A 55,477-nucleotide genomic window follows, 5' to 3' on the forward strand; every position below is an offset into this window, starting at 1 on the left:
CGTGCCTGGACCAGTTCCCGGCGGACATGCCCGGGAGGTACAAGGGCCTCGAGGACTCGCACCCGTACGGCACCACGACCAAGCACGGCACCACCTACGTGGCCGACGCCGGCATGAACGCGATCGTGTCGGTGAGCGAGCGCGGCCGGGTACGCACCGTCGCGGTGCTGCCGGCCCAGCCCGCGGTGGTGACGGCCGAGGCCGCCGCCGCGAACGGGATCCCGGAGTGCGCCGTCGGCCTGACCTACTGGTTCGAGCCCGTCCCCACGGACGTCGAGGTGGGGCCGCACGGCAAGCTCTACGTGACCACCCTGCCGGGCGGGCCGGAGGACGCGAGCCTCGGGGCCCGGGGCGCCGTCTACACGGTGGACCCGCGCTGGGGCTCGGTGCACCGGGCGGCGAAGGGCTTCGCCGGCGCCACCAACGTCGCGGTCTCGTCGCGGGGTGACGTGTACGTCGCCGAGCTGTTCGGCGGCAGGATCACGCGGGTGACGCACCACGGGAACCGCACCGTGGTCGAGACGCCGCTGCCCGCCGGGCTCGAGTGGGACCACGGCGACCTCCTGGCCACCACGAACGCGCTGCCCGCGGACGACGCGCCGCCGGACGGCCACCTGGTGCGGATCGACCTGCCCAGGTCGTACGGGCACGGCCACTGACGGGCGACGCCCTCCGACCCTGCCCCACGACGTGGGGCAGGGTCGGGCTCGTCGGGTCAGGGCGTGAGCACCCGCGCCTGCTGCTGCGCGAGGACGCTGAGCTCGGCGGCCTTGAACGCGTGCTCCTGCGTCATCGCGTTCTCGGTGCGCTCGAGGCAGTCGAGGATGAGCCGCCCGAAGTAGGGGAAGCCGACCTGGCCGTTCGCGACCAGGTGGTGCTCGCCCTTCCCGTCGACGAGGAACACGTGCCCGCCGCCCTCGCCGGTGCCGACGTTGACGTACTTGCGCAGCTCGATGTACCCGTCGGTGCCGAGGATGATCGTGCGGCCGTCGCCCCACGTGCTCAGCCCGTCCGGCGTGAACCAGTCGACGCGCACGTAGCCGGTGGCGCCGTTGTCCATGACGATGCCGGCCTCGCCGAAGTCGTCCAGCTCCGGGTGGTCCGGGTGGTGGTAGTTGGCGATCGCCGCGTGGCTGATCTCCGCGTCCTTCGCCCCCGCGTAGTGCAGCATCTGGTCGAAGTTGTGGCTCCCGATGTCGCACAGGATGCCGCCGTACCTGTCCTTCTCGAAGAACCAGTCGGGGCGGCCGGTGCCGAGCCGGTGCGGGCCCAGGCCGATGACCTGCAGCACCCGGCCGATCGCCCCGCGGTCCACGAGCTGCTCGGCGAGCACGGCGGCCTCGACGTGGATCCGCTCGGAGTAGTAGACGGCGTACTTCTGGCCCGTGCGCGCCGTCGCCTCGCGGGCGGCGGCGAGCTGCTCGAGCGTCGTCAGCGGCGCCTTGTCGGTGAAGTAGTCCTTGCCGGCCTCGATGACCCGCAGGCCCAGCGGCGCGCGCTCGGAGGTGACCGCGGCGCCCGCGACGAGGCGCACCTCGGCGTCGTCCAGGATCTCGGCCTCGCTGCGCGCGACCCGGACGTCCGGGAACTTCCTGCGCATCGTCTCGACCTTGGCCGGGTCGGGGTCGTAGACCCACTTGAGCGTGCCGCCGGCGCCCGCGAGGCCCTCGCACATGCCGTACACGTGGCCGTGGTCGAGGCTCGTCGCGGCGAAGACGAACTCGCCCGGCTCCACCACGGGAGCCGGCACCGGCTCCGGCGCGTACGCGGCGCCGCTGGCGCCGCCGGTCGGGTTCGCGCTCATGCCTTGGCCCCCACGATGATCTTGCCGGGCAGCTCGCCCACGGACGCGGTCTTGGAGAAGAAGTGCGGGGCGCGCTCGACGAGCGTGCCGGTGCGGTAGTACGGGTCGTCGGCGCTCAGCGGCAGGTCCACGGTGCGGCGCTCGACGCCCGCCTCGTAGATCCCGGTGACCAGCTCGATGGCGCGCCGGCCGTCCTCGCCGGTGACGGCGGGGCGACGGCGCTCGCGCACCGCGGCGAGCATGTCGCCGATCTGCCCGGCGTGGCCCGTGTGCTCCAGCGGGCGGTGCGCCGCGGCCACCGCCTCGATCGCGGCGACGCGCTCGGCGTCCCCCTCCTTGGTCGGGAAGCCGGCGGGGTTCGCGGTCTCCGCCACGACCTTCCACGGCTGCGAGACGCGCGCGTCGCGGCCCTGCACGACGATGGCCTGCTCCTCGCCGTGGCTCACCACGGAGGCGGTCACCTCGGCGAGCGCCCGGTCGTACTGCAGCACGCTGACCGACAGGTCCTCGACCTCGGCGTTCTCGTGCGCCGCGTTGGTGAGGACGGACGTGACGGCCTTCGGCGAGCCCAGCATCCACAGGGTCATGTCGAGGTGGTGGATGGCGTGGTTGAGGGTGCAGCCACCGCCCTCGCTCTCCCACGTGCCGCGCCACCACAGGTCGTAGTACTCGGTGCCGCGCCACCAGGCCGAGCTGACCTGGGCGTGCGTGACGGGCCCGGCGAGGCCGGAGTCGAGCACCTCCTTGAGGGTGGCGATGTCGTCGCGGAAGCGGTTCTGGGCGACGACGGACAGCAGCCGGCCGTGCTTCTCGGCCGCGGCGATCATGGCGTCGCACTCCTCGAGCGACGGCGCCATCGGCTTCTCGACGAGCACGTCGACGCCGGCCTCGAGGGCGGCGACGGACAGCGCGGCGTGCGTGGAGGGCGGCGTCGCGACGCTGACGAGGTCGAGGCGTCCGATCCGCTGTTCCGCGGCGAGCATCTCGGCGGTGTCCTCGTAGACGCGGGCGCCCTCGAGCCCGAGCTCCGCGCGCATGGCCTCGGCCCGGCCGGGCGCCGGGTCGCACAGCGCGACGATCTCGCACTCGTCGCCGAAGCGCTGATAACCGGCGACGTGGGCGCGGGCGATGCCGCCGGTGCCGACGATCCCGATGGTGAGCATGGTTCCTCCGATGGAACGAGCTGGCGGTCAGGCATGATACGTATCATGCGGTGAACAGCCTGGCTGCGGGCCGCAGCCCTGTCAAGGCGAGGGACGAGGGAGGTCATACTGTGGCGATGTCCCGCCCGCCCACCAGCCGCGACGTCGCGCGCCTCGCCGGGGTGTCGCAGGCGGCCGTGTCCTACGCCCTCACCGGGCGCGGCACGATCTCGGCGGCCACCCGCGAGCACGTGCTGGAGGTGGCCCGGTCCATCGGCTACCGCCCCAACCTCGCCGCGCGGTCCATGCGCACGCGGCGGTCCGGGCGGCTCGCCGTGGTCACGGGGGCCACGCTCGACCACCAGCTCCGGCTGCTCGCCGGGGCCGGCGAGGTGGCCGAGGCCGCGGGGTACGTCATGGAGACGCACACCGTCGACGGCACGGTCGAGCAGCGGACCGCCCGCGTGCGCGAGCTCGCCGCGAGCGGCCAGTACGAGGGCGTCCTCACCCTGGTGCCCGTGCTGCCCGAGGTGCTGACCGACCCGGCCCTTGGCGCGGCCGACGACGGCGGCACCCCGGTCGTCGCCGAGGCGACGTTCGACGAGGAGATGCGCAGCCTCGGCGACCTGGCCGACGCCAGCACCGTGGAGGTGTTCGTCGGGACGCTCGTCGCCGCGGGGTACCGCCGCTTCGTGCACGTCGGCGGCCCCGACCAGTTCGCCTCCGCGCGGGCCCGGCGCGACGTCTACCTGGCGGCGGTCGCGCGCGCGGCCGCGGACCCCGCCACGGGCGACGTCGTGTCCGTCGGCGTCGTCGGTGGATCGTGGTCCGGCGACGACGCGCGCCGCGCGGTCGCCGAGATCCCCGCCGACGCGGCGCCCCTGGCCGTGATCGCCGCGAACGACTACCTCGCCGCGGGCGTGGTGCGCGGCGCCGCCGAGCGCGGCTGGTCGGTGCCGGAGGACCTCGTCGTCACCGGCTGGGACAACTTCGAGATGGGGGCGCTGATGATGCCCTCCCTCACCACGGTCGACGTGGACTTCCCCGAGGCGGGCCGGGCCGCGATGCGCACGCTGGTCGCCACGATGCGCGGCGAGCCCCGGCCGGGTCCCGGCTCGCCGATCCACCGCATCGTGTGGCGCGAGTCGACGGGAGAGCTGCCCGGCGCCCCCGCCGACGGCACCGGGGGACCTCCCCGGTGACGGCCGTACCCTGGGGCGCGTGACCGCCCCCCGCACCCTGCCGCCGTTCGCCTCCGACAACTACGCGCCCGCGCACCCGGAGGTGCTCGCCGCGGTCGCGGCCGCCAACGACGGGTACGCCGTCGCGTACGGCGACGACCCCTGGACGGCGCGCCTCGACGCCCGCGTGCGCGAGGTGTTCGGCGCGGGAGCGCTCGCCTTCCCGGTCCTCAACGGCACGGGGGCCAACGTCGTCTCGCTCACCGCGCTGTCGCCGCGCTGGGGCGGCGTCGTCGTCTCCGACGTCGCGCACGTCAACACCGACGAGAACGGCGCGCCCGAGCGGGTGGGCGGCCTCAAGCTGCTCGCCTGCCCGTCCGTGGACGGCCGGATCACGCCCGACGACGTGGCCCGGTGGGCCGGGCAGCGCGACGACGTGCACCGCGCCCACCCCGCCGTGCTCTCCCTGACGCAGTCCACCGAGCTCGGCACCGTGTACGCGCTCGACGACCTGCGCGCGCTGACCCACGTCGCGCACGACCTGGGGATGGCCGTGCACGTGGACGGCTCCCGCCTGGCGAACGCGGCGGCGGCGCTCGGCTGCTCGCTGCGCGCCCTGACCACCGACGCCGGGGTGGACGTCGTGTCCCTGGGGGCCGCGAAGAACGGCGGCATGCTCGGCGAGGCCGTCCTCGTCCTCGGGCCCGACGACGCACCGGACGCCGCGTCCGCCCGCGCCCGGGAGGCGGCGTCGGCCGCGGTGCCGTTCCTGCGCAAGGCGACGATGCAGCTCGCGTCCAAGACGCGGTTCGTCTCCGCGCAGCTCCTCGCCCTGCTCGGCGAGGCGGGCGACACGGCTGGCGACACGGAGCCGCTGTGGCACCGCAACGCCGCGCAGGCCAACGCGATGGCGGACCGGCTGCGGGCGGGGCTCGAGGCCCTGCCCGGCTCGGACGACGACGGCGTGCGCGTCACACGGCCCACGGAGGCGAACGCCGTCTTCGCGACGCTCCCCCGCGACGCCGCCGACCGGCTGCGCGCCGTCGCCCGCTTCTACGACTGGGCCGGCGGCGAGACGCCCGGCCGCGTCGAGGTGCGGCTCATGTGCGCGTGGGACACCACGCCGGAGACGGTCGACGCGTTCGTCGCCGCGGCGGCCGACGCCCTGGCCTGAGATCGGTCGGCCTCAGGCCGGCACCAGCTCCGCCGGCGTCTCGAAGTCCTCGAGGTCGCGCAGCCGGCGCACCGGGCTGAGGCCCACGATGAGCGGGCCCAGCAGCAGGACGAACGCCGAGCCGAGCAGCACGGCCCGGCTGCCCACGTGCGCGGCGAGCACGCCGGCCGCCAGCGAGCCGAGCGGGATCATGCTCCAGGACACGAACCGGACGGTCGCCATCACGCGGGACAGCAGCGCGGGCGGGCTGGCCACCTGGCGGTAGGTGCGCGTCACGACGCTGCCCGGCACCACGGACGCGCCGAACACGAGCGTCCCGAGGGCGAAGCACAGCCAGCCGAGGGTGCCGGCCCCGAGCGGGATCAGCAGGGCACCGGCGAACCCGAACAGCCCGTCGACCAGCAGCACGCGAGCCGACCCGAACCGGCGCACGAGCCACGGCGTGGCGGCCGCGGCGAGGAGCGAGCCGACGCCGTCGGCGGCGAGCAGCACGCCGACCATCGCGGGCGGGGCGTCGAGGTCGCGCACCAGGTAGAGGGCGAACAGGCCGGCCTGGACGCCGCACACGAGGTTCACCGCGCAGGCCCACCAGGTGGCCGGCGCCATGACGGGGTGCCGCACGACGAACCGCCAGCCCTCGGCGATCATCCGGCCCATGCCGGGGCGCGTCTCGCCGTCGCCCGGGGCGGGCTCGCGCCGCTCGGGCAGGCGCCGCAGCAGCAGCGCGGACGCGACGTACGAGGCGACGTCGACCAGCAGCGCGGGCACCGCCCCGACGGCCTGCACGAGGAGGCCGGCGACCGACGGGCCGCCGAGCTGCGTGGCCGCCTGCGTGCCGGAGACGAGGCTGTTGCGGCTGGTCAGCTCGTGCTGCGGCACCACGGTGGGCAGGAACGTGGTGTTGGCGGTGAAGAAGAACACCTCGGCGATGTTGACCGCGAGCGCCGCGAGGACGAGGTGGGTCAGCGAGAGCTCGCCCAGCCACCAGACGAGCGGCAGCGCGAGGACCGCCGCCGCCCGGACCAGGTCGGCCACGACCTGCGTGGCGCGCAGCGGGAGCCGGTGCACGATCGCGCCGGCCGGCAGCCCGAGCACCACCCAGGCGAGGTACGACGACGCGGCCAGCACGCCGGTCTCCACGGGTCCGGCGTCGAGCACGGTCACCGCCGTGAGCGGCAGCGCGACGGCGGTGACCGCCGTGCCGACCCCGCTGGTGGTGCTCGCGGCCCAGTAGGTCCAGAACGGCCGTGCACTCGTGGCCACGGGCCACCTCCTCGCTGCGGGACGACGCCGCCGGGAACAGGCGGTGCGGCGCCGTCGTTGGTAAGTTCCAGAATGGAACTTACTCCACGACGCGGGATGGACGCACACCCCGGCCCGGCGAGAGGATGACCACCATGCGCCGCGAGGACCTTGTCGACAGCTCGTGCGGCATCGCGCAGTCCCTCGGCGTCGTCGGCGACTGGCAGAGCCTGCTGATCGTCCGCGAGGCCGCCGCCGGCATCACCCGGTTCGAGGGCTTCGACCGCGAGCTCGGCCTGTCTCGACGGGCGCTCAGCGAGCGGCTCGGGTCGCTCGTGGAGCACGGCGTGCTCGAGAAGGTGCCCTACTCCGACCGGCCGCCCCGCCACGACTACCGGCTCACGGCGCGCGGCGAGGGGCTGCTCCCCGTGCTGCTCGCCCTGCAGGAGTGGGGCACGCGGTTCGTCATGGGGGACGGCACGCTGAGCGGCGACCTCGGCGACGGCGACCTCGCCCGCGCACGCGCGCTGGAGGGCACGCGGGTGCCCGACGTCGCGCTCACCGCCCACGACGGCTCCACCGTGCACCTCGTCGACCCGGACCGCTGGACCGCGCTGTTCTTCTTCCCCGGCGCCTACGCCCCCGGCACCCACGGGTACCCGCCCCACTGGGGCGACGTGCCCGGCACCAGCGGCTGCACGCTCGAGTGCGTCACCTACGGACGCCGGCACGCCGACCTCGACGCCGCGGGCGCGCGGGTGCTCGGCGTGAGCACCCAGCACCCCGAGCAGCAGGCGGCGTTCGCCGCGCACGCGGACCTGCCCTACCTGCTCGCGTCCGACCAGGACGGCCTCGCCGCCTCCGCGCTGCGGCTGCCCCTGTTCCGGGCGGGCGGCGCGGACCGGCTCAAGCGGGTCACCCTCCTCGTGGACCCGGCCGGCGTCGTGCGGCACGTGCAGGCGCCCGTGACCGACCCGGCGCAGTCGGTCGACGACGTGCTCGGCCTGGTGCGCGAGCTCGCCCGCGACGGGGCACCCGCCCAGCCCCGGGGATAGGGTCGAGACCTACCGGAGCCGGCGGAAGGAAACCCCCCATGACCAGCCCCAGCAGCGCGTCCCCGCACCGCTACCCGCACGTCGCGGAGGCGTCGATCCACGTGACCCAGCCGCCCGAGCGGGTGTGGGCCGAGCTCATGCACCCGGGCGCGCGGTGGATGCTGGGCGCGAACATCGAGACGGACTTCCAGCCCGGCAGCCCGGTGACCTTCGAGGGGCACTTCTTCGGCCGCCAGTTCGCCGACAAGGGCGTGGTGATCGCCGTCGAGCGCCCCCGGCTGCTGCACTTCACCCACTTCTCGCCGCTGGCGGAGCTCGCGGACGTCCCGGACAACTACCACGAGATCCGCATTCTTCTCGAAGCGGACGAGACGGGTACCGTCGTGTCCGTGCGACAGGAGAACATCGACACGGCCCAGCACGCGAGCAGCTCGCAGGCGCACTGGCAGGACGCGCTGGCCACCCTCGCCCATCGCGACGGTGCCCCTGCCCGACGGGCGTGACCCCCCGCCGCGGGGCCGCCCGCCTCGCCGCGCTCCTCGCCGCCGGAGCCCTCCTCGCCGCCTGCTCGGGCCCGGCGGGCGAGCCGTCGCCGGCGCCCGGGACGTCGTCGGCGCCGCCCGCGACCAGCGCCCCGCCGTCGCCCACCCCCTCCCCGACGCCCACCGCGACGACGAGCCCCACCCCGACGGCTTCGGGCAGCCCCGAGCCCACCGGCGAGGCCACCGAGAGGCCGGACGACGTGCTCGCCGGCTGGACGCTGCGGCAGAAGGTGGGCCAGCTGGTCATGGTGGGCGTGTCGCTGAGCGACCCGGCCGCCGTGAGCGCCGACGCGATCCGCGACGACCACGTGGGCAACGTCTTCCTGCACGGCCGCAGCACCGCGGGCGTCGAGGCCACGCGCGACCTCGTGGACCGGTACACCGCGCTGGTCTCGGCCCGCTCCACGCACGGCACCCCCCTGCTCGTGGCGACCGACCAGGAGGGCGGCAAGGTCCAGGTGCTGCGCGGCCCGGGCTTCTCCGACATGCCGGAGGCCACGGAGCAGGCCACGTGGAAGCCCGCCACGCTCCGGGAGCGCGCGCGGGGGTGGGGCGACGAGCTCTCCGACGCCGGCGTGAACCTCAACCTCGCGCCCGTGATGGACCTGGTCGACGAGGCCGACGCCGCGGACAACCCGCCCATCGGCTACTTCCACCGCAACTACGGGTACACGCCGAAGAGCGTGGTGCGCTCCGCGGACGCGTTCGCCGCGGGGCAGCGCGCGGCCGGCGTCGAGCCCGTGATCAAGCACTTCCCGGGGCTCGGCCGCGTCACGTCCAACACGGACACCACCGCCCACGTGACCGACGACGTCACCACCCGCGACGACCCGTCCGTCGACGTCTTCGCGCAGGGCATCGACGCCGGAGCACGGTTCGTGATGATGTCCACCGCCGTCTACGACGAGATCGACCCCGACGCCCCCGCCGCCTTCTCCCCCGTCGTCGTCGGCGACCTCCTGCGCGGCGAGCTCGGGTTCGACGGCGTCGTCATGACCGACGACCTCTCCGCCGCCGTGCAGGTGCAGGGCTGGTCGCCCGGCCGGCGCGCCGTCGAGGCCGTCGACGCGGGCGTGGACCTGGTGCTCGCGTCGGCCGACCCGTCCGTCGCGCCCGCCATGGCGGACGCCCTCGTGGCGAAGGCCCGCAAGGACCCTGCGTTCGCGAAGAAGGTCGACGCGTCCGCGCGCCGCGTGCTCGCCGCCAAGGCCGACCTCCCCGGCTGACCCCGGCGAGCATCGAGCGGCCGCCCGGGTCCGCCGGCCGCGAACACCGTTGCGCGGCGCGACGGTCGGGTCTTGGCTGACGGGATGACCAGCACAGCGCCCGGTGTCCCGGACCCGGCGGAGCTCCACCAGGTCGCCTCGTCGTTCGGCGTCGACGCGGAGGGCTACGACCGCGCCCGGCCGCGGTACCCGGACGCGCTGATCGCGGCCGTCGCCGCGGCGGCGGGCCGGGTCGCGGCGGCGGGGCGGGCGCCGCGCGTGCTCGACGTCGGGGTGGGCACGGGGATCGTCGCGCGGCAGCTGCGGGCCGCCGGGTGCGACGTGCTCGGGGTGGACGTCGACGACCGGATGGCGGAGGTCGCGCGGCGCGACGGCACCGAGGTCGAGGTCGCCCGGTTCGAGGAGTGGGACCCGGCGGGGCGCTCGTTCGACGCCGTGACCGCCGGCCAGACGTGGCACTGGGTGGACCCCGACGCGGGGGCGGCGCGCGCCGCCGACGTCCTGCGCCCCGGCGGGGAGCTCAGCGTGTTCTGGAACGCGGGCGACCCGCCGCCGGACCTCGCCGCGGCGTTCGCGGCCGTCTACGCGCGGGTGCTGCCGGGGTCGCCGATGGCGACGGCGGGGACGAGGACGTCGATCGACGGCTACGCGCCGATGGTCGCCCGGGCCGCCGACGGGGTGCGCGCCGGCGGCCGGTTCGCCGAGCCCCGGGAGCACCGCTTCGACTGGGAGCGCACCTACACGCGCGACGAGTGGCTCGACTGGGTGCCCACGACCGGCCTCGCGACCCGCCTGCCGGCCGAGCAGCTGCGCGCCGTCCTGGACGGGCTCGGGGCGGCGATCGACGACGCCGGGGGCAGCTTCGTGCAGCGGGGGTTCACGCTCGCGCTCACGGCCGCCCGCGCCTGAGCACCCCGCCGCCCACCCGCGTCCAGCCTTCGCCGCGGGCGGGCGCCCGCCGGCGGGGCGACGATCGAGCATGGCCCGCACGGCCGGCGAGGTGCTCACCGACGCGATCCGTTCCCAGGCGGAGGCGATCCTGCGCGGTCACGACGACGTGCGCGTCGCGGCCTCGGGCCCCGGCGCGCCCGAGGCGGTGCACGACGCGCGCGTGGCGGTCCGGCGGCTGCGGGGTACCCTCCGCGCGTTCTGGCCGTTCCTGGACCCGGAGGACGGCACGCTCGACGCGCTGACGTGGTGGGTGCGCACGCTCGGGGCGGCGCGCGACGCCGAGGTGCGGCGCGCGGGGCTCGCGACCCTCGCCGCCGACCTCGTCGAGGCGGCCCCCCGGGTGCGCGGGGGGATCGTGGCGCTCGACGGCGCGCTGCGGGCCGCGCACGACGACGCACGGGAGGGAGTGGCGGAGGCGCTCGCGTCGCCCCGCTGCCGGGACCTCACGGCGCGCCTGGACGCCCTCGCCGTCGCGCCGCCGCTGGCGGGCGACCCGGGTGCCGGGGCCGCGACGGCGTTGCGCCCGGGCGTCGAGCACGAGCTGGCGCGGGTGCGGCGCCGCGCGGGACCGGTGGTGTCGTGGGCGGAGCCGTGGGACGGCCCCCGCCCGGCGCCGGAGGCCGTGCACCGGCTGCGCAAGGCCGCGCGCCGCGCGCGCTACGCCGCCGAGGTGCTCGCCACCTCGGGGGACGCCGCGACCGACCGGTGGGCCGCCGACGTCGCCGACCGCCACCGCGGCCTGCAGGACCTGCTGGGCACCGTGCACGACGCCGACGTGCTGCGCGCGACCCTCGCCGGCCTGTCCGGGCCGCGCACGGGCGCCGCCGTCGCGGCGTGCACCGCCCTGGGCGACGAGCGCGCCGCGCGGGCTCTCGCGGCCGCCGCCGAGGACCTCGCCCGCTGACCTGTTCCCTTCGAGGGGACGGTCAGTGGCCGCCGGAGACCAGGAAGACCAGGCCGAAGGCGATGGCGCCGACCACGACGCCCATGCAGGCGATCGCGCCGGCGAGGCGGGCCGGCGACGGGCGCGGGATGGCGATGACGCGCGGGCCGGGGGCGTCGGCGTCCGACGCGGTGCCGGCCGCGGGGGCCTCCGTGGTGGTGCCGGCCAGCAGCCGCAGCCCGAGGGCGAACAGCGCGGGGATGCCGGCGCCGATGATCAGCCCGGCGACGAGCACCTGGCCGAGGGCGCCCCACTCGATGAAGTCGGTCATGCTCCCACCTTCTGGTTCGACGCGGTGCCGACGGAGGACACGGCCCCGACGGCGGGGGCGACGGACGACGCGGTGGCGACCGCGGGGACCGGCGCGACGCGCTCGCCGCCGGCCTCGCCCGTGGTGGCGGCCACGGCCTCGACGGACGCGCCCTTCTCCTCGTCCCAGGCCTCGTTGACGTTGGTGTGGTCGACCGGCTTGCGGCGCGACACCATCCAGATCGCGGCGGAGACGACCACCAGGAGCGCGAAGACGGCGAGCGTGCCCGCCGTGCCGCCGATGGACGACTCGAGCCAGTGGCACAGGGCACCGACCAGGCCGGCGGCCGGGAGGGTCACCATCCAGGCCACGAACATGCGGCCCGCGACCTTCCAGCGCACGGTGGCGCCCGGCATGCCGACGCCGGAGCCGAGCACGGAGCCGGTGGCGACGTGCGTCGTGGAGAGCGAGAAGCCGAAGTGGCTGGACAGCAGGATGACGGCGGCGGACGACGTCTCGGCGGCCATGCCCTGGCGGGTGTCGATCTCGACGAGGCCCTTGCCGAGCGTGCGGATGACGCGCCAGCCGCCCAGGTAGGTGCCGAGCGCCATGGCGACGGCACAGCTGATGATGACCCAGAACGGCACGCCCGAGTCGGCCGGGACGGCGCCGCCCGCGATGAGCGCGAGCAGGATGATGCCCATCGACTTCTGCGCGTCGTTGGTGCCGTGCGCCAGGGAGACGAGCGACGCGGAGCCGATCTGGCCCCAGCGGAAGCCGCGGTTGGTGACGTCCTGCGGGACGCCGCGGGTCAGGCGGGCCACGAGCCAGGTGCCGAGGCCGGCCACCGCGATCGCGACGACGGGGGCGATGAGGGCGGGCACCAGCACCTTGGCGACGACGCCGGACCACAGCACGCCCGACGTGCCGACGGCGGCGAGCACCGCGCCCACCATGCCGCCCACGAGGGCGTGCGAGGAGCTGGACGGGATGCCGAGCAGCCAGGTGATGAGGTTCCAGACGATGCCGCCGACCAGCCCGGCGAGGACGACGGGGAGCGTGATGACTCCCGCGTCGACGATGCCCTTGGCGATCGTGGCGGCGACGGCGAGGGAGAGGAACGCGCCGACGAGGTTGAGGACGGCGGACAGCGCGACGGCGGTCCGGGGCTTGAGGGCTCGGGTGGCGATGGAGGTGGCCATCGCGTTGCCCGTGTCGTGGAACCCGTTCGTGAAGTCGAACGCGAGGGCCGTCACGACGACGAGCGCGAGCAGAAGCGTCTCGGTCACGGCACCCATCGTGGGGGGTGAACCTGAGGGTTTTCGACCGCCCGTCGACCGTTCGGTGAACTGTTCCGGGACTGTTCACCTGTTGTTCATCTTGGGGCGGCGTGTCGACGTCGCGCGTGGCGCGGCCGACCCGCGCGGGCCCACCCGGGCTCAGTCGCGGGGGCGCAGCAGGGGCGGGTCGATGACGGCGGGGACGACCGCGGGGCCGTCGTCCGGCCGCTCGGCGCGGTCGTCGGGGCCGCCCGGGGTGGCGCCTCGCGCGGCCCGGTAGAGCGCCGCGGGGCGGCCCGCCCCGCCCGAGGTGGAGCGGCCGGTCTCCTCGAGCAGCCCGGGGGTTCCGGTGGCCTTGCGCGAGAAGTTGCGCGGGTCGAGGCGCACCCCCCAGACCGCCTCGTAGACGCGCCGGAGCTCCGCGACGGTGAACTCGGGCCCGCAGAACGCCGTGGCGAGCGGGGAGTACTCGAGCTTGGACCGGGCGCGCTCGACGCCGTCGGCCAGGATGCGCGCGTGGTCGAACGCGAGGGTCGCCGCGCCGTCGAGCAGGTCCGCGACGGGGTGCCAGGCCGCGGCGCCGGCGTCGGAGCCGGGGCGCACGACGCCGAAGTCGGGCGCGAGGAGCAGGTGCGCCACCGCCAGGACGGGGCCGCGCGGGTCGCGGCCGAGGGGCCCGTACGTGCCGAGCTGCTCGAGGTGCCCGGGCGGCACGACGCCGGTCTCCTCCTCGAGCTCGCGGGTGGCCGCGGCGGCGAGCCGCTCCCCCGGCAGCACGAACCCGCCGGGCAGGGCGAGCGCGCCGCGGTAGGGGTCGACGCCGCGCTCGACGAGGAGCACCTGCAGCGCGTGGTCGCGCACGGTGAGGGCGACGACGTCCACCGTCACGGGCAGCAGCGCGGCGCCCGGGGGCACCGTCGTGCCGCCGTCGCGCGCCGGTGCGTCCTGGTCCGCTCGTCCCATGGCCGCCACCCTACCCGCTTTGTCGTCAGGTTGACGAGAACTCGCGACGCTGGTTATCGTCAGCGTGACATCAATTAATTGTCACTCTGACGAGAAAGAAGGACCGTCATGGCCACCGTCCGCAGCTACCCCTGGACCCGGCACTTCCTCGGCAGCCCCACGGGGCACGTCGTGCACCTGCGCCGCGGCCGGGTCGCCCACGAGGGCGTCGGGCAGGCCTTCTGGTTCCGGCCCACGACGTCGGTGCTCAGCGAGGTGCCCGTGGACGACCAGGAGCTCCCCGTCTTCTTCCACGCCGTGACCGCCGACCACCAGGACGTCACCGTCCAGGCCAACGTCACCTACCGGTTCGCGGACCCCGTCACGGCCTCGCAGCGGCTCGACTTCGCCGTCGACCCCCACGACGGCGCCACCAGCACCGCGGGCCGCGACCAGGTCACGACCATCGTCGGCCAGCTCGCCCAGAGCCACGCCACCGACGTGCTCGCCGCCATGACCCTCGCCGAGGCCATGACCTCGGGGGTGCCCCGCGTCCGCGCCCTCCTCACCGAGGAGCTGCCCACCGACCCGCGGCTCGTCGCGACCGGCATCGCCGTCGTCGGCGTCCAGGTCCTCGCCGTCCGCCCCGAGAAGGACGTCGAGCGCGCCCTGCAGACCCCTGCCCGCGAGCACGTGCAGGCCGAGGCCGACCGGGCCACGTACGAGCGCCGGGCGCTGGCCGTCGAGCGGGAGCGCGCCATCGCCGAGAACGAGCTGGCCAGCAGGATCGAGCTCGCCACCCGCCGCGAGCGCCTCGTCGCCCAGGAGGGCGCCAACGCCCGCCGCGAGGCCGAGGAGCAGGCCGCGGCCGCGATGGTCGAGGCCCGGGCGCGGGCGGAGCGCTCGCGGCTCGAGACCGACGCCCGGGCCGAGCAGGTGCGCACGGTCGGCGAGGCGGAGGCGGCGGCCGAGAGCGCCCGGATGGCCGCCTACGCGGAGGCCGGCCAGAGCACGCTGGTCGCCCTGGCGCTGCGGGACGCCGCCCGGTCGTTGCCCGAGGTGCAGCACCTCACCGTCACCCCGGACCTGCTCACCGGCGTGCTGGGCACCCTGGTGGGCGGCGCGCTGGGCGGCGACGCCCCGGCCCGGAAGGCGGCCTGACGATGCTGCGCCGCCGGGCGGTCGTCGTGCACCGCCGCACCGAGCTCGACGAGCTGCTGGACCGGCACGGCACCCGCGGCCAGGCGGAGTTCTTCCTCCGCACGCGGGGCCGCACGCTCGCCGAGGTGCAGGAGCGGCACGACACGCTGGCGGCCGCCCGCGACGCCGTGGTGGCGGCCCTGCCCGCCGGGTGGGCGCGGGCGGACGTGGAGCGGGCCGACCTGTCGCGGTTCCTGGTCGCGCCGGAGGACGTCGTCGTGGTGGTCGGCCAGGACGGCCTCGTCGCGAACGTCGCGAAGTACCTGGACGGCCAGCCGGTGCTCGGCGTCGACCCCGAGCCCGGCAGCAACGCGGGCGTCCTGGTGCGGCACTCGGTGGCGGCCGCCGCGCGCCTGCTCCGCGGCCTGGACGGCGAGCCGCCGGCGCGCTCCGGCGCCCCGGACCTCGCCGCCCTGCTGCCGGTCGACGCGCTCACGACGGTGCGCGCGGACCTCGACGACGGGCAGCGCCTCACCGCGCTCAACGAGGTGTTCGTGGGCCACCCGTCGCACCAGAGCGCGCGGTACGCGCTGCGCTGCGCGGCGGGCACGGAGCGGCAGTCGTCGTCGGGCCTGCTGGTGGCGACGGGTACCGGCGCCACGGGCTGGTGGGCGTCGCTGGCGCACGACCGCGGCGGGCGCGCCGCACCGGGCCGGACGGACGACCGGCTCGGCTGGTTCGTGCGCGAGGCGTGGCCGTCGCCCGGCACGGGCACGTCGCTCACCGAGGGCACGGTGGAGCCCGGGGACGAGGTGGCGCTCACCGTCGCCTCCGACCGGCTCGTCGTCTTCGGCGACGGCATGGAGGACGACCGGCTGGTCGCCACCTGGGGGCAGACCGTGACGGTGCGCGCGGGCGCCCAGCCCCTACGGCTCGTGCGGCCCTGACCTCGCCGACGCCGCCGGGGGCGCCGTCCCCCCGTAGTGGGCCGCCAGCCGCGCCATCCCCTCGTCGACGCCCACGGCGGGCGTCCAGCGCAGGTCGCGGCGCGTCGCGCGCTGGTCGAACCAGTGTGCGGTGGACAGCTGCTCGGCGAGGAAGCGCGTCATCGGCGGCTCGTCGGCGCCGGGGCGCACGCGCCACAGGGCCTCGACGAGCCCGCCCGCGGACCGTGCCAGGCCGGCGGGCACGCGCCACGCGGGCGGCGTGACGCCCGCGGCGCGGCAGATGCCGGCGAGCAGGTCCGCGACGGTGCGCGGCTCGCCGTTGGTCAGCACGTAGGCGCGGCCGCCCACGACGTCGGGCGCGTCGTCGAGGCGGTCGAGGGCGGCGAGGATGCCGTCGGCGGCGTTGTCCACGTAGAGGGTGTCGATGAGCGCCGCGCCGTGCCCGAGCAGCGGCAGCCGCCCGTGGCGCGCGCGGTCGACGACGCGCTCCACGAGCTGCGTGTCCCCCGGCCCCCACACGATGTGCGGGCGCACGGCGACCACGCGGGGCCCGCCGCCGACGCCGTCCCGGCCCAGCGCGAGCACCTCGGCCGCGGCCTTGGTCCGCGCGTACTCGCCGCGGGCACGCTCGGGGTCCGCGGGCGTGGCCGGCACGCCCACCAGCGACGCCCCCAGGTGGGCGACGGACGGGGACGACACCTGGACGAACCGCGCCACCCCCGCGCGCTCGGCGGCGTCGAGCAGGGCCCGCGTGCCGCCCACGTTCACCTCGCGGAACTCGGCGGGGTCCCCGGCCAGCGACACCTTGGCGGCGAGGTGCACCACGGCGCCGACGCCGTCGACGGCGCGCGCGACGACGTCCGGGTCGGTCACGGTGCCGAGCACGTCCGCCGCGCCCCGGACGCCGGACGGCCGCCGCTGCAGGGTGCGCACGTCGTCCCCGCGGGCCACGAGCGCGCGGGCCACCGCGCCGCCGAGCAGCCCCGACGCGCCGGTCACGAGGACGGTCGGCCGGGCGGTCACGGCGCCCCCCACCGGCCGCCGGTGAGCACGCCGTCCGCCCAGGCGGCGAGGCGGGCGCGGTCGACCTTGGAGTTGTGCCGCACGTCGGTGGGCATCCGCGGCACCACCAGCACGGCCGCGAGCCGCACGGGCGACGCCGCGCGGACGGCGGCCGCGAGCGCCTCGGGCGCGAGCGCGGGGCGCCGCACGCCTTCCACGGTCTCGACCACCGCCACGGGCTGCTGCAGCCCGGCCGGGCCGACCCCGACGACGGCGGCGCGCCGCACCTCGGGGACGCGCTCCACGTGCTGCTCGGGGCCCACCGGCGCGAGCGGGCCGTCGGCGGTGCGCAGCACGTGCGACAGGCGGCCCTCGATCCACAGCCGGCCCTGGTCGTCCAGGTGCCCGACGTCGCCGGTGCGGTGCCAGCGCCCGGGCGGGGTGTCCCGCTCCGCGGCCAGGTCCGTGAGCCACAGGCGGTCGTAGCGCTCCTTGAGGTGGCCGGCGCGCACCAGCACCTCGCCGAGCACGCCCGGCGCGGCGGACGGCGCGCCGGTCGCCGCGCCGTCGGCGTCGAGCGCGCTCACCAGCACCTCGCCGCCGCCGACGGGCCGGCCCACGCAGACGCCGTCGTCGGGCGCCGCCGCGGCCTGCCGGATGCCGTCGAGCGTGACGTCGGTGACGAGCAGGCACTCCGTCATCCCGTACGGCGTGTGCGCGGTCGCGGCGGGCATGAGCTCGGCGGCCGAGCCCAGCAGCGCGGCGGAGATCGGCGCCCCCGTGGACAGGAACGTGCGCACGCGGCCGAGGGCGGCGCGGTCGTCGTCGTCCAGCGCGTCCGCCGTCGCCACGACGTTGAGGATCGCGGCCGGGGAGAGGAAGACGATGCGCGCGTCGGAGGCCCGGACGGCGTCGGCGACGGCGCGGGCCGTGAGGGTCCGCGGCGAGGACACGTCCATGCGCGGCGTCACCGACCGCGTGCCCAGGGCGGGGCCGAGCAGCGCGAAGGGCGCGAAGCCGGTGACCAGGCCGGTCCCGGGCCCGACGTCGAAGTGCGCCGCGAGCGCGTCGCGCAGGGCCGACAGCTCGGCGTGCCGGTAGACGACGCCCTTGGCCGGGCCCGTCGAGCCGGAGGTGAACAGCACGGCGGCCTCGTCGTGCGGGCCGGGCTCGGGCGGCAGGTCCCGGCCCTCGCCCGCGCGGGCGACGTCGACGAGCTCGTGCGTCACGCCGAGCGCGCGCCGCGCCGGGGCCGGGAGCGGTTCGGCGGAGATCCGCACCCCGGGCCAGCCCAGCGCCCGCGCGGCCGCCAGGCCCTTGCGCTGCGCCACGACGAACCGCGGCCACGCCCCCCGCTGCGCGCGCGTCAGCCCGCGGACACCCAGCCCGGCGTCGGCCACCACGACCACCGCGCCGATCCGCAGGCACGCGTACACCAGGGCGGTCAGCGTGGGGCCGGGCTCGACCAGCAGCGACACCCGGTCGCCCCGGCGCACCCCGATCGCGTGCAGGCCCGCGGCGACGCGCCGCACCTGCCGGTCCAGCGCCCGCCAGCTCGCCGTGAACGGCCGGCCGTCCGCGCCGTCCGTGGTCATGTCCAGCACGGCCGGGCCCGGGTCGTCGGCCCGGGCGTCCAGCCCCGCCCACAGCGGCACGAACGACGGGGAGGGGTCGGACGAGGCGGAGGGGTCGGGAAGCTCGGGCCGCCCGTCCTCCGGAAGCACCCCCGACAGGAACTCCAGCACGGGCGGTGTCCACTCCGCGTCCTCGGCGACGAGGTGGCCGGCACCGGCGAACCGGTGCACGTGCGCGTGCGGCAGCCGGCGCGCCAGGTCGTCCAGGTAGCGGTCGGAGAAGATCGGGTCGTGCGGGCCCCAGAGCATGACGGCGGGCACGGCGAGGCGCGCGACGCCGGCCGAGATGCGTGCCAGCTCGGGCGCGCTGGGGTGCGCGTCGTCGACCGGGATGTCGGCGACGAAGCCCTCGATGCCGTCGCGCTCGCCGGCGGCGAGGTAGGGCAGGCGGTACGCCGCCGCCACGTCGGCCGCGAGCCGCGGTCGGGCCAGCGCCAGCGTGGTCTCGAGGAAGGCGCGCGTGGTGCGGGTGCCGAGCCGGTGCACGGGACCCGCGAGCGCGAGCCGCAGCGGCGCCGGCACGGGCGCGTCGTCGGGCTGGTGCACCGCCGTGTTGAGGAGCGCGACGCCCGCGAGCTGGTCGGGGTGGTCCACGGCCCAGCCCAGCGAGACGACGCCGCCCCAGTCGTGGCCGAGCGTCACGACGGGCCCCGTCAGGCCCAGCGCGTCGGTGAACGCGCCGAGGTCGGCGACGCGGCGCGCCAGCGGGCGATGCTCGCCCGTCCGCCCGGACAGCCCCATCTCGAGCTGGTCGACGGCCACGACGCGCCAGGCCGGGGCGCCCGCGCGGGCTGCGGCCACGGCGTCCGTCACCAGCCGCCGCCACAGGTACGACCAGGTGGGGTTGCCGTGCACGGCGAGCACCGTGCCGACGGGCTCGACGCCGCGCGCGGCGAGCTCCGGCCCGTTGTCGAGGTAGTGCCACGACCCGCCGCGCGCGTCGGTCAGCACGTGGCTGTACCGGGGGTCGAGGCCGGGCAGGCCCGGCGGGACGGTGTCGGCGGGGCGCAGGGTGGGCACGGGGTGGGTCACGACGCCCGTCACCAGGCGAGCTCGAGCATCGCGGTGTTGATGCCCGAGCCCACGCCCATGAGCAGCACGCGGTCCCCCGCGGCGAGCGTGTCCTGCTGCTCCACGAGCGTGATCGGCACGGACGCCGGCCCCACGTTCCCCAGCCGCTCGTACGTGGTGGGCACCTTGGTGCGGTCCAGGCCGACGGCCTCGACGATCGCGTCGGTGTGCACGCGCGACACCTGGTGCGTGACGTACCGGTCCATCCCCGACCAGTCCCAGTCGGCGACGGCGTCCTTCCACGCGTCGACGACGAGCTCCAGGCCGCCGTCGAGCAGGGCCTTCGCGTCGGTGAACATGCCCTCGGTGCTGCCCACGCACAGGTCGTGGAACCGGGTCGCGGCGCGCGTCACGCCGCCCACCACGCGGTGCCCCTCGGGGTGCTCGTCCGCGCGGCCGAGCACGGCGGCGGCGGAGCCCGAGCCGAGCGTGAGCGACGCGAACTCCTGCATGAAGTCGTCGCGGCTGCGGTCCTCGCGCAGCAGCCGCTCGATGGTGCGGTCGTGGATGATGTCGGCGTCCTCGCCGTCCACGACGACGGCGTAGCGGACCTGGCCGGAGTCGATCATCCCGGCCGCGAGGCTCATCCCGTTGATGAAGCCGAGGCACGCGTTCGCGACGTCGAAGTTCACCGCAGACGACGGCAGCCCGAGCCCGTGGTGCAGCCGCACCGCGACGGACGGCTCGAGGTGCCGGCGGGTCACGGAGGTGTTGATCAGCAGGCCCACGTCGGCGGGCTCGACGCCCGCCACGCGCAGCGCCTCGTGGCCCGCGGCGACGGTCGCGTCGTCCACGTCCTCGCCCGCGGCCCACGCGCGCCGCTCGCGCACCCCGGCCACGCGTTGCAGCAGCGTGGTGGGCAGCCGCAGCCTCCGCAGCGCCGGGGCGAGCCGCCCCTGGACCTCCGCTGAGGTCCGGACGCCGGAGGGCAGGCGGCTGGTCACGGCCAGCAGCGAGACGTTGGCGAACCTGGTGGTGGCGTTCCCTGACACACGAGCTCCAGACGACCGGACGTGCGTGCACGGTGCCGGCTCCACGACGACGAGACCGGGGCCCACACGACCCCGGCCCCGCGACGGTACGACGTCCGGGACGCGCCCGCCGTTCCAGCGACGCCGTGTGGGATCGGCCACGCCGGATCTCACCCCCGCCGGGTCACCGCCGCGCGGCGCCGAGCACGTCGAGCGTCCAGGCGTGCTCGAACGCGATCTCCTCCCAGCGGGCGTACCGGCCGGACACGCCGCCGTGACCGGCGGACATCTCGATCTTCAGCAGCGCGGGCGCGCCGGCGGCCCGCAGCCGCGCCACCCACTTGGCGGGCTCCACGTACAGCACGCGGGTGTCGTGCAGCGACGTGGTGGCCAGCACCCGCGGGTAGGCGGACGCGTCGTCGGGCACGTTCTCGTACGGGGTGTAGGCCTTCATGCGGGCGTACACCTCCGCGTCGTGCAGGGGGTCGCCCCACTCGTCCCACTCGACGACGGTGAGCGGCAGCGCCGGGTCGAGCATGGAGGTGAGCGCGTCGACGAACGGCACCCCGGCGAGCACGCCGGCGAACAGGCCGGGCGCCAGGTTGAGCGCCGCGCCCACGGTCAGCCCGCCCGCGCTGGCGCCGTCGGCCACCATGCGCTCCGGCGCCGTCCAGCCGGACTCCACGAGGTGGCGGCCGCACGCGACGAAGTCGGAGAACGTGTGCGCCTTGTGCTCCAGCTTGCCGTCGTCGTACCAGTGCCGGCCCAGCTCGCCGCCGCCGCGCACGTGGGCCACGGCGAACACGACGCCGCGGTCCAGCAGGCTCAGGCGCGGCACGGAGAAGTAGGGGTCGATGCTCGTCTCGTACGCGCCGTACCCGTAGAGCAGCAGCGGCGCGGGCTCCGCGCGGGTGCCGGACCCGTCGAGCGTCACCGCGTCCTTGCGCCACACCAGGCTGATCGGCACCCGCGTGCCGTCCTCGGCCGTGGCCCACTCGCGGCGCTGCACGTAGTCGGCCGGGTCGTAGCCGCCCAGCACGGGCTGCCGCTTGCGCACGTGCCGCTCGCCGGTGGCGAGGTCCACGTCCAGCACCGTGGCGGGCGTGACGAACGACGTGTGCTGCACCCGCAGCAGCGGCTGCTCCCAGGTGGGGTTCGCGTCGAGCGCCACGGAGAACAGCGCCTCGTCGACGTCGATCTCCCGCGCCGTCCACGGCTGGTCCGGCGTGGCGCGGGCGGTGTCGGCGAGGTCGACGACGGCGACGCGCGGCAGCGCCTCCCGCCGCAGGCTCAGCACCACGTGGTGGGCGAACGCGTCCACGCCGTCGAGCCGCACGTCCGGGTCGTGCGGCACCACGACGCGCGCCGCCGCGGGGTCGAGGGGGCCGGCGCCCGGCGCGGGGATGTCGGTGGTCACGAGCGCGAAGTTCTCCGCGCCGTCGTTGTGCAGGACGAGCAGCGCGTCGCGCCCGCCCGTGCCGGCGTCGTCCGCGCCCGTCGGCAGCACGGCGTGCTCCACCGTGTACTCGACGCCGTCGCGGCGCTCCCAGACCGTGCGGAGGTCGCCCGTCGGGTCGTCCGCCTCCAGGACGCGCGCCTCGCTGGTCGTCTTCGAGCCCAGCTCGACCACGAGGTAGCGGCGCGACCGGGTCAGGCCCACGCCCACCCAGTACCGCTCGTCGGGCTCCTCGAGCACGAGCACGTCGTCGGCCGCCGGGGTCCCGACCTCGTGCCGCCACACCCGGTACGGCCGCCACGCGTCGTCGACCGTCGGGTAGAAGACGTACCGGCCGTCCGGGGTGAGCACCGCGCCAGGGAACGTGTCCTCGACGACGTCGGGCAGGTCCTCGCCCGTCGTCAGGTCGCGCACGCGCAGCGCGAACCGCTCGTCGCCGGTGGTGTCGACGGCGTACGCGAGGCGGGCGCCGTCCTCCGAGACGTCGAACGAGCCGAGGGAGAAGAAGTCGTGGCCGTCGGCCGCGGCGTTCTGGTCCAGCAGCACCTGCTCGCCCGCCGGGACCGTGCCCGGCTCGATCCGCGGCGGCGCCCACTCGCCCGCGGCCGGCACGCGGGCGTGGATCGGGTACTGCCGACCCTCCTCGGTGCGGGTGTAGTACCAGGAGCCGCCCATGCGGACGGGGACGGACAGGTCCGCCTCGAGCGTGCGCGCCTTGATCTCGTCGAACACGTCCTGCCGCAGCGGCGCCAGGTGCGCGAGCTGCGCCTGCGTCCACGCGTTCTCCGCGGCCAGGTGGGCCAGCACCTCGGGCGAGTCCTTGTCGCGCAGCCACTCGTAGTCGTCGACGACGTCGTCGCCGTGGTGCGAGCGGACCGTCGGGCGGCGCTCCGCGACGGGCGCCTCGGCCGGGGCGTCCGCCGGGGTCTCGACGGGCGCGTCGTCCGAGGTGGGGGCCGGGGCCGCCGGGGCGGCGTCTCCCGAGGTGGGGATGGGTTCGGCGGCGGGCGTCAGGTCGTCGGGCACGCGGCCAGCCTAGGTGCCACCGGGGCCGGGCCAGGATCCACCCGCGTGATGCAGGACTGTGACCTGGATCTGTCAGGTGGGTCACATTTTCGTCGCTACACTCACGGCACGCTCGCGAAACCCCGCGGATACATGGGGCCTTTAGTGTCCCTGCATCGACGGGGCGAGCGGGTGGTACCCCGGGCTCGCCCGGGGAACGACACCGACCTACGGAGGACCCGGCCGATGACGACGGACCGACCGACCAGGGGGATCGTGCTGCGCCGCACCGCGGCTGCACTCGCGATCGCCCTCGCGCCCTTGGCGCTCGCCCTACCACCAGCGCAGGCGAGTCCAGGGACACAGAGCGCGGCACACACCACAGCCGCCGGCACCACCAGCACAGCCACGGACATCGCCACCGACTGCAAGCCCGACGACACGACGGCCTGTATCGCCGTCCGGGTGGTCGACGAGGCGGGCGACCCCGTCGCGGACGCAAAGCTCACCATCACCGGGCCGGGCGGGTTCGACGAGACGATCACCACCACCACGGACCGGATCTCGATCGCCGTCGAGGAGGTCGGCCGGTACACGGTCACCCTCGACCCGTCCTCGCTCCCCGCCGGCCAGGCACCGCCCGCGGAGACGACGACGGAGGTCGTCGCCCAGACCGGCGGCACGGGCCGCGCGGCCTTCCTCCTCGGGGGAGCGGCCGAGAGCGACGCCAGCCCGTCGGCCGACGCCTCCACGAGCGCCCCCGCCGAGGACGGCACCACCACCACCGACGGCGACGGCGTGAGCACCGCGCCGGAGGGCGACGCCTCCGAGGGCGACCTGACCTGGGGCCAGGTGTGGCAGCAGTTCGGCTCCGGCATCCGCTTCGGCCTGCTGCTCGCCCTCGCCTCCATCGGCCTGAACCTCATCTTCGGCACCACCGGGCTGTCGAACTTCGCCCACGGCGAGCAGTTCGCCCTCGGCGCGGCGCTCGGCTTCATCGCCATCAACCAGTGGGGCATGTCGATCTGGCTCGGCGGCGCGCTGACCATCGTGCTGTGCGCCCTCACCGGTCTCGCGCAGGACGCCGCGATCTGGCGGCCGCTACGCCGCCGCGGCACCCCCGTGATGCAGCTGATGATCGTGTCGATCGGTCTGTCGATCACCCTGCAGTACGTCATCCAGCTCCTCATCGGCGGCGGGTCCGAGCGCATCCTGTCGGCCAACCCGCGGCCGCTGACCCTCCTCGGGATCACGCTGAGCACCACGTCGTGGATCTCGATGGCGGTCGCGCTCGTCTGCCTGATCGGCTTCGCGCTGTTCCTCACGCGCACCCGTCTCGGGCGGGCCACCCGCGCCGTGTCGGACAACCCGGCGCTCGCCTCGGCGACCGGCATCGACCCCGACAAGGTGGTCCGCATCGTGTGGATCCTCGCCACCGCGTTCGCGGCGCTGGCGGGCCTCATGTGGGGCATCTCGTTCGGGTCGTTCAACTGGCAGGTCGGCGTGCAGCTCCTGCTGCTGATGTTCGCCGCGGTGACCCTCGGCGGGCTCGGCACCGCGTTCGGCGCCCTCGTCGGGTCGATCCTCATCGGCCTCGTCGTCGAGCTGTCCAACCTCGTGATCCAGAGCGACCTGCGGTACGCGTCGGCGCTCGTGATCCTCATCCTCGTGCTCCTGATCAGGCCGCAGGGCATCCTCGGCCGCCGCGAGCGGATCGGCTGAAGGGAGACCGACCATGGACGAGTTCCTCAGAATCCTCACCCAGTCGCTCGCCGAGCTCATCGCCCCCACGACGGCGGCGTACGCCATCGCGGCGATCGGCCTCAACCTGCACTTCGGGTACACCGGGCTGCTCAACATGGGCCAGGCCGGCTTCATGCTGCTCGGCGCGTACGGCTTCGGCATCGCGACCATCGCCGGCGCACCGTTCTTCCTCGCGCTGGTGGTCGCGCTGGCCGCCGGGCTGCTGTTCGCGCTGATCCTCGGCATCCCGACGCTGCAGCTGCGCGGTGACTACCTGGCCATCGTCACCATCTCCGCGGCGGAGATCATCCGCTGGATCGGGCGGTCGACGTGGCTGCAGGAGTGGACCGGCGGCGCCTCCGGCCTGCAGGGCCGCAACTACAAGGGCACCTTCCAGGACCTGTCGCCCCTGCCCGACGGCCGCACCGCCCTCGGACCCATCGAGTACATCAACACCGGGTCCGACTCCTGGTGGACGCGGATCTTCGCGTGGGGCGTCGTCGCCCTGGCCCTGCTGTTCGTGTGGCTCGTCACCCGCAGCCCGTGGGGCCGCGTCCTCAAGGGCATCCGCGAGGACGAGGACGCCGTGCGGGCGCTCGGCAAGAACGTGTACTCGTACAAGCTGCAGTCGCTGGTGCTGGGCGGCATGCTCGGCGCCCTCGGCGGCGTGATCTACGTGCTGCCGATCACGATCGCGCCCGACGCCATGGGCCGCACGATGACGTTCTTCGTGTGGACCGTGCTGCTGCTCGGTGGCGCCGCCACCGTCTTCGGGCCGGTCCTCGGCGCGATGATCTTCTTCGGCGCCTACATGTTCATGCGCACCGGGATGCGCGCCCTGTCCGAGAACACCGGGGTGGGCGAGATCATCAGCACCACCAACGTGGAGCAGATCGGCGGCATGCTGGTCGGTATCACGCTGATGCTCCTCGTGATCTTCCGGCCGCAGGGCATCCTCGGGAACAAGAAGGAGCTGGCCTTCAATGTCCGCTGACATGTCCGAAGAGACCTCGGCCGGCCAGGGCGCCGGCACCTCCCCCGAGCCCGAGTCCGTCGTCGACGCCGCCGCGGCGGCCGCCGTCGCCCCCACCTCCGCCGTCGCGGCGGAGGCCCGCGACGACCTCGCGCACGTCGAGGCCGTCGTCGGGGCGCCCAAGCCGGACGCCATCCTCGTGGCCGACGACGTCGTGCGCCGGTTCGGCGGCATGACGGCGGTCGACGTCGAGCACCTCGAGGTGCAGCGCGGCGCCATCACCGCGCTGATCGGCCCGAACGGCGCCGGCAAGACGACGTTCTTCAACCTCCTCACCGGCTTCGACACCCCGCAGAGCGGGCGCTGGAGCTTCGAGGGGAACTCGATCGCCGGCAAGAGCGGCGCCCGCGTCGCCAAGGCGGGCATGGTGCGCACGTTCCAGCTCACCAAGGCGCTGTCGCGTCTCACCGTGCTGCAGAACATGCTGCTCGCCGCCCCGAAGAACCCGGGCGAGCGGTTCTGGCTGTCGTGGCTCCCGTTCACCTGGCAGGCGCACGAGAAGGCCGCCTCCGAGAAGGCGATGGAGATCCTCGCCCGCTTCAAGCTCGACGCGAAGGCGGACGACTTCGCCGGGTCGCTCTCGGGCGGGCAGCGCAAGCTGCTCGAGATGGCTCGCGCCCTCATGACCGACCCGACGATGATCATGCTCGACGAGCCGATGGCCGGTGTGAACCCGGCCCTCGTGCAGTCGCTGCTCGGGCACGTGCAGGCGCTGCGCGACGAGGGCATGACCGTGCTGTTCGTCGAGCACGACATGCACGCCGTGCGGCACATCTCCGACTGGGTCGTCGTGATGGCCGAGGGCCGGATCGTGGCCGAGGGCCCGCCGAAGACGGTGATGCAGGACCAGGCCGTCGTCGACGCGTACCTCGGCGCCCACCACGACACCGACCTCGGGGACGACTCCCTGCTCGACCCCGAGATCCTGGCCCGTCTCGAGGCCGAGGAGGAGAAGCGATGACCGACACCCTGACCGAGAACGCGCGCGGCGGCGTCCCCGAGGGCAAGGAGCTGCTGCTGCGGGCCGACAACCTCGTCGCCGGCTACATCCCCGGCGTCCACATCCTCGACGGCTGCTCGATCGAGGTGGGCAAGGGCGAGCTGGTCGGCATCATCGGCCCCAACGGCGCGGGCAAGTCCACGCTCCTCAAGGCGCTCTTCGGGCTGGTGAAGATCCATTCCGGCACGGTGACGCTCGAGGGCGACGACATCACGGGCATGAAGGCGAACGCCCTCGTGGCCCGCGGCGTCGGATTCGTGCCGCAGACGAACAACGTGTTCCCCTCGCTGTCCGTCGAGGAGAACATGCGCATGGGCGTCTACCTGCGGCCCAAGGTGTTCGACGAGCGGTGGTCGTTCATCCGCGACCTCTTCCCCGTGCTGCACGAGCGCCGCACCCAGCGGGCCGGCGCCATGTCCGGCGGCGAGCGGCAGATGGTCGCCATGGCGCGGGCCCTCATGATGAACCCGTCCGTGCTGCTGCTCGACGAGCCGTCCGCCGGCCTGTCCCCCGTCCGCCAGGACGAGACCTTCCTGCGCACCCGCATGATCAACAAGGCCGGCGTGTCCGTGATCATGGTCGAGCAGAACGCCCGCCGCTGCCTGCAGATCTGCGACCGCGGCTACGTCCTCGACCAGGGCAAGGACGCGTACACCGGCACCGGGCGGGAGCTGCAGTCCGACCCGAAGGTCATCTCCCTCTACCTCGGCTCCCTCGCGGAGGAGGACACCGAGTAGGGACAGCGGGTCCGCGCGGGCCTCACGTGCCCGCGCGGACCAGCCCGCACTCGTAGGAGAAGATCACCGCCTGCACCCGGTCGCGCAGCCCGAGCTTCGCCAGGACGGCGCTGACGTGTCCCTTCACCGTGGCCTCGGTGACGAAGAGGCGGGCGGCGATCTCCGCGTTGGACAGCCCACGGGCCACCAGCCCCAGCACCTCGCGCTCGCGCGCGGTGAGGAGGTCGAGCTCCGCCGTCGTGCGCGGGAGCGGGTCGCCCGACGTGCCGATGTGCCGCTCGATCAGCCGCCGCGTGATCGGCGGCGCCACGATCGCGTCGCCCCGGGCCACGGCGCGGATCGCCGACAGCAGGTCGGCGGCGAGCGCGTCCTTGAGCAGGAAGCCTCCTGCGCCGGCCCGCAGCGCCGCGTACACGTACTCGTCGAGGTCGAACGTCGTGAGGACGAGGACGCGCGGGCCGTCCGGCTGCGCGGCGCAGATGCGCCGGGTGCCCTCCAGCCCGTCGACGCCGGGCATCCGGACGTCCATCAGCACGACGTCGGGGCGGGTGTCGGCGGCCAGGTCGGCCGCGGCGGCGCCGTCGTCCGCCTCCCCGACGACCTCCATGTCGTCCGCGTTCTCCAGGATCATCCGCAGGCCGGTCCGGATCAGGGCCTGGTCGTCCGCGACGAGCACCCGGGTCACGGCGCCGCCTCCCGCTCACGGGGCACGGCGGGCGCGAGCGGCAGCCGGGCGTGCACGACATAGCCCCCGCCCGGGCCCGGCCCGGCGGTCACCTCGCCCCGCACCAGGGCGGCGCGCTCCCGCATGCCCCGCAGCCCGTGCCCGCCGTCGCCGCCGTCGTGCATGGTGGCCCGGCCCGTCCCGTCGTCGCTCACCTGGAGGGTCAGGGCGCCGTCACCGTACGAGACGAGCACCTGGGCCGCGGCGCCGGGCCCCGCGTGCCGCATCGTGTTCGTCAGCGACTCCTGGAGGATGCGGTACGCCGCGGCGTCCACCGTCGCCGCCAGGGGGTGCGGTACGCCGTCGACGTGCAGGGCGACGGGCGTGCCCGCCCGGCGCACGCGGTCGACGAGGCCGGCCAGCTCCGCGAGGCCGGGTTCCGGACGTGGGGCGTCGCCCGGCCGGTCGTCCGGCCCGTCGCCCGGCGCCAGCGCCTGCCGCATGTCGGCCAGCGACTCGCGGCCGGTCGCGACGATGGCGTCCAGGGCGGCCAGGGTGTCGGCAGGACGTCGCTCGAACGCCGCCGCCCCGCCCTGCGCCTGCGTGACGATGACGGCGAGGCCGTGCGCGACCACGTCGTGCATCTCGCGCGTGAGGCGAGCGCGCTCGGCCGCGACGGCGAGGGCCGCCTGCTGGTCGCGCTCGCGCTCCAGGTCACGCGCCCGTGCCTCGAGCTCGCCGAGGTAGGCGCGGCGCGACCGCACGCCCCACCCCAGCGCCCACGACCCCGCCAGCAGCGGACCCAGGACGAGGATCCCGCCCCAGGAGCCCGGCCCGGTCGCGGCGCCCCCCGGCGTCTCGCCGACGGTCTCCCCGCCGGTGCCGAACGGGCCGCCGAGAAGCCGGCCTCCGCCGTCGGCGGCCACGACCAGGGTCCAGGCGGTCACCAGGGCCAGCGCCGCCCCCAGCACGACCAGCGATGTCCGCCGCGGCCGGCGCGCCGCGACCGTGTACAGGGTGACGAGCACGGCGAGCTCGGCGGGGGTGGGCCCGGCGCCCAGCGCCATCCGCACCACGGCCCCGACGAGGGCCGCACCGACGGCCGGCACGGGCCACCGGCGCCGCACGGCCACGGCCGCCACGCCGAGGGCGGTCGCCACCCCTCCCGCGACCGCGCGCCCCGGCGCCACGCCGCCCGCGGAGCCCGCCACGGCGACCGTGCCGGCCAGCAGCAGCGCAGCGAGGCCGGCGTCCTGGAGCCACGGGCTGCGCAGGGCGCCCCGGCGGGCCGGTGCGGGAGTGTTCATGGCGCTCCTCACAGTAGGCCCGGGCCCATCCGCCGGACACCCGTCGCACGTCGGGGGTGCGGACCCTACCTGGGGCGGGTGCGCGGCGGGCCGACCGCCGGCCAGCCTGGACCCATGACTCCCGCCCGCCGCCGTGGCGGCCTCCCCCGGCACCGCAGGTCGACGACGACCGCCCTCCTCCTCGTCGCCCTCGCGTCCGCGCTGGGCGCCTGCACGCCGACGCCCGGCCTCGAGTGGGACACCGTCGCGGCGCCCGCCGACTGCCGGTGCGCCGACGGCAGCCCGTTCCACTTCTGGGAACGACGCGCCGACACGAAGCGGGTCGTGCTCTTCCTCAACGGGGGCGGCGTCTGCTGGGACGCGGCCACCTGCGCGCTCACCGGCGAGCACGGCGACAGCGGCGTCTACGACTGGAACATCCGGGGCACCGAGCCGGAGAACCGCACGGGGATGTTCGACGTCACCCGCAGGGACAACCCGTTCCGCGACTGGTCCTTCGTCTACGTCAGCTCCTGCACCGGCGACGCGCACCTGGGCGACGCCACCCAGGAGTACGCGCCCGGCCTGACCGTCGAGCACCGCGGCGCGGTCAACGGCCGGGCCGCGCTCGACCACCTCGCCGCGACGTACCCGGACGCCACGGACGTCGTCGTCATCGGGAAGACCGCGGGTTCGGTGGCGGCGCCGGTCTACGGGGGGCTCGTCGCCGACCTCCTGCCCGACGCGAGGGTGACCGTCCTCGGCGCCCAGTCCGGCGCCTGGCCCGACCACCCGGACCTCGACGAGGGCGTGCTCGACGCCCGGTGGGGCGCCTACGACGCCGCGCCCGACTGGGCGGTCGACGGGCTCGCCGCCCGCGACTGGGGTCCCCCGGCGTTCTGGGTCCAGGCCGGCCGTCACGACCCCGATCTCGTGCTGGGCCGGTTCGACTACGCCTACGACCCCCACGCGTCCTCCGAGGTGGCCCGCTGGATCCCCGGGGACCCGCCCGACCTCCTCGCCCAGATCGACGCCAACGAGGAGCGGATCGAGGCCGCCGGGGTGCCCGTGCACAGCTACACCGCGCCGGGCGCGGGGCACGGGATCTTCGAGTTCGACGCGTTCTACACGACCGAGGTCGACGGCGTCCGCCTCGTCGACTGGATCGCCGACCTCGTCGGGGACGACCCGCCCGCCGACGTCCGGTGCGCGGACTGCTCCGCCGCCCCGTAGCCCCCGGCCGCATCGAGCGTGCTGAATTGATCCTCGAGCTCCTGGTTTGAGGATCAATTCAGCACGCTCGATGCCAGATCCGGGCGGCACGACGACGGCCCGGCCGCTCACGGGGAGCGGCCGGGCCGTCGTCACGGCTCGATGGAGGTGACTACTCCTCGATCTTGCCCTCGATCTGCTTCTGGTAGGTGTACGTGTTGTCGGCGCCGTACTTGTAGATGCCGATGAAGGCGGACGTCGGGTCGTTCGACTCGTTGAGCGGCCCGATGCCGGACTTGCCGACGTAGTGGATGTCCTCGCCGGCCTCGAGCGCCTTCACGCCGTCGGCGAAGGACGTGACCTCCGTGCCGCCGTCGGCCCCGGACACCGCGCGGATGTTCTTCGAGATCGTCTCGCCGTCCGTGGCCTCGCCCTTCACCGCCGCGAGGGCGGCGAGGACCGTGGCGTCGTACGACTCGGCCGAGTACGAATAGTCCTCGAGCTTGCCGTTCTCGTTGTCCGCGTACCAGGTGTTGAGCTGCTCGCGGAAGGCGTCGTCGGCCTGCGCGCCGGGCAGCGTGCCCTGGACCCCGTCGAGGGTGCCCTTGTCGAACTTGTCGCCGTAGTTGGAGAGGTTGCCGTCGACGAAGTACGTGTCGCCCTTGAAGTCCCAGCCCTGCGCCACGAGCTCGTTGACGATGGCGACGGTCTCCTCGAACGCGACGATCGAGATGGCGTCGGGCTTCTGCGCGAGCAGCGCGGTCACCTGGGCGCCGAAGTTGGTCTCACCCGGGGCGAACTCGTTGCCGGCACCCTTGCCGCCGTAGACCGCCTCGCAGCCGTCCTTCTTGAGCGTGTCCTCGATGACGTCCCGCAGGCCGGTGCCGTACGCCTCGTTCTGGACGAGGAAGCCGACCTTGCAGTGGCCGTCGTCGAGGATGAGCGAGCCGTGGGCCGCGCCCTGCACCGTGTCCGGCGGGGCCGTGCGGGCGAAGAAGTCGCCGTACCCGGAGAGGTCCTTGGCCGTGTTCGCGGGCGAGATCTCCATGACCCCGGCCTCCTCGAACTGGTCGACCACGCCCAACGTGACGGCCGAGGACGCCGCGCCGATCGCGACGGACACGCCCTTGCTGATCAGGTCCGTGGCGGTGCTCTTGGCCACCGAGAGGTCGGTGCTGTCGCCCGAGTCGCCCCACTCGACCTTCACGTCGTTGCCGAGGACTCCGCCGGCCTTGTTGATGTCCTGGATGGCGAGGCCGACGCCGGCGATCTCGGGCGGGCCGAGGAAGGCGAGCGTGCCGGTGACCGGAAGGATCGTCCCGATCTTCAGCGGCTCGGCCGAGCCGCCTCCGCCGCCGTCGGTGCTGTCGCCGCTACCTCCGTCGGAGGAGCCGCACGCCGTGAGGCCCAGGCTGAGGACTGCCGCGAGGGCGAAGCCCTTGGCGACCGTGGTTCGTCGGATCATGCTGTATCCCCTTTTGGAGGTGGGACATTCGCGGCTCAACACCGCATTCAGTGCCGCTGAACGTAGCGAGACTGTATGTCCCGGACGTGTCGTGCGCGTCACTCCCCGCAGATCGTGACGAACCTGTTATGTGCGTCACACTCGCCCCGGCGAACGGTCCCGGGAACGCCGACGGCGGCCGGCCCGGTGCACCCACCGGGCCGGCCGCCGTCGCGCGGAATACCGCGGCTCGCGGATCCGTCAGTCGCGCATCTGCGTGAACGCGGCGGTCGCCGGGTCGGCACCCGTGCGCCCCGCCACGCCCGCCTCCAGCGCGTCGATCGACGCGACCTGCGCAGGCGACAGCTCGAAGGAGAAGACGTCCAGGTTGGTGGCCTGCCGCTCCGCGGACAGCGACTTGGGGATGACGACGCGACCCTGCTGCACCGCCCAGCGCAGCACGACCTGCGCCGGCGTGACCCCCAGCTCCGTGGCCGCCGCGACGACCGCGGGGGCGTCCAGGTCGGCGCCGCGGCCGAGCGGCGAGTACGCCTCGACGGCGATCCCGAGGTCCCGGCAGTGCTGCTGCAGCGCCGCCTGCTGGAACGTGGGGTGCACCTCGATCTGGTTCACCGCGGGCACCACGTCGGTCTCGGCGACGAGCCGGTCCAGGTGCTCCACCAGGAAGTTCGAGACCCCGATGGCACGCACGGCGCCGTCCGCGAGCAGCTTCTCGAACGCGCGCCACGTCTCGACGTACAGGTCGGCGCTCGGCACCGGCCAGTGGACGAGGTAGAGGTCCACCCGGTCGACGCCGAGGGCTCGGCGCGAGTCCTCGAACGCGCGCAGCGCCCGCTCGTACCCCTGGTCGCCGTTGCGGAGCTTGGTGGTGACGAACACGTCCTCGCGCGGCAGTCCGGACGCGCGCAGCGCGGCGCCCACGCCGGCCTCGTTGTAGTAGCCCGCGGCGGTGTCGACGTGGCGGTAGCCGAGCTCGAGCGCCTGCTCGACGTTGGCCTGGGTGCCGTCGTCGGGCACCTGGAAGACGCCGAGGCCGAGCTGGGGGATCTCGACGCCGCCGCGCAGGGACAGAGAGGGGACGGAAGAGGTGGTCATGACTCCTTTCTATCGGCCCTGTCCACCGGCACGCCCACCCTGTGGACCACCTGTGCGGGAACACTGGTGCCCGTGCTCGCGCTCGCGTACCGTTGTGCCCGTTGCAGTGCCTCGCTCGATCCGGACGGTCTCCGTCCGCGCCACGGCGGTCGCGTCGTCAGGACTGACGCTCTCGCCCGGCGGACCTTGGTTTCAAGAGTTGACGACGATTCACCGTGATGCGCGATCTCGACGGTCGAGGTCGTCGACACCTCTTGAAGGAGTAAGCATGGCCACCGGAACCGTGAAGTGGTTCAACAGCGAGAAGGGCTACGGCTTCATCGCCCCCGAGGACGGCTCGGCCGACGTGTTCGTCCACTTCTCCGCGATCCAGTCGCAGGGCTACCGTTCCCTCGACGAGGAGCAGCGCGTCGAGTTCGACGTGACGCAGGGCCCGAAGGGCCCGCAGGCGGAGAACGTCCGCCCGGTCTGATCTCACCGCCCGGCCGGCTGACGCCGGCCGCGTGAGTCGCACGGCCCGCATCCCGTTCGTCGGGGTGCGGGCCGTCGCCGTTCCCGGGCTCGGTCCCCCGCAGCGGCCCGCGGCGCCCACCCGCGGCACGACGTCGGGCGAATTCCCGCCCCGCGGGAACGGCACCCTCGCGACGGGCGTTCACCCCGTATGGGACTCCTCGACCGACTTCTCGGCAGAACCCACGACGAGCGCTCGTACCACGGCGTGCCCGGGCGCCCCGACTACGGGGCCTCCCGTGCCGGCGAGTCGCCCGGCAAGCACGGGTACGCCCCGCACCCCGACCAGCAGCCCGCCGGGCGGCCCGGGGGACGCGTGCCCGCGGCGCACCGCGACCCCGACGAGGTGGCCGTGGAGCGGTACCGCTACCTGCTGCGCACCGCGCCGCCGGACGCCGTCGAGCAGGCGCACGCCGAGGCCTTCGCCCGCCTGACGCCGGAACAGCGGCAGCGCGTGCTGCAGGACCTCGGGTCCGGCCTGCCCCCGGCGGAACGTGCGACCTCCGACGACCCGCAGTCCCTGGCCCGCATGGCCACCCGCGCCGAGATGCGCCGGCCCGGCACCCTGGAGCAGTCGTTCCGCGGCCAGGGCGGGTACGGCGCGCGCGGTCCGAGCTTCGGGTCGATGGTCGGCTCGAGCCTGCTCGGCACCGTCGCGGGCGTCGTCATCGGCTCGGCCGTGGCGAGCGCGCTCTTCGGCCCGACCTTCGGCGACCCGTCGCAGGACTTCGCCGGCGACGCCGGGGCCGAGGGCGGCGACACCGGTGGCGACTCTGGCGACGCGGGCGGTGACGCGGGTGGTGACGCCGGGTACACGGAGGCCGCGGGCGCCGACACCGGCGGCGGCGACACCGGAGGCGGCTTCGGCGACTTCGGGGGCGACTTCGGCGGGGGCGACTTCGGCGGCGGAGACTTCGGCGGGTTCTGACCTGTACCGACGGCAAGGGCCCGCCGGGACCGTTCGGTCCCGGCGGGCCCTGTCGTCTGCCCGCCCGGCCGTCAGCGGGCTGCCGGGGCGGGCGCGGGGACGGCGCGCTCGCACAGCCCGAGGAACGCGCCGAGGCGGCCGAGCCCCTCGGGGGTGTGCGGGAGGTAGTCCGTCAGCTCGGGAGACCGGACGACGATCGCGCACCACTGCGCGCGGGAGACGGCCACGTTGATCCGGTGCCGGGAGAGCAGGAACCCGGTGCCGCGGGGCACGTCGTGCGCCGACGACGCGGCGAGGGTGACGATCGCGACGGGCGCCTCGGTGCCCTGGAAGCGGTCGACGGTACCCACGCGCACCCCGGCGAGCCCGGCGTCGTCGAGCGCGCGCTGCACCGCCCACACCTGGGCGTTGTAGGCGGCGAGCACGACGACGTCGCGCACCTCGAGCGGCCGCTCGGGCCGGTCCGGGCCGGGCGTCCAGGCCCGGCCGACGACGTCGGCCGCCTGCCGCACCACCTCCTGCGCCTCCTCGGGCGAGACGACCCCGCGCCCGGTGTGCTCGACCTCGACGTGGTGCACCCCGGGGGCGACGCCGTCGAGCCCACGGGCCGCGGCGGTGGGGTGGGCGCCGAGCCGGCCCTCGTACGCGAGCTGGGAGACGGCCTCGCTGAGGGCGGGGTGCATCCGCCACGACCGCTCCAGGAAGTAGCCGAGCCCGGCGGGCAGCACGTCACGGCCGTCGGCGAGCCAGCCGAGCGCCGAGCGGTCCACGGGCTCCGGGTGCTGGCCGCGGCTGACCTGCGGCAGCTGCTGCGGGTCGCCCAGCAGCAGGAGCCGCCGGGCCGACCGCGCCACCGCCAGGGTCGCGGCGACGGAGAACTGCCCGGCCTCGTCGACCACCAGCAGGTCCAGGCTCTCGTCGGGCCAGCGCTCCGGGTGGGCGAAGTCCCAGGCCGTGCCCCCGACGACGCACGCGCCCCGCGCCCCGAACGCGGCGAGCTCGTCCCCGGACAGCTCGGCGCACACCGCCGTGGGGGACCCGCCGTCCGCCTGTCGCTTCTTGGCGACCCGGTGGGCGGGCACCCCGGCCTTCTCCACGACCGCGCGCAGCATGTTCTCCACGGCGGCGTGGGACTGCGCCACGACCCCCACGCGCCACCCCTCGGCGACGAGCGCGGCGATCACGTGCGAGCCCACGTGCGTCTTGCCGGTGCCGGGCGGGCCCTGCACGGCCAGGTAGGAGCGGTCGAGGTCGCGCGTCGCAGCGAGCACGGCCGCGGTGAAGTCGCCGCCCGCGACGTCGGGCAGCGGCCCTCCGCCGGCCAGGCGCGGCGGGCGGCGGCGCAGCAGGTCGGAGCCGGGGCCGTCGGGCAGCGCGCGGTCGGCGTCCCAGCCGGCCAGGGCGCGGCGCGCCACGTCCTCGAGCGCCTGCTCCTGCGGGTCGGCGCGAGGGCCGCTTGACGGCGTGAGCGCCATCGGCAGCGCGTCGAAGGTCTCGGCGCCCACGCGCAGCTGCTCGCGCACCACCAGGACGTCGCGCTCGCCCGCGTCCGTCGCGCGGCGCACCGCGTCGAGGATCAGCGCGTTCCCGTGGTAGCCGCGCACGGCGTTCGCCGGGACGGTCACCCCGTCCGGGGCGGGCGCGTCGTAGAGCAGGAACGGCGTGGCCCCGACGCCGAGCTCCGACCCCTCGGAGAGACGGCCGGCCAGCTCCAGCACGCGCGCCGGCGCGCGACGCCCGTCGTCGACCGCCCAGTCCCGGACCACCGTCGCCCGTTCCACGTGAAACGTGTTCCGCCGGCCCTGCCACTCGTCGGCGGGCAGCTCGAGGCGGGAGAAGTGCTCGTGCCAGAACGGCTTGCTCTCGCGGCGCCAGTACCCGAGCGACGCCCCGACCATGGCGAGCGCCTCGGCCTCGTCGTCCCGCGCGCCGCGGTCCTCCCCGACCCGCTCGCGGACCTCGGCCTCGAGGGCGAGCCGCCGCTCCCGCGCCTCGCGGGACGCGGCCTGGCGCGCCGTCTCCTCCGGGGCGCTCCCCCGGGGCCCCGCGGCGTCGGCGGCGGGCGCGACGGCGGGCGTGGTCGCGTCGTGGGCGACCACCTGGCGGTCCCCGGCCGCCGCGGCCCGCGCGTCGACGACGTCGGCCGCGCCCCGGAGCCACTCGAACAGCCTGAGCGTGGAGACGCAGTCGTAGCGGTTGTAGTCGGCGATGCCGCGCAGCAGCTCGTCCGCCTCGGCGGTGCGCCCGGCGTCGCGCAGTCCGGTGTACTCGGCGTACGCGACGACGGACGCGGCGGCGGTGGTCACGTCGCCCGAGCGCAGTTCGTCCCCCATGTACAGCGGCTCGAGCTTCTTGATCGACTTGGACCGGTCCGAGATCCGCAGCGACGACCGCACGACAGCGTAGAGGTCCACCAGCACGCCGTCGCGCAGCAGCTGGTCCACCTCCTCCTCGTACACGCCGTGGCGGGCCGCGATGCTCAGCAGGTGCACGCGCTCGTACGACGCGTAGTGGTAGACGTGCAGGTCCGGGTAGGTCCGCCGCCGCTCCGTGAGGTAGTCGACGAAGTCGACCAGGGCCCGCCGCTCCTGCGCGAGGTCGTGGGCCCAGAACGCGCGGAACGGCGGGGCCTCCCCCTCGGCGCCGGGGCGCTCCACCAGTCCGAAGAGGTAGTCGATCCCGGTCTGCTGCCCCCACTGCTCGCCCTGCGGGTCCGACCACAGCGGGTCGCCCTCGAAGTCGAAGAAGACGTCGCCCGGGCTGGGCTCCGGCAGCCGCCGGACGGCGGACGTGTCGGGCAGCTGCCAGCGGATCACGGCCGGGGTGCCGTGGTCGTCGTAGGCCACCTCGCCGTCCCACTCCCCGGCGCCGGGCTCCCCCGTGCCCAGCTGGAGCCGCGCCTGGTCGCGCACGCGCTCGAAGCTGCGGGCCGGCATGCCGACCGGCGCCTCCTCGGCCGCGGCCAGCGCGTCGATCGTCGTGATGCCGCCCGCGACCAGCCGCGCGCGCTGGGACTCGTAGACACCGCCGACGAGCAGCACGTCGCGGTGCGCGGCGACCTGCTCGGCGCACGCCTCGCACCGCCCGCACGCGGTGAAGCGCTCGTCGCCCCACGCGAGCGGGCCGTCGTCGGCGCGGTGCGCGGCGACGACGTCGCGCAGCCGGGCACGCCGCTGCTGGAGGACCGGGAGCAGCTCGGCGAGGCGGTGGGTGGTGGTGACGCGGGTGCCGAGCACGAGGTGCACGGCATCGGTCGGGTCGACGTGCGCCGCGGCGAGCTGGTCGGCGTAGGCGGCGAGCTGCAGCAGCGCGGTCACCTTGGCCCGCCGCGCGAGCTTGGTGTCGAGCACGGCGTAGCGCGGCAGCGGCGCCCCCGCGTGCCCGCCCGGGCGCCCCGGGCCGACGTTGGGGTCGCCGAGCGGGTCGCGCAGCAGGAAGTCGGCCCGGCCGTGGAACTCGCCGTCGAAGAACGACGCCTGCGCGACGACGTCGGCCCCCGCCTCGACGGCGGCCAGCGTGGCGCCGTGCGCGGCCTCGAGCGCGTCCCGGGTGAGCCGCGCCGGGGGCTCGACTTCGACGACGCCGCCCGCGACGCCCGGGCGGGCCCGGCCGTAGCGCGCGACGTACTCGTCCAGCACGCGGCGCTCGTGCGCGTCGCCCAGGGCTGCGGTGCGCGCGAGCATCGCGTCGGCCTCGCGCTCGCGCCGCGGAGCTCGGCCGAGCAGCTCGTCGAGGCGGCGCAGCAGCCGGAACTCGCACCCCGCGGCCACGACCAGGTCGCTCGCGGAGTGCACCACCGTCGGTGCCGGCGTGGGTGCGCCGGCGGTGGGGGCCGGGTCGAGGAGGAACATGCCCCCGGTCTACCAGCGGCGACCGACAGCCCCCTCGCTGCCTTGCATGCAAGTTGGATGCAAGCGTAGGTTGCCCCGGGTGACCACCTCCAGCGCGGCCCCGTCGTCGCCGCCCCTCAGCGCCGCCGAGCGCGCCTACCGGCTCACCAAGGCGAAGATCCTCTCGGGCGAGGTGCCCGGCGGGCGTCTCCTCGCCGAGGGCGACATCGCCGCGGAGCTCGGCATCAGCCGCACCCCCGTGCACGAGGCGTTCCTGCGCCTCGACACCGAGGGCCTGCTCGCCGTCGCGCCCCGACGCGGCGCCGCCGTCGTGCCCATGGCCCCCGACGAGGCACGCGACGTGCTGGAGATGCGCGAGGCCGTGGAGCGCTCCACCGCCCGCCGCGCCCTGGCGCACGGGCGCCCCGCCGAGGCGGTCATCGAGGAGCTGCGGGCCCACGTCGAGCGCCAGCGCGCCGCGTCCGCGCAGGGCGACGTCGACGCGTTCGCCGAGGCCGACTCCGCGTTCCACGGCGTCCTCGTGCGGGCGTCGCGCAACCAGACCGCGGTGCAGTTCATGGGGCTGCTGCGCGACCGGCAGCTGCGGCTCATGTACCAGCACCTGCACGTCGGTCCGGAGGAGGTCGCCACCGCGCTCGCCGAGCACGAGGCGATGCTCGCCGCCGTCGAGCAGGGCGACGCCGACGCCTACTGCGACCTGCTGCACGACCACGTGCGCCGGCACCGGGGCATCCTGTGAGGCGCAGCTGGCTCGGCGCGTTCGCCGCGCTGTTCGTGTGCTCCTGGGCGGGCAACCAGTTCACCCCGGTGCTGCTCATGTACGAACAGGTGCAGGGCTACGGCGACGCCACCGTGAACGCGTTCCTCGGCGTGTACGTGCTCGGCCTCGCGCCCGCGCTGCTCGTCGCGGGGACCCTGTCGGACCGGTACGGCCGCCGCCCCGTCATGCTCGTCGCGACCGTGTGCGCGATGGCGGCCAGCGCCGTCCTCGCGCTCGGGTTCCTCGGCCCGCTGCCGATCTACGTCGGGCGTCTGCTCGCGGGCATCACCGTCGGCACGGCGACGTCGGTCGGGACGAGCTGGCTCAAGGAGCTCTCCCAGGTCCCGTTCGACCGGGACGCGGACGCCGGGTCGGGCGCACGACGCGCCTCGCTCGCCTTCACGCTCGGCTCCGGGGTGGGGGCGCTCGTCGCCGGCAGCCTCGCGCAGTGGGGGCCCTGGCCGGAGGTGCTGCCGTTCGTCGTGCACCTGGTCGTCACGGCGCCGTTCCTCCTGGTCGTGCTCCGCACGCCGGAGACCGTCGCGTTCGGCGGCGCGCCCGGTCCCTGGTGGCGCGGGCTCCGCGTCCCGGCGGCCGGCCACCGCCGCTTCACCGGCGTGGTCGCCGTCGTCGCCCCGTGGATCTTCGTCGCCGCCGCCCTCGCCTACGGGTACGCGCCGGTGCTGCTGAGCGACCAGACGCAGGGTCTCGGCGTGGCCTACGCGACGCTCGTCACCGTGGTCGCGCTCGGCGTCGCCGCGGTGGTGCAGCCGGCGGCCAAGCGGCTCGACGCCGTCGACAGCGCGCGCGGGCTCACCGTCGCGGTGGGCCTGCTCACCGTGGCCGTCGCGTGCGTCGGGCTGACCGTGACGACCGGCGGCCCGTGGTGGGGCGTGGGCGCCGCGGTCGTCGCGGGCGCCGGCATGGGCATCGGCCTGTCGTCCGCGCTCCTGGAGGTCCAGCGCATCGCCGGGCCGCGCCACCTCGCCGGCCTGACCGGCGTGTTCTACGCGGTCGCCTACGCCGGGTTCCTGACGCCCGCGGTGATGGCGGCGATCACCCCGCCGTTCACGACGGCGCAGCTGTTCGTCGCGCTCGTCGCGCTCGGGATCGTCTCGACCGGCGTCGTCCTGGCGCGGTATCGCAAGCACCTCCCCGGGGCCTGACGCCGCGGTCGACACCCCTCCGAGCGCGGTCGGACGCGGACCGGCATGGACCCGGGCAGACGGTTTCCGCCATAGTGGGTGCCGCTCGACGACGGAGGAGTGTCATGGCTGTGCGTTTCAACCCGCCCCCGGGGTGGCAGGTTCCCCCCGGTTTCCGGCCCGACGCCGGGTGGGTCCCCGACCCCGCGTGGCCACCCGCGCCCCAGGGCTGGGACTACTGGGTGGACGACGCCCTGACCTCCGCGCGCCCGTCGCGGCCCGAGACGCCGGCCGAGGCGACCACCGTCATGGCCCCGGTCCGGGCCGTCGCCGCGGCGCCGGCAGCCGTCGCGGCGATGCCCCCCGCCGTCGCCACCACCGCGGTCCATGCCGCGCCTCCGGTCGCCACCACCGCGACGTACGGGGCGCCGCCGGTCGCCGCGACCTACGGCGCCCCGGTCGCGACGCTCGCCCCGCCGCCCCCGCCCCCCGTCGCGCCGTCACCGCCCGCGCCGCCCGCGGGCGGCCACCTCGGCGGCGACGACGGGTCCGTCATGGCCACCGTCTCGACCGCGCTGCGCGACGTCGGCGACAAGCTCCGCGCCGGCCGCGAGGAGCGCGCCGCGCGCCGGGCCGCCGAGGCGACGCCCGCAGCGGCCGCTCCCCGCACCCGGTCCACGCGCAAGGGCCGACCGCCGAGCCTGCTCGTCGGCGGGGTGGCCGTCGCCTGCCTCGCGCTCGGCTGCATCCTCGGCGTCACCGTCTCGATGATGCGCAGCTCCGACGCCGCCCAGGCCCTCGTGGACGCCAACAGCAAGATCGCCCAGGCCGAGCAGCTCAAGGCCGAGGCCCAGGCCGCGCAGGAAGCGCTGACCACGAAGTCGGCCGACGTCAAGGAGCGTGAGGACGCCCTGAAGGAGCGCGAGCAGGCCGCCGACAAGCAGGAGGCCGAGCTCGCCAGCCAGCAGAAGGCCTTCCAGGACCAGCAGGCGCAGAAGCAGCAGGAGGAGCAGAACCAGCAGAACCAGAACTCCGCCTGGTTCTACTGGGACTGCAACGCCGCCCGCGAGGCCGGCGCCGCCCCCATCCAGAACGGCCAGCCCGCCTACCGGGGGGCGCTCGACCCCAACGGCAACGGCATCGCCTGCGAGGACGGCGAGTAGGGGCTACCGCGCGACGACGTCCGTCTCCGCCCGGGCGCCGTCGGTGAAGGTCAGCTCGGCGGTGCTGCGCAGCGACGCCTCGCCGGGTGCCCAGACGGCCCACCAGCCGTCCTCGACGGTGGCCTCCACCCGCTCGCCGGACGTCAGGACGAGCGCGACGGACTCGACGTCGGAGCCGACGCGGCCGAACGCGGAGGTGAGCGCGCCGTCGCCGGTGTCGCCCGCGGACCACGACGCGGTGCCGGACTTGAGCGTCGTCAGCTCGCGCGGGCCGGGCGCGGCGGGCAGCTGGGCCGGCACCGACTCGCCCGCGACGACGTCCGTGGCGCCGGACGCCTGCGACGTGACCAGGCACTCCCCCGTGGCGCCGGCGCCGACGAGCAGCACGTACGTGTACTCGCCACGCTGCTCCGCGAGCACCGGGCTGATCGCGATCTGATCGACGCGCGGGCCGTCGTCGCCCGTGACGATGGTGCGCGCGTGCGTGTCGCACGACGCGGCGCGCTCGGCCGTCTCCGCGGCCGTCAGGGTCGTGGGCACGGCGGTCCAGCTCGCGAACGCCGACGTCGCGCCGGGCCACCACACGGTCGCGACACCGGCGACGGCGACGACGGCCGCGGCCGCCGCGCCGGCGAGGACCGCGGGGCGCGGGGACCGGCGGATCCGCACGGCCGACCGCGGGGAGTCGAGGATCGCCGTCAGCGCCGCGTCGTCGGGGCGCCCGGGCGCGTGCAGCTCGCGGGCCGGATCGAGGTCGGCGAGCTGGACCATCATGGGGGACTTCATCGCGCCTCCTGCAGCTTCTGGAGCACGGTGGCCGTCTCCGACGGCAGGCCGGAGTAGGCCAGCAGCCGCTTGCGGGCCCGGGTCAGACGGACGGAGAACGTCGACGGTCGGATCCCCAGGACGCGCGCCCCCTCGACGGCGGTGAGCCCGTCCCAGGCGACCAGGGCGATGACCTCCCGGTCGGCGTCGGTCAGCATCTCCCACGCCCGCAGCAGGTCGGCACGGTCGGCCGCCAGGTCGTCCGTGCCCTCCTTGCCGGCCGAGGGCTCGCGCTCGAGCCGGACGCCGAGCGCCCGCCAGCGGCCGTGCGTGCGCAGGTGGGTGGCGAGCACGTTGCGCGCGACGCCGAGCAGCCACGGCTTCGCGTTCTCGGGGACGTCCGCCAGACGGCGCCACGCGACCAGGAACGTCTCCGACACGACGTCGTCCACCAGGCTCGCCTCCACCCGACGCGCCACGAATCTCGTCACCGCCTCGTGCTGGTCCACCCACATCTGCGTCAGCAGCTCACGGGCGTGGGCGTCGTCCACAAAGAAACCTTCCGTCTACCACAGGAGTTGCCGGCAACCCCCCGAGTGCTACACCGTAGTCACCGCAAGCGTCGACGACGACGTCGCAGCAGCGCGCCGGAGCCCCCCGAGGAGTGTCATGAGCCGAGGCAGGAACGTCCACCGGAACGTCGCCGCAGGTCTGGGTGCCACCGTCCTCGCACTGGGGCTCGCCCTCGGCGCCGCGACGAGCAGCCAGGCCGCGACCGACGGCACCGCGGCCGGCGAGAACCTGCCGGGCGTACCGGCCCCCGGCAGCCCCGCCGACGAGTGGGAGGCCTGGGCCGCGCAGGAGCGCGCCGACGCCGAGGCCACCGACTGGAAGGTCGACGCCGCCGCCCGCGGCTGCACCCTGGAGGAGGTGACGATCTCCGAGGAGGTCGACACCGACTACAACCTCGCGATGGGCGCCCCCGCCGACCTGAGGACCCACCGCGTCGACCTGCTCGAGAAGTGCGCCGACACCGCCGGCGCCTCCGACACCGCGGCCCGGGCGGCGACGTCCGACGCCACCACGCTCAGCCTGCCGTCGGGCGACCGGTGCGCGACGACGTCCGGCCCGGGCACGATGTGCCTGACGAAGAGCAGCGGCCGCATCTACGCCTCGTGGCAGTACCGCGGGTCCGGGTCGGTCACCGGGTTCCTGCGCATCTACCGCGTGTCCACGGGCGTCGACGGCTGCCCCACCGGCACCACCTGGCTCACCGGCGCCTCCGCCACGTGGAGCAACGGCGACACCCGCACCATCTCCAAGACCCGCACGACGGCGGGCGGCTACTCCGCCCACATGTGGAAGAAGGTCCTGGTCGGGCACACCGACTGGGGCGGCGCCTGCTCGTCCCTCTGAGGCCCCGCCGACGAGCATCCGACCGACGAGCCGAGGTGGTGGCGTGACGAGCGACCAGCTCGGGGTCGTGGGCTTCGTGGTGTGGACCGTCGCGCTCGTGGCAGTTCCCGCGACGACGATCGTGGTGGTCCTGCGCCACCGGCGGCGGGTCGGGCCCGGGCTCGTGGCCCTCGCCGTGCTGGCCTTCGCCGTGGTCGGCGTCGGCTGGTGGTTCGTGCTGTCCCCCGTCGTCATCGACGGCACGACCTGCATGTCGGGTTCGGCCGTGTGGGGCCTGCTCGACGACAGCCTCGACATGACCGATGCGGAGACCCCGGAGGCTCTCCGCCTGGCCTGCCGCGACCTGGCGCGCCAGATCGTCGCCGGGTGGGCCGCGGCGTCGCTCGCCGCCCTCGCGGTCTGGCTCGTCGCCCTGGTCCGGGCGCCGCGCCAGGCCGTGCCGAGCTAGGGCGCCTGCGGCTAGAGCACGTGCGCGAGGAAGTCGCGCAGCCGCGGCTCGGAGGGGTTGTCGAGCACGTCGCCGGGGCGGCCCTCCTCGACGATCACGCCGTCGTCCATGAAGACGACGTGGTCGGCGACCTCGCGGGCGAAGCCGATCTCGTGCGTCACGACGATCATCGTCATGCCGGAGCGCGCCAGGTCCTTCATGACGGCGAGCACCTCGCCCACGAGCTCCGGGTCGAGCGCGGACGTGGGCTCGTCGAAGAGCATGAGCTCTGGGTCCATGGCGAGCGCCCGCGCGATGGCGACGCGCTGCTGCTGGCCGCCGGACAGCTGCGCCGGGTAGTGCCCCACCCGGTCGGTCAGGCCCACACGGTCGAGCAGCTCGAGCGCCCGCTGCCGCGCCGCCGCCCTGGACAGCCCGCGCACCTGCACGGGCGCCTCCATGACGTTCTCCAGCGCCGTCATGTGCGGGAACAGGTGGAACCGCTGGAAGACCATCCCGATGCGGGAGCGCTGCTTCGCGATCACCTTGGGGTGCAGGCGGTGCAGCACGCCCTTGGCGTCGCGGCGGTAGCCCATGAGGTCGCCGTCGACGTGGATGGAGCCGGCGGTGATCTCCTCCAGCTCGTTCACGCAGCGCAGCAGCGTGGACTTGCCGGAGCCGGACGGCCCGAGCACCACGGTGACGGAGCCGCGCGCGACGTCCAGGTCGACGCCCTTGAGCACGTGCACGGCCTCGTGCCCGTGGCCGAAGACCTTGTGCACGCCGCGGACCTCGACCATCGCGTCGGAGGTCGTGCTCGCAGGGTGGGTCGTGGGGTCGCTCACGGGGTCACCTCCAGGAAGGGGTCGTCCTTGGTGGTGCCGGACGCGCCGATGAGGTCCTGCTTGCTCGGCTTGCGCCGGCCACCGCGGGGGCCGCGGCCACCACGGCCGCCGCGGTCGCCGTCGAACCCGCGGCCGTAGTGCCGCTCCAGGTAGTGCTGGCCGACCATGAGGACCGACGTGATCAGCAGGTACCAGAGCGCGGCCACGATGAGCAGCGGGATGGGCTGGTAGATGCGGGCGCCGATGGCGCTCGTGGCGTACGTCAGCTCGAGGGTGAACGGCACCGCGATGACGAGCGACGTCGTCTTCAGCATGGAGATCGTCTCGTTGCCGGTGGGCGGCACGATGACGCGCATCGCCTGCGGCAGCACGACGCGGCGCATGATCTTGCCGTCCTTCATCCCCAGGGCGCGGGCCGCCTCGGCCTGCCCCGGGTCGACGGACGACAGGCCCGCGCGCACGATCTCCGCGAGGTACGCCGACTCGTTGAGCGCCAGGCCGATGAGGGCGGCCCAGAACGCGGTGATGACGTCGTTGGTGGTGAACGTCCAGAACTCGGGGCCGAACGGGATGCCGAGGCTGAGCCGCGGGTACAGCACCGAGATGAGGCCCCAGAACACCAGTTGCGTGTAGATCGGGGTGCCGCGGAAGAACCAGATCCAGAACCAGGCCACCCACTTCATGACCGGGTTGTCGCTGCGCCGCATGATGGCGAGCAGGACGGCGAGCACGATCGCGATCGCCATCGAGCCGAACGTCAGGACCAGCGTCCAGCCCACCCCGCGCACGACCACGACGTCGCGCAGGTACAGCCAGACGGTGTCCCAGCGGAAGTTCGGGTTGGTGACGAGGGCGTTGACCGCCATCGCGGCGAGGACGAGGACGACCACCGCGGAGACCCAGCGACCGGGGCGTGGCACCGGCCGGGCGTGGATCGGCTCAGGCAGCGAGCTCATGGGAAACCTCCGGGACAGCGATCGAGCCTGGCGAGACCATCATGGCCTCGCCAGGCCCGACCAGCGAGAAACGACGTCAGCCTGCCGGGTTCAGCTCCGCCTTGTCGAGGGCGGCGTCGCCGCTGCCCCACGAGTCGGCGATCGCCTTGATCGTGCCGTCGTCCATGAGCTTCTGCAGCGCGCCCTGGATCGCCTCGGCGAGCTGGGTGTCGTCCTTGGCCACGACGACGCCGTACGGCGCGGCGTCGGTCACGTCGCCCAGCGCCTCGATCGCGCCGCCGGACTGCTGCACGGCGTACGCCGTGATGGGCGAGTCGGCGTACATGGCCTGCAGCTTGCCGCCCGCGAGGTTGGTCGCGACGGCGGCCTGCGAGTCGTAGGGCAGGACGTCGATGGCGTCCTTGCCGGCGTCCGTGCACGCCTTCGACGCGGCGTCGAGCTCGTCCTGCTGGACGGTGCCGGTCTGGACGCCGACGGACAGGCCGCACAGGTCGGCCGGGTCGACGTTCTCCGGGTTGCCCTTCGCGACGGCGTACTGCGAGCCGGCGCTGAAGTAGCTGACCATGTTGACGGTCTTGAGGCGCTCGGGCGTGATCGTGAACGCGGAGAAGCCGGCCTCGTACTTGGTGCCGATCGCCGGGATGATCGCGTCGAACGTGGAGGACTGGACGTCCGCCGTCAGGCCCAGGGTCTTGGCGACCGCGCCCGCGATGTCGATGTCGATGCCGATCGGCGTCTTGTTGTCCGCGGCCACGAACTCCACCGGCGCGTACGTCAGCTCGGAGCCGATCGTGAGCTTGCCGTCCTTCGCGACGGCCTCCGGCACGGACGACGCCAGCGCGTCGTCCTTCGTGATGCCGGAGAGGTCGAAGGCCTCCGGCGAGACCGACGCGCCCGACGAGGGGGCGGCACCGCCGGTGTCCTGCGAGGCCGTGGTGCAGCCGGTGAGGGCGAGGGCGGCGACGGCCGAGGTGACGACGGTCGCCACGAGGGTGGGACGGGTGCGCATGGTGGGGCTCCGAAGGTCGTGCGGGGGTCTATGCATGAGTATGCAGCCCTATGCATGATCCTCCAAACCGCCTGGTGATCAGTGCGCGACCAGGCGTCGTACGGCCCTCTCGACCAGGGTCACCCCGCCTCAGCGCGTTCGCCGCCCGCCCCCGCGGAACAGGGCTCGTAGGTTCGTCGTGAGCGCCCGCTGCAGAAGCTCCGTCCCGGCGGGCGTCGTGACCGTCTGCGTGGGGAACCACCGGCCGCGCCGCTCGACCCTGCCGTCCAGGTACGCGTGCGCCACCGCGAGGAGCTCGTCCAGCGACTCCGCGATTTCGTCGTCGTCGGGTTGCATGGTCGGGATGACCAGGAGGAAGCGGCCGTCCACGTCCAGCCTGAACAGGTGGTCGCCCGATGTCCTGACCCGCGCCCACCGCTCCGGCTCGTCCACCCGCCAGAGCCGGGCGACGGCCTCGTGGTCGCGGGTCGTCACCTGGCGCTCCAGACCCGGGAGGTCGTCGGTCGCCGACCGCAGGTACGCCTCGATCTCGGTCAGGTTCACCGGACGGTCGCCCGCTCGCCCCGCGCCATGTCCAACCGGTCGAGGAACCAGTCGACCTGGTCGCGCAGGACGGCGATCTCGACCTCGCCCTGACCTGTCACCCCGCGGAAGACGGCGCAGTCCGGGTCGACGGCGAACGACTCCCGGAACGACGGCGTGCGCGGCGCGCCGTCGAGCCGGACGACGTGCACGAGCGTCGAGTGCCGCGCGAGACGGCCGGCATCGACCTGCCAGCGGCCGTGCGTCCAGCGGGACGACAGGCCGGGCAGGCTCCCCTCGACCACGCGCAGCCCGGCGTGGATCCGCCCCCGTGCCTGCAGTCGCCGCCTCCGGCGCCGGCTCCACGGCTCAGCGATCGCGCTGCCGACGGCGTCGCCGATCAGCTCACCGACCGCCTCGACGATCACTCCCAGCATGTGTCGCGCCCTTCGGACCACCGACGTCGCGCGCCCTGCGCGGCGGCCACACGGTAGCCCCCTCGACGGCCGCGACGACTTCCTCGTCGCCCCGGATCATCCGTTCGGCGGAACTTTCACCCGTCGTCCGGTGGCGGGGTCGGGCGCCCTTACACTCGGAACGCACCCCGGCTCCCGCCTCCTGCGCGGTCCGGACCGCAACGTCGCAGGTCGAGCGGGTGCATCCCCCCTTTCGGCTGCGGTGTCCGCGGCCGCAGTCCCGCCTGCCGAGGAGTGATGCATGCCGCGCACCCGTCCGTCGTCCTTCGCCACGCCCGCCCGGTTCGCCGTGGTGGGCCTCGCCGTCGCCGTCTGCGTGTCGGGCTGTGCGACGTCGGCGGGCACGGGCGGGGCGGCGGACGTGGACGACGGGAGGCGGGTGGTGCTCGCCGACGCGCAGCCGCTGGGCGGCTACAACCCGGTGAACGGGTACGGGGAGCTGGGCGTCTCGCCGCTGTACGACGGGCTGCTGCGCCCGCGGTCGGACGGCGACGACAGCCTGCCCGCGCTGGAGCCTGCGCTGGCGGCGGAGGCTCCCGTCGCGTCCCAGGGCAGCACGGTGTGGGACGTGACGCTGCGCGAGGGCGTGACGTTCTCCGACGGCACCGCGTTCGACGCGGCCGACGTCGTCGCGACGTACCGGGCGGTGCTCGACCCGGCGTCGGCGTCGGAGGTCGCGGGCGCGTTCCGCATGATCGCGGACGTCACGGCCACCGACGACCGGCACGTGCGGTTCACGCTCACGCACCCGTACTCGTCGTTCCCGTCGCGGCTCACGCTGGGGATCGCGCCGTCGGAGCGGCTCGACGGCGGCCCCGCCCGCGACTCGACGCTCAACACCGAGCCCGTGGGCACCGGCCCGTACCGGCTGACGCGGCTCGACGCCGGACAGGCGGTGTTCACCGCCGACCCGGACTACTGGGACGGCGCCCCACAGGTCACCGAGCTGGTCACCCTGTACCTGCCGGACGACAACGCGCGCGCCCAGCGCGTGCGGGCGGGCGACGTCGACGGCACGGTGCTGCCGCCGGTGCTGGCGGCGTCGTTCGAGGGCCGGCCGGGCCTGCGGGTGCAGTCGGTGCGGACGGCGGACTGGCGCGGCATCTCGCTGCCCGCCGACAACCCCTTCGCGAGCGACCCGGCCGCGCGCGAGGCCATGAACCTCGCCGTCGACCGGGACACGATCGTCGACGGCGTGCTCGCCGGGCACGGCAGCCCCGCCGCGACGCCGGTCAGCGCCGTCTACGGCGACGCCTTCGACGCCGGCGCCGCCTTCCCCTTCGACCGCGCCCGGGCCGAGCGCCTGCTCGACGACGCCGGCTGGCGCACCGGTGCGGACGGCGTCCGCGCCAAGGACGGCGAGCGGGCCGCGTTCCCGCTCTACTACCTCGCGTCGGACAGCCTGCGCCGCGACATGGCGGCCGCGTTCGCGGCGGACATGGCCGAGGTCGGGATCGACGTGACGCTGCGCGGCGCCGACTGGCCCGAGACGGACGAGCACCTCACCGACGGCGCGGTGCTGCTGGGCGGCGGCGAGCGCCCGTACGACCTCGACACGCAGCTGTTCGACGTCCTCCACACGCGCGCGAAGGACACCTCCCCGTACGACAACCCGGGCGACCTCGAGATCCCCGGCGTCGACGCGCAGCTCGACCGCGCCCGCGCCAGCCTCGACGACGACGAGCGCACCGCCGCCTACCGGGCCGTCCAGGAGGCGTACGTGCGCCACCCGACGCACGTGTTCCTCGCGTTCGTCGAGCACACGTACGTGGCGCGCGACGACGGCGCCGACGGTCCCGGCTGGGACCGCGGCCCGCTGGTGCTGGAGCCGCACGCCCACGGCGTCTCCTGGGGGCCGTGGTGGGACGTCGCCGGCTGGCGGCGGTGAGCGTCGAGTGAGGGCCGGAGTCCTCGCCCGGCGGTCGCGCGACCTGCGCCGCGTGACGCTGCGCGCCGTGGCGTTCGGCGTGCCGGTGCTGCTCGTGGTCTCCGCGCTGGTGTTCGTGCTGGCCGAGCACTCCCCGCTCGACCCGCTCGCCGCGTACCTCGGCGCCCGCTACCAGGACACGTCGGCCGCCGACCGGGCCGCGCTGAGCGCCACCCTCGGCCTCGACGCGCCTTGGTGGCAGGGCTGGCTGGGGTGGGCGGGCGACCTGGTGCACGGCGACCTGGGCTGGTCGCGCGTCGACACGATGCCCGTCACCGAGGTGCTCGCCCAGCGGGTCGGGTGGACGCTGCTGCTGTCCGGGACCGCGCTGGTGGTCGCCCTCGTGCTCGGTGTCGGGCTCGGCGTGCTGGCCGGCACGCGCCCGGGCGGGCGGCTCGACGGTGCGCTGACCGGCCTCGCCGTCCTGCTGCAGTCGGTGCCGCCGTTCGTCCTCGCGCTCGGCGCGGTGCTGGTCCTCGCGGTCATGCTGCCGGTGGCGCCGGCGGCCGGGGTCGCCGAGCCCGGCGCCCTCCCCACCGTCGCGGGGGTGGCCGCGCACCTCGCGCTGCCCGCGTCGGTGCTGGCCGCCACGATGCTGCCCTGGATGCTGCTCGGCGTGCGGACGGCCGCCGCCCGCGCCGTCACCTCCGACGCCGTCCGCGGCGCCCGCGCCCGCGGCCTGCCGCCGTCCGTGGTCGTGACGCGGCACGTGCTGCCGGTCTCGCTCGGCCCGCTGGTGATGGTCGTGGGCGCGCGCGTGCCCGATCTCGTCGTCGGGGCGGTGCTGGTGGAGGAGGTCTTCGGCTGGCCGGGGATCGCCGGGGCCGTGGTGTCGTCCGCGCGGGCCCTGGACCTCGCGCTGCTCGCTGCGCTGACGGTCGCGACGACGGCCGCCGTGCTGGTCGGCTCGTACCTGGCCGACGTCGCGCAGCTGCTGCTCGACCCGCGGGTGGCCGTCGATGCGTGACGCCCGTCGGTTCCTGCCGCCCGCCGTGCTGCTCGGCGTCCTCGTCGCCTATGCCGTCGTCGTGCCGCTGCTCGCGGGCCCGACGACCGTGGACTTCGCCGCGACGCTCCGGCCACCGAGCCTCGCGCACCCGTTCGGCACGGACCACTCCGGGCACGACCTGTTCGCCTGGGTGGCCCGCGGGCTGCGCGTGTCGCTGGTGATCGCGCTCGGGTGCGCCGTCGTCGCCGTCACCGTGGGCGTGGCCGTGGGCGCGCTCGCCGCCTCCCGCGGCGGCCTGGTCGACGCCGTCGTGATGCGCGTGACCGACGGCGTCAACGCGCTGCCGCACCTGCTGCTCGGCATCGTCGTCGTCGCCTTCTTCCCCGGCTCGCTCGTGGCGGTCATGGCGTCGATCGCCGTGACGCACTGGCCGCAGGTGGCCCGCGTCGTGCGGGCCGAGATGCTCGCCGTGCGGTCGTCGGCGTACGTCGACGCCGCCTACCTCGCGGGCGCCGGGCGGCTCCAGGTGGCCCGCGAGCACCTGGTGCCCGCCGCGACCCCGCAGGCGCTCGTCGCGCTGGTGATGCTGGTGCCGCACGCCGTCTGGCACGAGGCCACGCTGAGCTTCCTCGGCCTCGGCCTGCCGCCCGACCGCGCGAGCCTCGGCACCCTCCTGGAGGTGGCGCGCGGCGACGTGCTCACCGGCGCGTGGTGGACCCTCGCCTTCCCCGCCGCCGTCCTGGTGCTCGCCACCGTCGCCGTGTCCGGGCTGGGCCGCGCGTGGCAGGGGGCCGGCCATGGCGCGTGAGCGAGGGGACGGCGCGACGACGGCGGCCGGGCCGGCCGTCCGGGTGCGCGGGCTGACGCTCCGGCTGCCCGCCGGCGACAGGTGGGTGCACGCGGCGACCGACGTCGACCTCGACCTGCGCGCGGGCGAGATCACCGCGCTGGTGGGCGAGGCCGGCTGCGGCAAGTCCGTGCTCGCCGCGTGCCTGTGCGGGCTGCTGCCGGCGGGCGCGCGCGCCACCGGCTCGGTCCGCGTCCTGGGCGCCGAGCTGCTCGGCGCCCCCGAGCGACGCTGGCGGCGCGTGCGCGGCCGGGTGGTGGGGCTGTCGCTGCAGTCCGGGGCGTCGTCGTTCACCCCCGTGCGGACGCTCGGCGCGCAGCTCGCCGAGACGCTCGCGGCGGTCGCCCCGCGGGCGGGGGGTGCGGCGTCGGGCGTGCCGGAGCTGCTGGCGCGCGTCGGGCTCGACCCGGCCGACGCCGCCCTGTACCCGCACGAGCTCTCCGGCGGGATGGCGCAGCGCGCCGGCCTCGCCGGGGCCCTCGCCGGCGACCCTGACGTGCTCCTCGCCGACGAGCCCACCGCCGGCCTCGACCCCGCGCTCACGGCGCGCATGCTGCGCCTGCTGCGGGCCGTGGCCGACGACGGCACCGCCGTCCTGCTGGTCACCCACGACCTGCAGGCGCTGGAGACGACGGCCGTCGCCGACCGGCTCGCCGTCATGTACGCCGGCCGGGTCGTGGAGGAGGGCGCCGCCGCCGACGTGCTGCGCGCGCCGCGCCACGACTACACCGCCGCCCTGCTCGGGGCGCTGCCGTCGCGCGGACTGGTGCCGATCCCCGGCACCCCGCCGGAGCTGACCGACCTCGACCCCGCCACGTCGTTCGCCGACCGGTTCCGCGCCCGGACCCGCGCGTCGACCCTCGCCGCCCTGACTCCGGAGGTGTCCGATGGCGCTCGTCGCTGACGGCGTGAGCTGCTGGTACCCCGGCGCCGCGCCGCCCGAGCACGCCCGCCGGGTGCTGGACCGGGTGAGCATCGCCGTCGAGCCGGGGCGCATCGTCGGGCTGACCGGGCCGTCGGGCGCGGGGAAGTCGTCGCTGGGGCGCATCCTGTGCGGGCTGCAGCCGGCGCAGGAGGGCGCCGTCCTCGTCGACGGCGAGCCCGTGCCCACCCGGCGGGGCCGGATGACCGGCGCGGTGGGGCTGCTGCACCAGTCGCCCCGTGCGGCCACCAGCCCGCGGCTGCCCCTCGGCGCGATCGTCGCCGAGCCGCTGCCGCGCGGCGACCGTGGCACCCCCGACGGGCGCGCGCGGGTCGTCGCGGTTGCCCTGCGGGTGGGCCTCACCCCCGACCTCCTGACCCGGCTGCCGGCGCAGGTCTCCGACGGCCAGCTCCAGCGGGCCTGCCTGGCCCGCGCCCTGCTCGCCGCCCCGCGCTACCTGGTGGCCGACGAGCCCACGGCCATGCTCGACGCCGCCACCACCGCCGCCGTCGCGCAGGTGCTGCGCGACCTCGCGGCGGCCGGCGCCGGCGTGCTGCTGGTCTCCCACGACCACCCGCTCGTCGACGCGCTCGCCGACGAGCGGGTGCAGCTGCCCCGGTGACGTAGCGATTCGTCGTCGTCCCAGGCGCTGACGGCGACGAATCGCGACGTCACCGCCAGCCGCCGGCCTGCCGCGGCCCCGAGACGGCGTAGGCCGCGAGCGCCAGGCAGGCGGCGGCGAGCACCGCCATGACCACCCGGTAGTCGACCGCCGTGATGAGGTACGCGCCGAGAGCGACGCTCCCGATCTGCGGGCCGGTGGTGAGCACCTCGAACGCGGCGAACACCTTGCCCTGCTGGTGGTCGGCGGTGCGCTGCTGCAGCAGCACGAGGGTCGCGACGACGAGCAGCGTCGACCCGCCGCCCACCAGCACCGCGCCGACGGCGACCGCGACCGGGTGCGCCACCAGCCACAGCCCGCAGCCCACGCCGAACAGCAGCAGCGACAGCGCGGTCGCCCGCAGCGCCCCTGCCCGGCCGACGGCGCGCGCGGCGAGCAGCCCGCAGGCGACGGAGCCGAGCCCCATCACGGTGGCGAGCGGCCCCATCCACTCGGCGGACGCGCCGAGCCCGTCGGTGACCAGCGCCCAGCGCAGCGACTCGCTGGTGCCGGCCACCGCCATGAAGACGCACCCGACCACGGTGAGCCGGCGCAGCGGCGGGTCGGCGAACAGGGCCCGGAAGCCGTCGAGGAAGGTGGCGAGGAAGCTGCCCGTGCCCTCCGGGCGACCGGGCGCGGCCCGCCACGGCAGCCGCGCCAGGAGCAGGGCCGCGACGAACGACGTCACCGAGTCGACGAGCACCACGACCTGCGGTCCGGCGACCACGAACAGCCCTGCCCCGACCGCCGGCGACACGAGCTTGAACGCCGCCAGGCAGCTGCGCAGCAGCCCGTTGACGGCGGGCAGGTCGTCGGGGTCCGCGAGCTCGGTGAGCTGGGCCGACTGCGCCGGCTGGATCCCCATCGAGACCAGCCCGCCCAGGAACATCACCAGGTAGACGAGCCACACCTGCCCGGCCTCGGACACGAGGAGCAGCGGGAGGACGACGACGCCGCCCACGACGTTCAGCACGACGAGCGCCGTCCGTCGCGGGACCCGGTCGACGACCGCCCCGGCGAGCGGGGCCACCAGCGCGGGCAGCAGGGCGAACAGGAACGTCAGAGCGGCGCCCGAGCTGCTGCCGGTGAGCTTCTGCACCCAGATGCCCGCGGCCAGGTAGAGGATCGAGTCGCCGAACGACCCGATCAGGTGCGCGGCCAGGTACGTGCGGTAGCCGCGCTGGCGCAGGAGCGCCCCGGCGCGGCTACCCATCGGCGTCGTCCGCCCCCGGCACCGCGAACAGGACGACCTCGACGCGGCGGCTGCCCTCGGGGCGGGCGTCCGCGTCCCGGAGCCGGCCGCCCACCCGGTCCCGGTAGAACGTGAGCAGCCGGTCGAGGCCGGCGGACAGCTCCGCGAGCTCCTGCCGCGTGAGGTACATCGGCGAGCGGGACGTCGTGGACGCCTCGTCCCAGGCCCGCTCGCGGGGGTCGGCCAGCGTCATCGCGCCCCGCCGCGCCCGCCCGAGGAAGTCGTCGAGGATCGACTCGTACATGGACGCCTCCGTGCCCTCCTGGCGCAGCAGGTGCCACGGCACACGGAACCGCGCCTCGGTCAGCCGCCAGGTGCGGCGGCGCCCCGGGCCGGTCTCGTGCTCCTCCACCAGCCCGTACCGCGCGAGCTGCCGCAGGTGGAACGAGCAGGTGGTGGCGGTCTCGCCGATCGCCTCGCCAGCCTCCGTCGCGGAGAGCGGGCCGGGCAGGAGCGCGTCGACGAGCTTGAGCCGGACCGGGTGCCCGAGCGCGCGGAGGGTCTGCGCGTCGGCGGTGTGCTGGTCGGGGTGCCGGTCGGGGTGCGAGGACATGCGGTGAGGCTAGGAGCGCCGCCGGCGCCGCTCCAAAGGGCGCTCTCGAGAGAGCTCTCTCGAAGACTCAGGAGCGTCGACGTCGCGATAGGTCGTCGTCCCGAACGCGGACGGCGACGCATCGCTACGTCACCGCGGCACCCGGCGAGTACGGTCGGGCCGGTGACCCCCACCACGACGGCGCTCGTCCTCGCAGCGGCGGTGCTGCACGCGGTGTGGAACGTGGCCGCGAAGCGGGTGGACGGCGACTCGCGCGTGTTCGTGTGGCTGTACGGCACGGCGTCGGCGGTGCTGTGGCTGCCGGTGGGCCTGGTGGTCCTGGCCCGCGACGGCTGGCCCGACCTGGGCGCGCTGCTCCTCGCCGGCGCGGTCTCCGGGGTGCTGCACAACCTCTACGGCG

At 75.3% G+C, this 55,477-nt stretch carries 52 protein-coding genes (2 of these 52 running past the window's edge); 28 read left to right on the plus strand and 24 right to left on the minus strand.

All coding sequences use genetic code 11. The features are described 5' to 3' along the window. Positions 1 to 659 carry the 3' portion of a ScyD/ScyE family protein gene (locus tag ACFU5J_RS14165; RefSeq protein WP_430579132.1) on the plus strand. The gene continues 472 nt to the left of window position 1, outside the view, so 659 of the gene's 1,131 nt are visible here — the last part of the coding sequence; the start codon falls outside the window, past its left edge; its stop codon occupies positions 657 to 659. Positions 660 to 715: 56 nt separating this feature from the next. Here ACFU5J_RS14165 and ACFU5J_RS14170 read toward each other — a convergent pair whose 3' ends face one another. Then, positions 716 to 1,804: a Gfo/Idh/MocA family protein gene (locus ACFU5J_RS14170; RefSeq protein ID WP_430579133.1), complete on the minus strand. Its 1,089-nt coding sequence runs from the start codon at positions 1,802 to 1,804 to the stop codon at positions 716 to 718. Continuing rightward, the gene (locus ACFU5J_RS14175) at positions 1,801 to 2,967 is read right to left on the minus strand and encodes a Gfo/Idh/MocA family protein (RefSeq protein ID WP_430579134.1); all 1,167 of its coding nucleotides are present in this window, start codon (positions 2,965 to 2,967) and stop codon (positions 1,801 to 1,803) included. The genes ACFU5J_RS14170 and ACFU5J_RS14175 overlap by 4 nt, the downstream gene beginning before the upstream one ends. A 116-nt stretch (positions 2,968 to 3,083) precedes the next feature. Here ACFU5J_RS14175 and ACFU5J_RS14180 point away from each other — a divergent pair, with 116 nt between their 5' ends. Beyond that, positions 3,084 to 4,148: a LacI family DNA-binding transcriptional regulator gene (locus ACFU5J_RS14180; protein ID WP_430579135.1), complete on the plus strand. Its 1,065-nt coding sequence runs from the start codon at positions 3,084 to 3,086 to the stop codon at positions 4,146 to 4,148. A 19-nt stretch (positions 4,149 to 4,167) separates the two neighbouring features. Next, a complete protein-coding gene (locus ACFU5J_RS14185) occupies positions 4,168 to 5,301 on the plus strand; it encodes a threonine aldolase family protein (RefSeq protein ID WP_430573850.1) in 1,134 nt (377 codons plus the stop codon). A gap of 12 nt (positions 5,302 to 5,313) precedes the next feature. On the opposite strand, the gene ACFU5J_RS14190 is transcribed toward ACFU5J_RS14185, so the two are convergent. Continuing rightward, on the minus strand, positions 5,314 to 6,564 hold the full coding sequence (locus tag ACFU5J_RS14190; protein ID WP_430579136.1) for an MFS transporter: 1,251 nt from the start codon (positions 6,562 to 6,564) through the stop codon (positions 5,314 to 5,316). A 134-nt stretch (positions 6,565 to 6,698) separates the two neighbouring features. Between ACFU5J_RS14190 and ACFU5J_RS14195 the strand changes: the two genes are divergently transcribed. The 5 genes from ACFU5J_RS14195 to ACFU5J_RS14215 all read left to right on the plus strand — a co-directional run bounded on the left by ACFU5J_RS14195 (position 6,699) and on the right by ACFU5J_RS14215 (position 11,221). Next, positions 6,699 to 7,598 (plus strand): winged helix-turn-helix transcriptional regulator, encoded by a 900-nt coding sequence (locus ACFU5J_RS14195; protein WP_430579137.1) that lies wholly within the window; start codon positions 6,699 to 6,701, stop codon positions 7,596 to 7,598. A gap of 38 nt (positions 7,599 to 7,636) precedes the next feature. Further along, the gene (locus ACFU5J_RS14200) at positions 7,637 to 8,101 is read left to right on the plus strand and encodes an SRPBCC family protein (RefSeq protein ID WP_430573847.1); all 465 of its coding nucleotides are present in this window, start codon (positions 7,637 to 7,639) and stop codon (positions 8,099 to 8,101) included. Continuing rightward, positions 8,098 to 9,366 (plus strand): glycoside hydrolase family 3 N-terminal domain-containing protein, encoded by a 1,269-nt coding sequence (locus ACFU5J_RS14205; protein WP_430579138.1) that lies wholly within the window; start codon positions 8,098 to 8,100, stop codon positions 9,364 to 9,366. Before ACFU5J_RS14200 ends, ACFU5J_RS14205 begins: the two co-directional genes overlap by 4 nt. 84 nt (positions 9,367 to 9,450) lie before the next feature. Continuing rightward, positions 9,451 to 10,275, plus strand: coding sequence for a class I SAM-dependent methyltransferase (locus tag ACFU5J_RS14210; RefSeq protein ID WP_430579139.1), 825 nt, complete (start codon positions 9,451 to 9,453; stop codon positions 10,273 to 10,275). A gap of 70 nt (positions 10,276 to 10,345) precedes the next feature. Continuing rightward, on the plus strand, positions 10,346 to 11,221 hold the full coding sequence (locus ACFU5J_RS14215) for a CHAD domain-containing protein (RefSeq protein ID WP_430579140.1): 876 nt from the start codon (positions 10,346 to 10,348) through the stop codon (positions 11,219 to 11,221). Between the two features lie 22 nt (positions 11,222 to 11,243). Here ACFU5J_RS14215 and ACFU5J_RS14220 read toward each other — a convergent pair whose 3' ends face one another. The 3 genes from ACFU5J_RS14220 to ACFU5J_RS14230 all read right to left on the minus strand — a co-directional run bounded on the left by ACFU5J_RS14220 (position 11,244) and on the right by ACFU5J_RS14230 (position 13,753). Then, a complete protein-coding gene (locus tag ACFU5J_RS14220; protein ID WP_430573843.1) occupies positions 11,244 to 11,531 on the minus strand; it encodes a hypothetical protein in 288 nt (95 codons plus the stop codon). Further along, entirely contained in the window at positions 11,528 to 12,808 is a 1,281-nt protein-coding gene (locus tag ACFU5J_RS14225) for an anion permease (protein WP_430579141.1), read from the minus strand. Before ACFU5J_RS14225 ends, ACFU5J_RS14220 begins: the two co-directional genes overlap by 4 nt. A 141-nt stretch (positions 12,809 to 12,949) precedes the next feature. After that, the gene (locus tag ACFU5J_RS14230; RefSeq protein WP_430573841.1) at positions 12,950 to 13,753 is read right to left on the minus strand and encodes an NUDIX domain-containing protein; all 804 of its coding nucleotides are present in this window, start codon (positions 13,751 to 13,753) and stop codon (positions 12,950 to 12,952) included. 108 nt (positions 13,754 to 13,861) lie between these two features. Here ACFU5J_RS14230 and ACFU5J_RS14235 point away from each other — a divergent pair, with 108 nt between their 5' ends. Together ACFU5J_RS14235 and ACFU5J_RS14240 are read left to right on the plus strand one after the other, a co-directional pair. Further along, positions 13,862 to 14,893, plus strand: coding sequence for an SPFH domain-containing protein (locus tag ACFU5J_RS14235; protein WP_430579142.1), 1,032 nt, complete (start codon positions 13,862 to 13,864; stop codon positions 14,891 to 14,893). 2 nt (positions 14,894 to 14,895) lie between these two features. Further along, complete coding sequence (locus ACFU5J_RS14240; protein WP_430573839.1) at positions 14,896 to 15,819, plus strand: hypothetical protein; 924 nt, start codon at positions 14,896 to 14,898, stop codon at positions 15,817 to 15,819. Here ACFU5J_RS14240 and ACFU5J_RS14245 read toward each other — a convergent pair. From ACFU5J_RS14245 to ACFU5J_RS14260, 4 genes are all read right to left on the minus strand, one after another. Continuing rightward, entirely contained in the window at positions 15,799 to 16,842 is a 1,044-nt protein-coding gene (locus ACFU5J_RS14245) for an NAD-dependent epimerase/dehydratase family protein (protein ID WP_430579143.1), read from the minus strand. The two genes, ACFU5J_RS14240 and ACFU5J_RS14245, sit on opposite strands and share 21 nt — an antisense overlap. After that, positions 16,839 to 19,499 carry an alpha/beta fold hydrolase gene (locus ACFU5J_RS14250; RefSeq protein ID WP_430579144.1) on the minus strand — a complete coding sequence of 887 codons (2,661 nt, stop codon included), beginning with the start codon at positions 19,497 to 19,499 and terminating at the stop codon, positions 16,839 to 16,841. The genes ACFU5J_RS14245 and ACFU5J_RS14250 overlap by 4 nt, the downstream gene beginning before the upstream one ends. After that, positions 19,496 to 20,518: a 3-oxoacyl-ACP synthase III gene (locus ACFU5J_RS14255; protein ID WP_430579145.1), complete on the minus strand. Its 1,023-nt coding sequence runs from the start codon at positions 20,516 to 20,518 to the stop codon at positions 19,496 to 19,498. Before ACFU5J_RS14255 ends, ACFU5J_RS14250 begins: the two co-directional genes overlap by 4 nt. A 163-nt stretch (positions 20,519 to 20,681) precedes the next feature. Continuing rightward, a complete protein-coding gene (locus tag ACFU5J_RS14260) occupies positions 20,682 to 22,979 on the minus strand; it encodes a S9 family peptidase (protein ID WP_430579146.1) in 2,298 nt (765 codons plus the stop codon). A 225-nt stretch (positions 22,980 to 23,204) separates the two neighbouring features. On the opposite strand from ACFU5J_RS14260, the gene ACFU5J_RS14265 reads away from it, so the two are divergent. The 4 genes from ACFU5J_RS14265 to ACFU5J_RS14280 are packed head-to-tail and all read left to right on the plus strand — an operon-like array spanning position 23,205 to position 27,471. Then, a complete protein-coding gene (locus ACFU5J_RS14265; protein ID WP_430573834.1) occupies positions 23,205 to 24,680 on the plus strand; it encodes a branched-chain amino acid ABC transporter permease in 1,476 nt (491 codons plus the stop codon). A gap of 13 nt (positions 24,681 to 24,693) precedes the next feature. After that, on the plus strand, positions 24,694 to 25,695 hold the full coding sequence (locus ACFU5J_RS14270) for a branched-chain amino acid ABC transporter permease (protein ID WP_430573833.1): 1,002 nt from the start codon (positions 24,694 to 24,696) through the stop codon (positions 25,693 to 25,695). 1 nt (position 25,696) lies between these two features. After that, entirely contained in the window at positions 25,697 to 26,695 is a 999-nt protein-coding gene (locus ACFU5J_RS14275; protein ID WP_430573832.1) for an ABC transporter ATP-binding protein, read from the plus strand. Continuing rightward, positions 26,692 to 27,471 carry an ABC transporter ATP-binding protein gene (locus tag ACFU5J_RS14280; protein ID WP_430573831.1) on the plus strand — a complete coding sequence of 260 codons (780 nt, stop codon included), beginning with the start codon at positions 26,692 to 26,694 and terminating at the stop codon, positions 27,469 to 27,471. Before ACFU5J_RS14275 ends, ACFU5J_RS14280 begins: the two co-directional genes overlap by 4 nt. Positions 27,472 to 27,493: 22 nt before the next feature. On the opposite strand, the gene ACFU5J_RS14285 is transcribed toward ACFU5J_RS14280, so the two are convergent. Both ACFU5J_RS14285 and ACFU5J_RS14290 read right to left on the minus strand, forming a co-directional pair. Beyond that, positions 27,494 to 28,156 (minus strand): response regulator, encoded by a 663-nt coding sequence (locus ACFU5J_RS14285; RefSeq protein ID WP_430579147.1) that lies wholly within the window; start codon positions 28,154 to 28,156, stop codon positions 27,494 to 27,496. Next, a complete protein-coding gene (locus ACFU5J_RS14290) occupies positions 28,153 to 29,442 on the minus strand; it encodes a sensor histidine kinase (protein ID WP_430579148.1) in 1,290 nt (429 codons plus the stop codon). Before ACFU5J_RS14290 ends, ACFU5J_RS14285 begins: the two co-directional genes overlap by 4 nt. 114 nt (positions 29,443 to 29,556) lie before the next feature. Here ACFU5J_RS14290 and ACFU5J_RS14295 point away from each other — a divergent pair, with 114 nt between their 5' ends. Beyond that, the gene (locus ACFU5J_RS14295) at positions 29,557 to 30,654 is read left to right on the plus strand and encodes a pectin acetylesterase-family hydrolase (protein ID WP_430579149.1); all 1,098 of its coding nucleotides are present in this window, start codon (positions 29,557 to 29,559) and stop codon (positions 30,652 to 30,654) included. 151 nt (positions 30,655 to 30,805) lie between these two features. On the opposite strand, the gene ACFU5J_RS14300 is transcribed toward ACFU5J_RS14295, so the two are convergent. Next, complete coding sequence (locus ACFU5J_RS14300) at positions 30,806 to 32,098, minus strand: ABC transporter substrate-binding protein (RefSeq protein WP_430579150.1); 1,293 nt, start codon at positions 32,096 to 32,098, stop codon at positions 30,806 to 30,808. Between the two features lie 240 nt (positions 32,099 to 32,338). Then, positions 32,339 to 33,193, minus strand: a complete 855-nt coding sequence (locus tag ACFU5J_RS14305) for an aldo/keto reductase (protein ID WP_430579151.1) — start codon at positions 33,191 to 33,193, stop codon at positions 32,339 to 32,341. Between the two features lie 268 nt (positions 33,194 to 33,461). Here ACFU5J_RS14305 and ACFU5J_RS14310 point away from each other — a divergent pair, with 268 nt between their 5' ends. Continuing rightward, positions 33,462 to 33,665, plus strand: coding sequence for a cold-shock protein (locus ACFU5J_RS14310; RefSeq protein WP_430573824.1), 204 nt, complete (start codon positions 33,462 to 33,464; stop codon positions 33,663 to 33,665). 246 nt (positions 33,666 to 33,911) lie between these two features. After that, positions 33,912 to 34,631, plus strand: a complete 720-nt coding sequence (locus ACFU5J_RS14315; protein WP_430579152.1) for a hypothetical protein — start codon at positions 33,912 to 33,914, stop codon at positions 34,629 to 34,631. Between the two features lie 71 nt (positions 34,632 to 34,702). Here the strand turns inward: ACFU5J_RS14315 and ACFU5J_RS14320 are convergent, their stop codons facing one another. Then, on the minus strand, positions 34,703 to 38,482 hold the full coding sequence (locus tag ACFU5J_RS14320) for a TM0106 family RecB-like putative nuclease (RefSeq protein WP_430579153.1): 3,780 nt from the start codon (positions 38,480 to 38,482) through the stop codon (positions 34,703 to 34,705). 79 nt (positions 38,483 to 38,561) lie between these two features. On the opposite strand from ACFU5J_RS14320, the gene ACFU5J_RS14325 reads away from it, so the two are divergent. From ACFU5J_RS14325 to ACFU5J_RS14335, 3 genes are all read left to right on the plus strand, one after another. Next, positions 38,562 to 39,221, plus strand: coding sequence for a GntR family transcriptional regulator (locus ACFU5J_RS14325; RefSeq protein WP_430579154.1), 660 nt, complete (start codon positions 38,562 to 38,564; stop codon positions 39,219 to 39,221). After that, positions 39,218 to 40,408 (plus strand): MFS transporter, encoded by a 1,191-nt coding sequence (locus ACFU5J_RS14330; RefSeq protein ID WP_430579155.1) that lies wholly within the window; start codon positions 39,218 to 39,220, stop codon positions 40,406 to 40,408. Before ACFU5J_RS14325 ends, ACFU5J_RS14330 begins: the two co-directional genes overlap by 4 nt. Before the next feature lie 104 nt (positions 40,409 to 40,512). Beyond that, positions 40,513 to 41,550, plus strand: coding sequence for an excalibur calcium-binding domain-containing protein (locus ACFU5J_RS14335; RefSeq protein ID WP_430573819.1), 1,038 nt, complete (start codon positions 40,513 to 40,515; stop codon positions 41,548 to 41,550). 3 nt (positions 41,551 to 41,553) lie between these two features. Here the strand turns inward: ACFU5J_RS14335 and ACFU5J_RS14340 are convergent, their stop codons facing one another. Both ACFU5J_RS14340 and ACFU5J_RS14345 read right to left on the minus strand, forming a co-directional pair. Further along, positions 41,554 to 42,336: a hypothetical protein gene (locus ACFU5J_RS14340; protein WP_430579156.1), complete on the minus strand. Its 783-nt coding sequence runs from the start codon at positions 42,334 to 42,336 to the stop codon at positions 41,554 to 41,556. After that, positions 42,333 to 42,866, minus strand: coding sequence for an RNA polymerase sigma factor (locus ACFU5J_RS14345; protein ID WP_430579157.1), 534 nt, complete (start codon positions 42,864 to 42,866; stop codon positions 42,333 to 42,335). Before ACFU5J_RS14345 ends, ACFU5J_RS14340 begins: the two co-directional genes overlap by 4 nt. Positions 42,867 to 42,984: 118 nt before the next feature. On the opposite strand from ACFU5J_RS14345, the gene ACFU5J_RS14350 reads away from it, so the two are divergent. Together ACFU5J_RS14350 and ACFU5J_RS14355 are read left to right on the plus strand one after the other, a co-directional pair. Then, complete coding sequence (locus ACFU5J_RS14350) at positions 42,985 to 43,731, plus strand: hypothetical protein (protein ID WP_430579158.1); 747 nt, start codon at positions 42,985 to 42,987, stop codon at positions 43,729 to 43,731. A gap of 43 nt (positions 43,732 to 43,774) precedes the next feature. Continuing rightward, positions 43,775 to 44,179, plus strand: coding sequence for a hypothetical protein (locus ACFU5J_RS14355; protein WP_430579159.1), 405 nt, complete (start codon positions 43,775 to 43,777; stop codon positions 44,177 to 44,179). Positions 44,180 to 44,190: 11 nt separating this feature from the next. On the opposite strand, the gene ACFU5J_RS14360 is transcribed toward ACFU5J_RS14355, so the two are convergent. The 5 genes from ACFU5J_RS14360 to ACFU5J_RS14380 form a co-directional block, all read right to left on the minus strand. After that, entirely contained in the window at positions 44,191 to 44,958 is a 768-nt protein-coding gene (locus ACFU5J_RS14360; RefSeq protein WP_430579173.1) for an amino acid ABC transporter ATP-binding protein, read from the minus strand. 41 nt (positions 44,959 to 44,999) lie between these two features. Then, the gene (locus ACFU5J_RS14365; RefSeq protein WP_430573814.1) at positions 45,000 to 45,959 is read right to left on the minus strand and encodes an amino acid ABC transporter permease; all 960 of its coding nucleotides are present in this window, start codon (positions 45,957 to 45,959) and stop codon (positions 45,000 to 45,002) included. A 76-nt stretch (positions 45,960 to 46,035) separates the two neighbouring features. Further along, complete coding sequence (locus tag ACFU5J_RS14370) at positions 46,036 to 46,968, minus strand: ABC transporter substrate-binding protein (protein WP_430579160.1); 933 nt, start codon at positions 46,966 to 46,968, stop codon at positions 46,036 to 46,038. Between the two features lie 129 nt (positions 46,969 to 47,097). After that, positions 47,098 to 47,511, minus strand: a complete 414-nt coding sequence (locus tag ACFU5J_RS14375; RefSeq protein ID WP_430573812.1) for a hypothetical protein — start codon at positions 47,509 to 47,511, stop codon at positions 47,098 to 47,100. Continuing rightward, the gene (locus ACFU5J_RS14380; RefSeq protein WP_430579161.1) at positions 47,508 to 47,927 is read right to left on the minus strand and encodes a hypothetical protein; all 420 of its coding nucleotides are present in this window, start codon (positions 47,925 to 47,927) and stop codon (positions 47,508 to 47,510) included. The genes ACFU5J_RS14375 and ACFU5J_RS14380 overlap by 4 nt, the downstream gene beginning before the upstream one ends. A 280-nt stretch (positions 47,928 to 48,207) precedes the next feature. On the opposite strand from ACFU5J_RS14380, the gene ACFU5J_RS14385 reads away from it, so the two are divergent. From ACFU5J_RS14385 to ACFU5J_RS14405, 5 genes are read left to right on the plus strand one after another with little or no spacing between them, the layout of a single operon-like run. Beyond that, positions 48,208 to 49,854, plus strand: a complete 1,647-nt coding sequence (locus tag ACFU5J_RS14385) for an ABC transporter substrate-binding protein (RefSeq protein WP_430579162.1) — start codon at positions 48,208 to 48,210, stop codon at positions 49,852 to 49,854. Positions 49,855 to 49,861: 7 nt separating this feature from the next. Beyond that, complete coding sequence (locus ACFU5J_RS14390) at positions 49,862 to 50,860, plus strand: ABC transporter permease (protein WP_430579163.1); 999 nt, start codon at positions 49,862 to 49,864, stop codon at positions 50,858 to 50,860. Further along, positions 50,853 to 51,650: an ABC transporter permease gene (locus ACFU5J_RS14395; protein ID WP_430579164.1), complete on the plus strand. Its 798-nt coding sequence runs from the start codon at positions 50,853 to 50,855 to the stop codon at positions 51,648 to 51,650. The genes ACFU5J_RS14390 and ACFU5J_RS14395 overlap by 8 nt, the downstream gene beginning before the upstream one ends. After that, positions 51,640 to 52,593, plus strand: a complete 954-nt coding sequence (locus ACFU5J_RS14400) for an ATP-binding cassette domain-containing protein (protein ID WP_430579165.1) — start codon at positions 51,640 to 51,642, stop codon at positions 52,591 to 52,593. The genes ACFU5J_RS14395 and ACFU5J_RS14400 overlap by 11 nt, the downstream gene beginning before the upstream one ends. Next, a complete protein-coding gene (locus ACFU5J_RS14405) occupies positions 52,577 to 53,233 on the plus strand; it encodes an ATP-binding cassette domain-containing protein (protein ID WP_430579166.1) in 657 nt (218 codons plus the stop codon). Before ACFU5J_RS14400 ends, ACFU5J_RS14405 begins: the two co-directional genes overlap by 17 nt. Before the next feature lie 49 nt (positions 53,234 to 53,282). Here ACFU5J_RS14405 and ACFU5J_RS14410 read toward each other — a convergent pair whose 3' ends face one another. Continuing rightward, complete coding sequence (locus ACFU5J_RS14410) at positions 53,283 to 54,485, minus strand: MFS transporter (RefSeq protein WP_430579167.1); 1,203 nt, start codon at positions 54,483 to 54,485, stop codon at positions 53,283 to 53,285. Beyond that, complete coding sequence (locus ACFU5J_RS14415) at positions 54,478 to 55,077, minus strand: ArsR/SmtB family transcription factor (protein ID WP_430579168.1); 600 nt, start codon at positions 55,075 to 55,077, stop codon at positions 54,478 to 54,480. Before ACFU5J_RS14415 ends, ACFU5J_RS14410 begins: the two co-directional genes overlap by 8 nt. 162 nt (positions 55,078 to 55,239) lie before the next feature. On the opposite strand from ACFU5J_RS14415, the gene ACFU5J_RS14420 reads away from it, so the two are divergent. Beyond that, positions 55,240 to 55,477, plus strand: partial view of an EamA family transporter gene (locus ACFU5J_RS14420; protein WP_430579169.1) — the beginning only. Its footprint extends 632 nt past the window's final position; only the first 238 of its 870 coding nucleotides appear in the window; it begins with the start codon at positions 55,240 to 55,242; its stop codon lies off the right edge, out of view.

This window comes from Isoptericola sp. NPDC057559 (assembly GCF_042801555.1).
GTDB lineage: Bacteria > Actinomycetota > Actinomycetes > Actinomycetales > Cellulomonadaceae > Isoptericola.

Bases quoted from the DNA above. Each gene is read 5' to 3' on its own strand.
- ACFU5J_RS14170 (WP_430579133.1), bottom strand. From the start codon at position 1,804: ATGAGCGCGAACCCGACCGGCGGCGCCAGCGGCGCCGCGTACGCGCCG.
- ACFU5J_RS14175 (WP_430579134.1), bottom strand. From the start codon at position 2,967: ATGCTCACCATCGGGATCGTCGGCACCGGCGGCATCGCCCGCGCCCAC.
- ACFU5J_RS14180 (WP_430579135.1), top strand. From the start codon at position 3,084: ATGTCCCGCCCGCCCACCAGCCGCGACGTCGCGCGCCTCGCCGGGGTG.
- ACFU5J_RS14195 (WP_430579137.1), top strand. From the start codon at position 6,699: ATGCGCCGCGAGGACCTTGTCGACAGCTCGTGCGGCATCGCGCAGTCC.
- ACFU5J_RS14200 (WP_430573847.1), top strand. From the start codon at position 7,637: ATGACCAGCCCCAGCAGCGCGTCCCCGCACCGCTACCCGCACGTCGCG.
- ACFU5J_RS14210 (WP_430579139.1), top strand. From the start codon at position 9,451: ATGACCAGCACAGCGCCCGGTGTCCCGGACCCGGCGGAGCTCCACCAG.
- ACFU5J_RS14215 (WP_430579140.1), top strand. From the start codon at position 10,346: ATGGCCCGCACGGCCGGCGAGGTGCTCACCGACGCGATCCGTTCCCAG.
- ACFU5J_RS14220 (WP_430573843.1), bottom strand. From the start codon at position 11,531: ATGACCGACTTCATCGAGTGGGGCGCCCTCGGCCAGGTGCTCGTCGCC.
- ACFU5J_RS14225 (WP_430579141.1), bottom strand. From the start codon at position 12,808: ATGGGTGCCGTGACCGAGACGCTTCTGCTCGCGCTCGTCGTCGTGACG.
- ACFU5J_RS14230 (WP_430573841.1), bottom strand. From the start codon at position 13,753: ATGGGACGAGCGGACCAGGACGCACCGGCGCGCGACGGCGGCACGACG.
- ACFU5J_RS14235 (WP_430579142.1), top strand. From the start codon at position 13,862: ATGGCCACCGTCCGCAGCTACCCCTGGACCCGGCACTTCCTCGGCAGC.
- ACFU5J_RS14240 (WP_430573839.1), top strand. From the start codon at position 14,896: ATGCTGCGCCGCCGGGCGGTCGTCGTGCACCGCCGCACCGAGCTCGAC.
- ACFU5J_RS14265 (WP_430573834.1), top strand. From the start codon at position 23,205: ATGACGACGGACCGACCGACCAGGGGGATCGTGCTGCGCCGCACCGCG.
- ACFU5J_RS14270 (WP_430573833.1), top strand. From the start codon at position 24,694: ATGGACGAGTTCCTCAGAATCCTCACCCAGTCGCTCGCCGAGCTCATC.
- ACFU5J_RS14275 (WP_430573832.1), top strand. From the start codon at position 25,697: ATGTCCGAAGAGACCTCGGCCGGCCAGGGCGCCGGCACCTCCCCCGAG.
- ACFU5J_RS14280 (WP_430573831.1), top strand. From the start codon at position 26,692: ATGACCGACACCCTGACCGAGAACGCGCGCGGCGGCGTCCCCGAGGGC.
- ACFU5J_RS14290 (WP_430579148.1), bottom strand. From the start codon at position 29,442: ATGAACACTCCCGCACCGGCCCGCCGGGGCGCCCTGCGCAGCCCGTGG.
- ACFU5J_RS14295 (WP_430579149.1), top strand. From the start codon at position 29,557: ATGACTCCCGCCCGCCGCCGTGGCGGCCTCCCCCGGCACCGCAGGTCG.
- ACFU5J_RS14300 (WP_430579150.1), bottom strand. From the start codon at position 32,098: ATGATCCGACGAACCACGGTCGCCAAGGGCTTCGCCCTCGCGGCAGTC.
- ACFU5J_RS14305 (WP_430579151.1), bottom strand. From the start codon at position 33,193: ATGACCACCTCTTCCGTCCCCTCTCTGTCCCTGCGCGGCGGCGTCGAG.
- ACFU5J_RS14310 (WP_430573824.1), top strand. From the start codon at position 33,462: ATGGCCACCGGAACCGTGAAGTGGTTCAACAGCGAGAAGGGCTACGGC.
- ACFU5J_RS14320 (WP_430579153.1), bottom strand. From the start codon at position 38,482: ATGTTCCTCCTCGACCCGGCCCCCACCGCCGGCGCACCCACGCCGGCA.
- ACFU5J_RS14335 (WP_430573819.1), top strand. From the start codon at position 40,513: ATGGCTGTGCGTTTCAACCCGCCCCCGGGGTGGCAGGTTCCCCCCGGT.
- ACFU5J_RS14340 (WP_430579156.1), bottom strand. From the start codon at position 42,336: ATGAAGTCCCCCATGATGGTCCAGCTCGCCGACCTCGATCCGGCCCGC.
- ACFU5J_RS14350 (WP_430579158.1), top strand. From the start codon at position 42,985: ATGAGCCGAGGCAGGAACGTCCACCGGAACGTCGCCGCAGGTCTGGGT.
- ACFU5J_RS14360 (WP_430579173.1), bottom strand. From the start codon at position 44,958: ATGGTCGAGGTCCGCGGCGTGCACAAGGTCTTCGGCCACGGGCACGAG.
- ACFU5J_RS14365 (WP_430573814.1), bottom strand. From the start codon at position 45,959: ATGAGCTCGCTGCCTGAGCCGATCCACGCCCGGCCGGTGCCACGCCCC.
- ACFU5J_RS14370 (WP_430579160.1), bottom strand. From the start codon at position 46,968: ATGCGCACCCGTCCCACCCTCGTGGCGACCGTCGTCACCTCGGCCGTC.
- ACFU5J_RS14380 (WP_430579161.1), bottom strand. From the start codon at position 47,927: ATGCTGGGAGTGATCGTCGAGGCGGTCGGTGAGCTGATCGGCGACGCC.
- ACFU5J_RS14385 (WP_430579162.1), top strand. From the start codon at position 48,208: ATGCCGCGCACCCGTCCGTCGTCCTTCGCCACGCCCGCCCGGTTCGCC.
- ACFU5J_RS14395 (WP_430579164.1), top strand. From the start codon at position 50,853: ATGCGTGACGCCCGTCGGTTCCTGCCGCCCGCCGTGCTGCTCGGCGTC.
- ACFU5J_RS14400 (WP_430579165.1), top strand. From the start codon at position 51,640: ATGGCGCGTGAGCGAGGGGACGGCGCGACGACGGCGGCCGGGCCGGCC.
- ACFU5J_RS14405 (WP_430579166.1), top strand. From the start codon at position 52,577: ATGGCGCTCGTCGCTGACGGCGTGAGCTGCTGGTACCCCGGCGCCGCG.
- ACFU5J_RS14410 (WP_430579167.1), bottom strand. From the start codon at position 54,485: ATGGGTAGCCGCGCCGGGGCGCTCCTGCGCCAGCGCGGCTACCGCACG.
- ACFU5J_RS14415 (WP_430579168.1), bottom strand. From the start codon at position 55,077: ATGTCCTCGCACCCCGACCGGCACCCCGACCAGCACACCGCCGACGCG.